The 57,671-nt window shown below is 70.3% G+C and carries 45 protein-coding genes (1 of these 45 running past the window's edge); 25 read left to right on the forward strand and 20 right to left on the reverse strand.

Translation table 11 applies throughout. The features are described from left to right. Together ACWD38_RS03425 and ACWD38_RS03430 are read left to right on the forward strand one after the other, a co-directional pair. Positions 1-4,926, forward strand: a 4,926-nt coding sequence (locus tag ACWD38_RS03425) for a type I polyketide synthase (protein WP_450123255.1), incomplete at its 5' end; no start/stop codon positions are given. A 35-nt stretch (positions 4,927-4,961) separates the two neighbouring features. Beyond that, positions 4,962-5,732 carry an arylamine N-acetyltransferase family protein gene (locus ACWD38_RS03430; RefSeq protein ID WP_450123256.1) on the forward strand — a complete coding sequence of 257 codons (771 nt, stop codon included), beginning with the start codon at positions 4,962-4,964 and terminating at the stop codon, positions 5,730-5,732. 115 nt (positions 5,733-5,847) lie between these two features. Here ACWD38_RS03430 and ACWD38_RS03435 read toward each other — a convergent pair whose 3' ends face one another. After that, the gene (locus ACWD38_RS03435; protein ID WP_450123257.1) at positions 5,848-7,155 is read right to left on the reverse strand and encodes an NAD(P)/FAD-dependent oxidoreductase; all 1,308 of its coding nucleotides are present in this window, start codon (positions 7,153-7,155) and stop codon (positions 5,848-5,850) included. Positions 7,156-7,440: 285 nt separating this feature from the next. Between ACWD38_RS03435 and ACWD38_RS03440 the strand changes: the two genes are divergently transcribed. Both ACWD38_RS03440 and ACWD38_RS03445 read left to right on the forward strand, forming a co-directional pair. Further along, entirely contained in the window at positions 7,441-8,307 is an 867-nt protein-coding gene (locus ACWD38_RS03440) for a 3-hydroxyacyl-CoA dehydrogenase family protein (protein WP_450123258.1), read from the forward strand. Then, positions 8,304-8,588, forward strand: coding sequence for an acyl carrier protein (locus ACWD38_RS03445; RefSeq protein WP_450123259.1), 285 nt, complete (start codon positions 8,304-8,306; stop codon positions 8,586-8,588). The genes ACWD38_RS03440 and ACWD38_RS03445 overlap by 4 nt, the downstream gene beginning before the upstream one ends. A 207-nt stretch (positions 8,589-8,795) precedes the next feature. Here ACWD38_RS03445 and ACWD38_RS03450 read toward each other — a convergent pair whose 3' ends face one another. The 6 genes from ACWD38_RS03450 to ACWD38_RS03475 all read right to left on the reverse strand — a co-directional run bounded on the left by ACWD38_RS03450 (position 8,796) and on the right by ACWD38_RS03475 (position 17,380). Further along, positions 8,796-9,077, reverse strand: coding sequence for a hypothetical protein (locus tag ACWD38_RS03450; RefSeq protein WP_450123260.1), 282 nt, complete (start codon positions 9,075-9,077; stop codon positions 8,796-8,798). A gap of 8 nt (positions 9,078-9,085) precedes the next feature. After that, positions 9,086-11,086: a carbamoyltransferase family protein gene (locus ACWD38_RS03455; RefSeq protein WP_450123261.1), complete on the reverse strand. Its 2,001-nt coding sequence runs from the start codon at positions 11,084-11,086 to the stop codon at positions 9,086-9,088. Between the two features lie 336 nt (positions 11,087-11,422). Beyond that, positions 11,423-14,056 (reverse strand): BTAD domain-containing putative transcriptional regulator, encoded by a 2,634-nt coding sequence (locus ACWD38_RS03460; RefSeq protein WP_450123262.1) that lies wholly within the window; start codon positions 14,054-14,056, stop codon positions 11,423-11,425. Between the two features lie 460 nt (positions 14,057-14,516). Next, complete coding sequence (locus ACWD38_RS03465; protein WP_450123263.1) at positions 14,517-15,182, reverse strand: O-methyltransferase; 666 nt, start codon at positions 15,180-15,182, stop codon at positions 14,517-14,519. Continuing rightward, complete coding sequence (locus ACWD38_RS03470) at positions 15,175-16,263, reverse strand: HAD-IIIC family phosphatase (RefSeq protein ID WP_450123264.1); 1,089 nt, start codon at positions 16,261-16,263, stop codon at positions 15,175-15,177. Before ACWD38_RS03470 ends, ACWD38_RS03465 begins: the two co-directional genes overlap by 8 nt. A gap of 13 nt (positions 16,264-16,276) precedes the next feature. Beyond that, positions 16,277-17,380: an acyl-CoA dehydrogenase family protein gene (locus tag ACWD38_RS03475; RefSeq protein WP_450123316.1), complete on the reverse strand. Its 1,104-nt coding sequence runs from the start codon at positions 17,378-17,380 to the stop codon at positions 16,277-16,279. A 234-nt stretch (positions 17,381-17,614) separates the two neighbouring features. Between ACWD38_RS03475 and ACWD38_RS03480 the strand changes: the two genes are divergently transcribed. The 4 genes from ACWD38_RS03480 to ACWD38_RS03495 all read left to right on the forward strand — a co-directional run bounded on the left by ACWD38_RS03480 (position 17,615) and on the right by ACWD38_RS03495 (position 21,243). Next, positions 17,615-19,231 (forward strand): FAD-dependent monooxygenase, encoded by a 1,617-nt coding sequence (locus tag ACWD38_RS03480; RefSeq protein ID WP_450123265.1) that lies wholly within the window; start codon positions 17,615-17,617, stop codon positions 19,229-19,231. Continuing rightward, positions 19,197-19,559 carry a YciI family protein gene (locus ACWD38_RS03485; RefSeq protein WP_450123266.1) on the forward strand — a complete coding sequence of 121 codons (363 nt, stop codon included), beginning with the start codon at positions 19,197-19,199 and terminating at the stop codon, positions 19,557-19,559. Before ACWD38_RS03480 ends, ACWD38_RS03485 begins: the two co-directional genes overlap by 35 nt. Next, the gene (locus ACWD38_RS03490) at positions 19,556-20,251 is read left to right on the forward strand and encodes a methyltransferase (protein WP_450123267.1); all 696 of its coding nucleotides are present in this window, start codon (positions 19,556-19,558) and stop codon (positions 20,249-20,251) included. Before ACWD38_RS03485 ends, ACWD38_RS03490 begins: the two co-directional genes overlap by 4 nt. Before the next feature lie 203 nt (positions 20,252-20,454). Continuing rightward, positions 20,455-21,243 (forward strand): FkbM family methyltransferase, encoded by a 789-nt coding sequence (locus tag ACWD38_RS03495; RefSeq protein ID WP_450123268.1) that lies wholly within the window; start codon positions 20,455-20,457, stop codon positions 21,241-21,243. Positions 21,244-21,413: 170 nt separating this feature from the next. Here the strand turns inward: ACWD38_RS03495 and ACWD38_RS03500 are convergent, their stop codons facing one another. Continuing rightward, positions 21,414-22,625 carry a glycosyltransferase gene (locus ACWD38_RS03500; protein ID WP_450123269.1) on the reverse strand — a complete coding sequence of 404 codons (1,212 nt, stop codon included), beginning with the start codon at positions 22,623-22,625 and terminating at the stop codon, positions 21,414-21,416. A gap of 560 nt (positions 22,626-23,185) precedes the next feature. Between ACWD38_RS03500 and ACWD38_RS03505 the strand changes: the two genes are divergently transcribed. Continuing rightward, a complete protein-coding gene (locus ACWD38_RS03505) occupies positions 23,186-24,514 on the forward strand; it encodes a cation:proton antiporter domain-containing protein (protein ID WP_450123270.1) in 1,329 nt (442 codons plus the stop codon). Between the two features lie 59 nt (positions 24,515-24,573). On the opposite strand, the gene ACWD38_RS03510 is transcribed toward ACWD38_RS03505, so the two are convergent. From ACWD38_RS03510 to paaI, 3 genes are read right to left on the reverse strand one after another with little or no spacing between them, the layout of a single operon-like run. After that, the gene (locus ACWD38_RS03510; protein ID WP_450123271.1) at positions 24,574-25,173 is read right to left on the reverse strand and encodes a TetR/AcrR family transcriptional regulator; all 600 of its coding nucleotides are present in this window, start codon (positions 25,171-25,173) and stop codon (positions 24,574-24,576) included. Then, positions 25,170-26,483: a phenylacetate--CoA ligase PaaK gene (gene paaK / locus ACWD38_RS03515; RefSeq protein ID WP_450123272.1), complete on the reverse strand. Its 1,314-nt coding sequence runs from the start codon at positions 26,481-26,483 to the stop codon at positions 25,170-25,172. The genes ACWD38_RS03510 and paaK overlap by 4 nt, the downstream gene beginning before the upstream one ends. Continuing rightward, the gene (paaI, locus tag ACWD38_RS03520; protein WP_450123317.1) at positions 26,480-26,878 is read right to left on the reverse strand and encodes a hydroxyphenylacetyl-CoA thioesterase PaaI; all 399 of its coding nucleotides are present in this window, start codon (positions 26,876-26,878) and stop codon (positions 26,480-26,482) included. The genes paaK and paaI overlap by 4 nt, the downstream gene beginning before the upstream one ends. A 179-nt stretch (positions 26,879-27,057) precedes the next feature. Between paaI and paaZ the strand changes: the two genes are divergently transcribed. From paaZ to paaE, 6 genes are all read left to right on the forward strand, one after another. Further along, on the forward strand, positions 27,058-29,103 hold the full coding sequence (gene paaZ, locus ACWD38_RS03525) for a phenylacetic acid degradation bifunctional protein PaaZ (RefSeq protein WP_450123273.1): 2,046 nt from the start codon (positions 27,058-27,060) through the stop codon (positions 29,101-29,103). Positions 29,104-29,422: 319 nt separating this feature from the next. Further along, complete coding sequence (gene paaA, locus ACWD38_RS03530; RefSeq protein WP_184479443.1) at positions 29,423-30,382, forward strand: 1,2-phenylacetyl-CoA epoxidase subunit PaaA; 960 nt, start codon at positions 29,423-29,425, stop codon at positions 30,380-30,382. Next, complete coding sequence (gene paaB / locus ACWD38_RS03535) at positions 30,379-30,678, forward strand: 1,2-phenylacetyl-CoA epoxidase subunit PaaB (protein ID WP_184479442.1); 300 nt, start codon at positions 30,379-30,381, stop codon at positions 30,676-30,678. Before paaA ends, paaB begins: the two co-directional genes overlap by 4 nt. A gap of 7 nt (positions 30,679-30,685) precedes the next feature. Then, positions 30,686-31,558, forward strand: a complete 873-nt coding sequence (paaC, locus tag ACWD38_RS03540; RefSeq protein WP_184479441.1) for a 1,2-phenylacetyl-CoA epoxidase subunit PaaC — start codon at positions 30,686-30,688, stop codon at positions 31,556-31,558. Beyond that, positions 31,558-32,064, forward strand: a complete 507-nt coding sequence (gene paaD, locus ACWD38_RS03545; RefSeq protein ID WP_450123274.1) for a 1,2-phenylacetyl-CoA epoxidase subunit PaaD — start codon at positions 31,558-31,560, stop codon at positions 32,062-32,064. The genes paaC and paaD overlap by 1 nt, the downstream gene beginning before the upstream one ends. Positions 32,065-32,078: 14 nt before the next feature. Continuing rightward, positions 32,079-33,161, forward strand: coding sequence for a 1,2-phenylacetyl-CoA epoxidase subunit PaaE (gene paaE / locus ACWD38_RS03550; protein ID WP_450123318.1), 1,083 nt, complete (start codon positions 32,079-32,081; stop codon positions 33,159-33,161). Here paaE and ACWD38_RS03555 read toward each other — a convergent pair whose 3' ends face one another. Then, entirely contained in the window at positions 33,162-33,689 is a 528-nt protein-coding gene (locus ACWD38_RS03555) for a DinB family protein (RefSeq protein WP_343071409.1), read from the reverse strand. 49 nt (positions 33,690-33,738) lie between these two features. Then, complete coding sequence (locus ACWD38_RS03560; RefSeq protein ID WP_450123275.1) at positions 33,739-34,716, reverse strand: glycosyl hydrolase; 978 nt, start codon at positions 34,714-34,716, stop codon at positions 33,739-33,741. Between the two features lie 238 nt (positions 34,717-34,954). On the opposite strand from ACWD38_RS03560, the gene ACWD38_RS03565 reads away from it, so the two are divergent. After that, a complete protein-coding gene (locus ACWD38_RS03565) occupies positions 34,955-35,485 on the forward strand; it encodes a GNAT family N-acetyltransferase (RefSeq protein WP_343071408.1) in 531 nt (176 codons plus the stop codon). Positions 35,486-35,734: 249 nt separating this feature from the next. On the opposite strand, the gene ACWD38_RS03570 is transcribed toward ACWD38_RS03565, so the two are convergent. The 3 genes from ACWD38_RS03570 to ACWD38_RS03580 all read right to left on the reverse strand — a co-directional run bounded on the left by ACWD38_RS03570 (position 35,735) and on the right by ACWD38_RS03580 (position 39,722). Then, positions 35,735-36,574, reverse strand: a complete 840-nt coding sequence (locus tag ACWD38_RS03570; RefSeq protein WP_184479438.1) for an alpha/beta fold hydrolase — start codon at positions 36,572-36,574, stop codon at positions 35,735-35,737. 280 nt (positions 36,575-36,854) lie between these two features. After that, the gene (locus tag ACWD38_RS03575; protein ID WP_450123276.1) at positions 36,855-37,907 is read right to left on the reverse strand and encodes an aldose 1-epimerase family protein; all 1,053 of its coding nucleotides are present in this window, start codon (positions 37,905-37,907) and stop codon (positions 36,855-36,857) included. A 78-nt stretch (positions 37,908-37,985) separates the two neighbouring features. Further along, the gene (locus tag ACWD38_RS03580; protein WP_184479436.1) at positions 37,986-39,722 is read right to left on the reverse strand and encodes a glycoside hydrolase family 2 protein; all 1,737 of its coding nucleotides are present in this window, start codon (positions 39,720-39,722) and stop codon (positions 37,986-37,988) included. Between the two features lie 415 nt (positions 39,723-40,137). On the opposite strand from ACWD38_RS03580, the gene ACWD38_RS03585 reads away from it, so the two are divergent. The 8 genes from ACWD38_RS03585 to ACWD38_RS03620 all read left to right on the forward strand — a co-directional run bounded on the left by ACWD38_RS03585 (position 40,138) and on the right by ACWD38_RS03620 (position 54,406). After that, a complete protein-coding gene (locus ACWD38_RS03585) occupies positions 40,138-41,862 on the forward strand; it encodes an AMP-binding protein (protein ID WP_450123277.1) in 1,725 nt (574 codons plus the stop codon). A 188-nt stretch (positions 41,863-42,050) separates the two neighbouring features. Further along, positions 42,051-42,689, forward strand: a complete 639-nt coding sequence (locus ACWD38_RS03590; RefSeq protein WP_343071407.1) for an MSMEG_1061 family FMN-dependent PPOX-type flavoprotein — start codon at positions 42,051-42,053, stop codon at positions 42,687-42,689. A gap of 1,134 nt (positions 42,690-43,823) precedes the next feature. After that, positions 43,824-45,533 carry a glycine/sarcosine N-methyltransferase gene (locus tag ACWD38_RS03595; protein WP_184479434.1) on the forward strand — a complete coding sequence of 570 codons (1,710 nt, stop codon included), beginning with the start codon at positions 43,824-43,826 and terminating at the stop codon, positions 45,531-45,533. A 133-nt stretch (positions 45,534-45,666) separates the two neighbouring features. Then, a complete protein-coding gene (metK, locus tag ACWD38_RS03600) occupies positions 45,667-46,869 on the forward strand; it encodes a methionine adenosyltransferase (RefSeq protein WP_184479433.1) in 1,203 nt (400 codons plus the stop codon). Between the two features lie 142 nt (positions 46,870-47,011). Then, complete coding sequence (locus ACWD38_RS03605; RefSeq protein ID WP_184479432.1) at positions 47,012-47,986, forward strand: PfkB family carbohydrate kinase; 975 nt, start codon at positions 47,012-47,014, stop codon at positions 47,984-47,986. A gap of 102 nt (positions 47,987-48,088) precedes the next feature. After that, on the forward strand, positions 48,089-51,682 hold the full coding sequence (metH, locus tag ACWD38_RS03610; protein WP_184479431.1) for a methionine synthase: 3,594 nt from the start codon (positions 48,089-48,091) through the stop codon (positions 51,680-51,682). 121 nt (positions 51,683-51,803) lie between these two features. After that, positions 51,804-53,264 (forward strand): adenosylhomocysteinase, encoded by a 1,461-nt coding sequence (gene ahcY, locus ACWD38_RS03615; protein WP_184479430.1) that lies wholly within the window; start codon positions 51,804-51,806, stop codon positions 53,262-53,264. Between the two features lie 248 nt (positions 53,265-53,512). After that, entirely contained in the window at positions 53,513-54,406 is an 894-nt protein-coding gene (locus ACWD38_RS03620; RefSeq protein ID WP_184479429.1) for a mycobacterial-type methylenetetrahydrofolate reductase, read from the forward strand. A 366-nt stretch (positions 54,407-54,772) separates the two neighbouring features. Here ACWD38_RS03620 and ACWD38_RS03625 read toward each other — a convergent pair whose 3' ends face one another. The 4 genes from ACWD38_RS03625 to ACWD38_RS03640 are packed head-to-tail and all read right to left on the reverse strand — an operon-like array spanning position 54,773 to position 57,280. Continuing rightward, entirely contained in the window at positions 54,773-54,973 is a 201-nt protein-coding gene (locus ACWD38_RS03625) for a hypothetical protein (protein ID WP_184481252.1), read from the reverse strand. 1 nt (position 54,974) lies between these two features. Then, a complete protein-coding gene (gene hisH, locus ACWD38_RS03630; protein WP_184481254.1) occupies positions 54,975-55,604 on the reverse strand; it encodes an imidazole glycerol phosphate synthase subunit HisH in 630 nt (209 codons plus the stop codon). Between the two features lie 9 nt (positions 55,605-55,613). Then, the gene (locus ACWD38_RS03635; RefSeq protein WP_184485600.1) at positions 55,614-56,510 is read right to left on the reverse strand and encodes a transketolase family protein; all 897 of its coding nucleotides are present in this window, start codon (positions 56,508-56,510) and stop codon (positions 55,614-55,616) included. A gap of 59 nt (positions 56,511-56,569) precedes the next feature. Continuing rightward, positions 56,570-57,280, reverse strand: coding sequence for a thiamine pyrophosphate-dependent enzyme (locus ACWD38_RS03640; protein ID WP_450123278.1), 711 nt, complete (start codon positions 57,278-57,280; stop codon positions 56,570-56,572). 264 nt (positions 57,281-57,544) lie between these two features. Between ACWD38_RS03640 and ACWD38_RS03645 the strand changes: the two genes are divergently transcribed. Further along, positions 57,545-57,671 carry the start of a CocE/NonD family hydrolase gene (locus ACWD38_RS03645; protein WP_450123279.1) on the forward strand. Its footprint extends 1,457 nt past the window's final position, so the window shows 127 of its 1,584 coding nt (coding positions 1-127); the start codon lies at positions 57,545-57,547; the stop codon falls past the right edge of the window.

The following is a 57,671-nucleotide window of genomic DNA, read 5'->3' on the forward strand; positions in this document are numbered from 1 at the left end:
CGGGAGGCGGTGGCGATGGATCCGCAGCAGCGGTTGTTGTTGGAGGTGTCGTGGGAGGTGTTCGAGCGGGCGGGTGTTGATCCGAGTTCGTTGCGCGGCAGGGACATCGGCGTGTTCGCGGGCGTGATGTACCAGGACTACCTGACGCGGGCGGGCACCGCGCCACCCGAGGTCGAGGGTTACCTGGGCACCGGGAGTTCGGGCAGCGTGGCGTCCGGTCGGGTGTCTTACACGTTGGGTTTGGAGGGTCCGGCGGTGACGGTGGATACGGCGTGTTCGTCGTCGTTGGTGGCGATTCATCTTGCTGCGCAGTCGATTCGGCAGGGCGAGTGTTCGATGGCGTTGGCCGGCGGTTCCACGGTGATGACGACGCCGGGCATGTTCATCGACTTCAGCCGCCAGCGCGGTTTGGCCGGTGATGCCCGGTGCAAGGCCTTCAGCGATGCCGCCGACGGCACCGGGTTCGGCGAGGGCGTCGGGTTGGTGTTGTTGGAGCGGCGTTCGGATGCTGAGCGTGCTGGGCATGAGGTGTTGGCGGTGTTGCGCGGGTCGGCGGTGAATCAGGATGGTGCGTCGAACGGTTTGACGGCGCCGAACGGTCCTTCGCAGCAGCGGGTGATTCGGGCGGCGTTGGAGCGGGCGGGACTGTCCGCTGTGGACGTGGACGCCGTCGAGGGGCACGGAACCGGGACGACGCTGGGTGATCCGATCGAGGCGCAGGCGTTGTTGGCGACTTACGGGCAGGGGCGCTCGGCGGATCGGCCGTTGTGGTTGGGGTCGGTGAAGTCGAACATCGGTCATACGCAGGGTGCTGCGGGTGTGGCGGGTGTGATCAAGATGGTTTTGGCGATGCGGCATGGGATTTTGCCGAAGACCCTGCACGTGGACGAGCCGTCTCGGGAGGTGGACTGGTCTTCGGGTGACGTGCGGTTGCTGACCGAGCAGCGGGCGTGGCCGGAAACGGATCATCCGCGCAGGGCGGCGGTGTCGTCGTTCGGGATCAGCGGCACCAACGCACACCTGATCCTGGAGCACGTTCCCGAAACCGCCGCCGACCGCGAACCCGCCACCTTCCCCGGCCCGGTTCCGCTGGTGCTGTCCGCGCGAGGCGCACTCGCGCTGCGGCACCAAGCGCGGCGGCTCGGTGCCAAGCTGGCCGAGGACGAACCGGACCTGGTCGACCTCGCCCACTCCCTCGCCACGGGTAGGGCCGCCCTCGAAGACCGGGCGGTCGTGCTGGCCGCTACCACGGAGGAAGCGGACGCCGCGCTGGCCGCGCTGAGCCGGGGCGAGCCCGCATCCGGACTCGTCGTGGGCCGGCGCGCCCCGGGACGCACCGCGTTCCTGTTCACCGGGCAGGGCGGCCAGCACGCCGAGATGGGGCGCGCTCTGCACTCGGCCTTCCCCGTGTTCGCCCATGCCTTCGACGCGGCCTGCGCCGAGCTGGACCGGCACCTCACCGGTCACGTCGAGCACCCGGTGCGGGAGGTGGTGTTCGCCCCGGCCGGAACGGAACGCGCGGACCGGCTGGACGAGACGGCGTACACCCAATCCGGCCTGTTCGCCCTGGAGGTCGCGCTGTTCCGGCTGCTGGAGAGCTGGGGCGTGCACCCCGACGCCGTGACCGGTCATTCGATCGGTGAGCTGAGCGCCGCGCACGTCGCGGGAGTGCTGTCGCTGCCAGACGCGGCCGAGCTGGTGGCGGCCCGCGCACGCCTGATGCAGGAGATGCCGCCCGGAGCCATGCTCGCGGTGTCCGCTGATGCGGAGCAGGTCGCCGAGCTGCTCGCCGATCAGCACCGGTTCGCCGGGATCGCCGCGGTGAACGGACCCCGGTCGGTGGTGATCTCCGGGGAGCAGCAGGCGATCGACGTGGTCGCCGAGCGCTGCGCCGCGAGCGGGCACCGGGCGCGTCGGCTGCGGGTGAACCGCGCGTTCCACTCGCCGACGACGGAATCCGTGCTGGCCGACTTCCGCGCCGTCGCGCAAGGGCTGTCCTACCGGGCGCCGTCGATCCCCTTGGTGTCGAACTTGACGGGTGCCCTCGTCGAGGACGAAGTGCGCTCGCCGGAGCACTGGGTGCGGCACGTGCGGGAGACCGTGCTGTTCGCGGACGGGGTCCGGGCGCTGCACGACCACGGCGTGCGCAACTTCGTCGAGGTCGGGCCGGGCGGCGCACTCGCCGCGATGACCTCCGAGTGCCTGGCCGATGGGTCCACTTCGGACTGCGTGGTGCCGTTGCTGCGCCGCGACCGCGCCGAAGCGGAAAGCCTGCTGGCCGCGATGGGCGAACTGCACGTCCGAGGGGTCTCGGTGACCTGGTCCGCTCTGTTCGAAGGTACCGGCGCGCGCCGGGTCGACCTGCCCACTTACGCCTTCCAACACCAGAACTACTGGCTCGAACCGGCAGCCGCGCTGGACGTCACGTCGGCGGGGCTGTGCGCGTCCGGTCATCCGCTGCTGGCGGCGATCGTCCTTCGGCCGGACTCGGCGGGATTGCTCGGCACCGCGCGGTTGCCCGCGGACCTCGACCTCGCCGGACCCGGCACGTCCGGCCGGGCCGTGCTGCCGAGCTCCGCGCTCGTGGAGCTCGCGATCCGGGCCGGTGATGAGCTGGGCTGCGGGCAGGTCAGGGAGCTGACCGAGCTCGTGCCGCTGGAATTGCCGGAACGAGGCGCGCTGGTGCTGCACGTGGAGGTGGGCGAGGCGAACGACGCGGCAGACCGCCCGATCAGCTTCCACACCCGGCCCGAAGCGCTCCCCGACGCCCAGTGGCAGTGCCATGCTCGTGGCGTGCTCGCGCCCGGCGACGGGTCGGGCGGTCGCGCTATCGACGCGTGGCCACCGGAAGGCGCCGTGGAGCTGGACCTGGCCGACGTGGCGCTGACAGGACTGCGGGCCGCGTGGGTCCGCGGCGCGGAGCGCTTCGCCGAGCTGGTGCTGCCCGACGACCAGCGCCCCGGGCCTGACGGGTTCGGCGTCCACCCCGCCCTGCTGGACGCCGCGGTGCGGCTGACCGAGGTGGACGCGGACGGCGCGGCGCGCGCACCGGTGACGTGGCGGGACGTCGCGCTGCACGCCACCGGCGCCACCGCGCTGCGCGTCCGGCTCGCACCGGAAGGGGAGACGACGGTGTCCGTGGCGTGCTCCGACGACGCCGGGAACCCGGTGGCGTCGGTGGGCGCGGTGGAATTCGCCGCCCGCGCCGAGTCATCCGGGGCGCCGGTGGACATGCTCTTCGAGACGCGGTGGACCGAGCTCTCCGCGCGCTCGGGACCGGACCTTGTGGAGATCGGTGAGGTAAGCGGCGACGCCGACGTGACCGCGTTGGAGAACTCCGGTCAACGTCCGCCCGCGGCGCTGCTGCTCGACATCGCGCCGCGGTCAGCGGAGCCCGGGGAGGCGAGGGCGCTCACCGGCCGGGTGCTGGAGGTCCTCCAGGCGTTCCTGACGTCGGCCGTACTCGAATCAGCCCGCCTGGTCGTGGTCACCCGGGGCGGGCTCGCTGATCCGGTCACCGGCGCGGTGCGCGGACTGGTCCGTTCGGCGCAGACCGAGCACCCGGGCCGGATCGTGCTGCTGGATCTGGACCCGCGGGACAGCGCGCGAACCCTGCTGCCGACGGCCCTCGCCGCCGGTGAGCCGGAGCTCTCGGTGCGCGACGGTGCGCCGACGGCACCCCGGCTCGCCCGGATTCCGCGGCCGCAACGAGGCGCACCGGACTGGAACCCCGACGGCACCGTGCTGATCACCGGCGGCACCGGGGCGCTCGGCGCGTTGCTGGCCCGCCACCTGGTGCGCGCACGCGGAGTGCGGCACCTGCTGCTGGTGAGCCGTCGCGGACCGGAGGCGGACGGTGTCCCGGAGCTGCGGGCCGAGCTGGCGGAGCTCGGCGTCGAGGTCTCCGTCGTGGCCTGCGACGCGGCCGAACGCGACGAACTGGAACGGCTGCTGGCGGCGATCCCGGCACGGCACCCGCTCACCGCGGTGGTGCACGCCGCCGGGGTGCTCGACGACGGCGTGATCTCGGGCCTGTCCCCGCGGGGCCTGGACGCGGTGTTGCGGCCGAAGGTCGACGCGGCACTGCACCTGCACGAGCTGACGCGGGACGCGGATCTCGCCGCGTTCGTGCTGTTCTCCTCCGCGGCGAGCACCGTGGGCAGCCCGGGGCAGGGAAGCTACGCCGCGGCGAACGGTTACCTGGACGGGTTGGCCGTGCTGCGGCGTGCCGAAGGCCTGCCCGCGAAGTCGCTGGCCTGGGGACCGTGGGCCGGTGGCATGGCCGAGCTCGGTGGGGCCGGTCGCGTGCGCGGTGGGATGCGGCCACTTCCGCCGGAACGGGCGCTCGCCCTGTTCGACACGGCGCTGGACGTGGACGGAGCCGTCGTGCTCCCGGCCGACGTCGACCTCTCCGACGCCCGCGACCCGGCCGGGGACGTGCCGCACCTGCTGCGCGGACTGGTGCGGCCCGGCAGGCGCGCCGCCGGCCGCTCGGCGGAGCCGGGTGAGCCCTTCGCCGCCCGGCTCGCGCAGCTGTCCGGAAGCGGCCGGGAGGAAGCGGTCCTCGACCTCGTGCTGACCACGTCCTCGGCCGTGCTGGGCCGCGACGCGAGCGATCCGCTGGCCCCGGACGACGTGTTCTGGGAGGTCGGTTTCGACTCGCTGACGGCGGTCGAGCTGCGCAACCGGCTCGCCGGGGCCAGCGGGGCGCGGTTGCACGCCGCGCTGGTCTTCGACCATCCGACCCCTGCGCTGCTGGCCGAGCACGTGGTGGCCGCGCTGCCGGTCGTGGAACCGGCGTCCCCGGAGTCCGTGCTGGTGGAGCTCGACAGGATCGCGGCGGTGATGTCCTCCACGACGCTCGACGACGCGGTCCGCGACCGCATCACCGCCCTGCTGCGCGATCTCGCCGGAGAGCCGGGGTGAGCCCCGGTCCGGGGCCGATTCGAGAGGAGGCCGCGATGTTCGACGTCGACACCTACCTGCGACGCCTGGGCACGTCCGGGCCGTTGGAGCCCACGGTGGAATCCCTGCGCGTGCTGCACAAGGCGCACTTGACCGCGATTCCCTATGACAACACCACATTTCCCGAGCACGGCGGACCGCTCCCGCGCAACCTCGCCGACGTCGGGATCGACCCGACCTTCGACAAGATCGTCGTGCGCGGGCTCGGCGGGATCTGCTTCGAGCTGAACCTGCTGCTGCAACGCCTGCTCGACGAGTCGGGGTTCGACACGATCTCGGTGTCCGCCGGGGTGCTCCAGGACGGCGGCCGGTTCAGCCCGGATCTGTCGCACCGGTTCGTGATCGTCCGGCTGGGGCAGGATCGCTGGCTGGCCGACGTCGGCTTCTCCGGACCGTCCTTCCTCGAACCGCTGCGCCTGGTGCCGGATGTGCAGGAGCAGTACGGCTGCGGCTTCCGGCTGATCGAACGCGGCGACCGCTACGTGCTCGAACGGCGCAGCCGAGGCGGCGACTGGCGACCGGTGTACCGGTTCACCCTGCGACCGCGCCGGACCGAGGACTGGGACGGTTTCACCGAGACGCTCCAGCGGTTCCTGGCGGAGTCCGCGCCCGCGGGGACGACGATGATGTGCCGCGCCACCGGCGACGGCCACCGGATGATCGTGGGCCGGCGCCACCTGGTCGTGGCGGACGGCCACGAGCGGTTGAGCGCGCTGGTCGATCCCGCCGAGTTCGACCGAGCGGTGGCCGAGATCCTCCGAGGCTGAGGACCGGCTCGTCGGCGACGGGTCGACGGCCCGCGGCCGCGCCGAACCGCTCCCCGGACACGGGACCGATGTCCGGGGAGCGGTTCAGGCGCTCGGTGGCCCGCGGCGTCGGGGGTCAGCCGCTGATGGGGGAGCGGTCCAGCTCGGGGTACACGGGGCAGCCGTACGCCCGCTCGAACGGGGCGAAGGTGTCCCAGTCGGGATTGGCGCGCAGCGCCGCGGCGATCGGGTTGTGCTCGCTCCAGAAGTCGCCGCCGAGCAGCCGGACCATGTACATCTCCAGGTCGTCCTTGCTCTTGCCGCCCGCGGCATCGGCCAGCGCGCCGAGCAGTTCGCTCTCGTAGAACGAGAAGATCAACCGGACGTAGGTGTCGTAGCCCGTTTTGAAGAAGTTGGAGTACCCGGTGAAAAGCCGGTCTTCGGCGGCGGGATCGTCCAGGGCCGCCGCGATGGTGTTCGCGGCCTCGGCGCCGGTGACCATCGCGACGAGCACACCACCGGAGAACATGGGATCTCCGAAGCAACCCGCGTCCCCCGCCATCACCCATCCCGGGCCGACGACGGTGTCGGTGTGGTAGCAGTAGTCCGTCTCGACCCGGAGCTCGGTGGACGGCCGCGTCCCGCTCAACCGCTGCACGATCCGGGGAACGCGGGAGGAGTGGTCCTCGAAGGCCCGTTCCGCGGGTTGCCTGCGGAAAACCTCGCGCGGCATGACGGTGCCGACGCTGATCGTGTCCGCCGACAGCGGGATCGCCCACACCCAGCCGTCGGCGTGGCTGCCGATCTGGATGTCGCCCGCGTAGCCGGGGTTGTGTCGTTCGTCGAGCCCGGTGTGATGCCGGTACACCGCCACCATGCGCAGCTTCTCGATCGTCTTGCGCAACCCGAACCGGTTCGCGATCCGGCCGCCGCGACCGCTGGCGTCGACGACGTACCGCGCGGTGAGCTCGTGCTCGCGGCCGTCGTGCTCGTAGCGCACCCCGGTCATCCGGTCACCGGTCAGCAGCAGCTCGGTGACCTGGGCCTGTTCGACGACCCGCACTCCGCAAGCGCGGGCTTGGTCCAGCATGACCCGGTCGAAGTGGGCGCGTTCGACCTGGAAGGTCTCGGTGTGCCGTCCCGGCCCCTGCTTGGCGAAGTCGGCGCGGAACACGCCGGAGGTGAAGAACTTCGTCCCGGTGGGGTCGATGAACTCGCCGCCGCGCTTGACGACGTAGCCCTGGGAGAGGACTTCGTCGAGCAGGCCCAGGCGGTCGAGCAGTCCGGCCATGTACGGCAGCATCGACTCCCCGATGTGGAACCTGGGGAACGCCAGCTTCTCCAGCAGCACCACCGAACGGCCGTGACGGGCGAGGGTCGCCGCGCAGACGGCGCCGGCCGGGCCGCCGCCGATCACCACGGCATCGGGCATGTCGTCGGTCATCGAGTCCTTCTTCCTTGCCGATGGCGGAAATCGGGACGGGGACGGTTCGCCCCGCGGTGGCGCGAACCCGGTTCTGCCGCCAGACGCTAGGTTCCGTCCGCTGCCGCGTACAGCACCGCGGTTCCCGCGCGGGACCACCCGCGGGTAATCGCCACCTGGTGCGCGTCGCGCGGTGCCGGAACCGCGATTGCCGCTGGGTGGCCGTCCGGTGGAGCGGCGGCGGTTGAGCGGTCGGTGGCGCCCTCCTAGCGTCGATCCGGGTAGGAGCACGGGTGGGGAGGTTCGGTGACGGGGCAGGATTTCGCTCGTGGACTGGTCGTGCTGGGGGCGGGCGTGATGGGGCTGGGAATCGCGACGCTCGCCCGCGGTCACGGGTTGGCGGTGGAACTGGTCGACGTGGACGGCGCCGCGCGGGACCGGGCCCGGGCCGCGGTGGACCGGCAGTTGCGGCTGGCTCGACTGATGGGGGTGTTGCCCCCTGATCGCGCGACGGGGGAGCTGACGGTCGGCTCGCTTCCGGCGGCGCTCGCGGACGCGCCGGCGGTCGTCGAGGCGGTCTCGGAGGAAGCCGGTCTCAAAGCCCGGGTGCTGGCCGAGGTTTCCGCGCACGTGCGGCCCGGAACCCCGTTGGTGTCCAACACCTCGTCGATCCCGATCGACGAACTGGCCGGATCGGTGGTGCGTCCGGGAGACCTCGTCGGCGTGCACTTCATGAACCCGCCCTACCTCATCGGCACGGTGGAGCTGGTCCGCGCTTCGCGGACCACAGGCACGGCGGTGGAGCGGGTCGCGGCGCTGCTGGACCTGCTGGGGCGGCGACCGGTGGTGGTGCGGGACGCGCCGGGGTTCGTGACCAGTCGAATCCTGCACCCGATGATCAACAACGCGGTGCGGGTGGTGGCGGCGGGTACTGCCGACGCCGAATCCGTCGACGCGCTGATGCAGGACTGCTTGGGGCACCGCACCGGCCCGCTGCGCACCGCCGACCTGATCGGGCTCGACAACCTCGCCGACTCGCTCCAGGTGCTGTGGGAGCGCACCGGTGACGAGGCGTGCCGGCCGTGCGAGCTGCTGCTGGCGAAGGTGCGTGCCGGGGACTTGGGGCGCAAGACCGGACGCGGATTCTACGACTACGAGGAGGGCCTCGCGTGAGCGTTCCGACTGACCGGACCACCGACGGCGAACCGGCGGACCACGTCGAGCGCGAGCTGCTCGACTTCCTCGCCGCCAAGACCCGGACGAACTGGGAACCGGACCGCGACCTGTTCGCGGCGGGCGGGTTGTCCTCGCTGTTCGTGATGGAACTGGTGGTGCACCTGGAGAAGTCCTTCAGCGTGGAGATCGTCGGCCCGGACCTGCGGTTGGACAACTTCCGCTCGGTCCGCGCGATGGCCGGGCTGGTGCGCCGCCTGCAGGTCGCGCAGCGGGACTGATCGAGTCGTCGCCGGGCCGTGTGCGTCCCACCGGCCCCCGGCCGGCGGAACGACTTCGGCCCCGTTGCACGGGACCCGCCACCGGAGACGTTGCGGTGCGCGGGTCCTCGGTGCGTTCGCAGCGGTACCGATTACGGTCCCGTGCGAAGTCCTCGCGGTACTCCGGGACTGCTCGACGTCACCGGACGACCCGGGACGACCGGCTCCTCACTCCGCTTCCTCGGCGTGGGCGATCCGGCACCGGTCCGATTCCAGCGATATGGCGGCGCGGATCGCGAGCGTCGCCGCCCTCGTCGCGTGCAGCGCCTTCCGGTACTCGTCCGCTACGAGCGCGGCCGCGTCCGGCCGCCTGGTCATCGCGTCGCAGACGGAGTCGGCCGCTTCCAGGCATGCCACGCACGCTTCGACGATCGGGTCCGTTCGTCCCAGCACCGCCGTGAGCTGCTCGGCGAGCCCGCGGATCCGGTCGCGCACTTCTTCCGGGGGCATGGGTTCCATCACGCGCGGGCCGGGACCAGGTCGATGAAGCGCTGCTGCCACAGGCCGTGCAGTTCGTCGTGCTGGTGCGGGGCGATCCCGAGCTCGGTGAGCGCGCGTGCGCCGTCCGCTCCGCGGAGCACCCGGTGCAGGTCGGCGGAGATCTCGGTGGCGGACCCGGTCGCGTGGTCCTGGTGGATGCGGTGCGCGGTGGTGGTGCCGCCGCCCGGTGCGGCCGTGGTCGTCCGGGTGAGGTGGGTCGTCGGCCGGAGCCGGACGGTGAGCCGGTCGAGGTTGGCGTGCCAGTCGGGGTGCCGCCGGACCAGGTGGTCGCCGATCACGAGGTGGTCGAGCTCGGTGGTGAGGAAGCAGGCGACAGCATCGTCCACCGTGGTCACGATGGGTTCCGCGTGGTTGTTGAACGAGGTGTTGAGCAGCACCGGCGTGCCGGTGATCTCGCCGAACTCCTCGACGAGCCGGTGGAAGCGCGGTTGGGCGACGGGGTCGGTGATCTGCACCCGGGCCGTGCCGTCGACGTGGGTGACCGCACCGAGCTGCGCCCGCCGGTCCGGCAGGACGTGCACCACGTAGGACATGAAGCCGTAGTGGGCGGTGGTGGCGGGGAGGTCGAAGTAGTCGCGGGCGGCCGCGGGAGTGACGGCGGGCGCGAACGGGCGGAAGCTCTCGCGCTTCTTGACCATCGCGTTGATGCGGGTCTGGTTCACCTTCGGCCGGGCGTCGGCGATGATGCTGCGGTTGCCGAGCGCGCGGGGGCCGAATTCGGCGGCGCCTTGGACCCAGCCGATCACCGCCGACCCGGCGAGCAATCGCGCCGTGGTCTCGACGATGTCGGCGCGGTGCTCGAATTCGATGACCGAGCCCCAATCGGCCAGGCGGCTCGCGATGTCCTCGGTGCCGCCGATCGCGGGACCGAGTCCGGCATCGCGCAGCGGGGGCAAGGAGCCGATCGCGCCGCCGCCGCGGTGCTCTACGGCGAGAGCCGCCCCGTCCGCGGCCCCGGCATCGTGCGAGGCCGGGTGCACGAACACCTCGTCGAACAGTCCCGAGCGCAGGATCGCCCCGTTGAGGGTGCAGTTGTGCGCCACTCCGCCGCCGAAGCACAGCCGCCGCGAACCGGTGGCGCGGGCCCAGTGGCCGAGCACGTGCAGGGAGATCCGCTCCAGCGCTTCTTGCGCCGCCGCCGCGATGTCCTTGTGCTCCTGGGTGAACGCTTCCCCGCGCCGCCTCGGCACCAGGCCTCGGGCGAACAGCGCCGGGCCGACGGAGTCCAGTCCGGCGTTGTCGCCGCCGATCTCGTAGTCGCCGTCGGGGCGCACCACGCAGAGCTCGTCGAACAGGTCCCGGAACCGGGCCGGGTCTCCGTACGGGGCCAGTCCCATCACCTTGTACTCGTCGCCGAACCCGTAACCCAGCAGCTGGGTGACGTTCAGGTAGAACCGGCCGAGCGATCGGGGGATCGAGTACGACCCCAGCAGCTCCAGCCGTCCGCCGTCACCCCGGTAGATCGAGCCGGAACCGGCGTCACCGGCCGCGTCGAGCACGACGACCAGCGCGTCCGCCATGCCGGACCGGGCGAAGCTGGACAGCGCGTGGGCGAGGTGGTGCGGGGCGTAGTGCAGGCCGTCGGCGGGAAGGTCCCAGCCGAGTTCGGTCTTGAGGTGCTCGGTGATGAGCTCCCGCGAATACCTGGCCGGAACGTCGCGGTGCTGCGCGTAGAGGTGGTTCAACGTGAGGTCGATGGTGTTCTCGGGGAAGTAGTAGCCCACCGCGTCGATCTCGTCCGGGGTGACGTTCGCTCGCGCCAGGCAGGCGCGGATGGCGTTGATCGGGAATTTGGTGGTCTTCTTGATGCGGTTGAGGCGTTCCTCCTCCACCGCCGCGACCAGTTCCCCGTCGCGGACCAGGCATGCCGTGGCGTCGTGGAAGAAGTACTCCTGCATGCCGGGTACCAGGTCCGAGTAGGCCCCGGAGAAGTTCCCGCTCAACCCCAACACCAGCATGTGTTCACCCAGCCGATCGTGTGGACGGTGACTGCCGTCGCCAGCGTAGGCAGAGCCGATCAGGGGAGAGGAGCGCCGGGTTTCCACTCGTCACCCACTCCGGGACACATCACCACCTGCGCCGAGGGAGGTTCTGCGGGCTGCGGGGAGCGGTGGCTCATGGAGCGGATCAGCCGCCGCAGGCCCAGTGGGATTGCTCGCTGCCGGGCCGGTTTCTCCGCCGGACACGGCGAAATCGCCGTCCTCACGGGGAAGCCGCGGTGTCGTCGGGCGGATCACTGCTCGTCGATCCGCCGCCGACACGACGCGGAGCAGCGGATCGTCGTGCGCGGGCGCCTAGGCGGAACTTCGTTCCCCCAGAACGGTTTCGCCGTGGTGGTGGGCGGCGTCGGCGTCGATCCGACCCGCCGCGCGCCGTTCCTTCTCGGTGAGCACGGCCTGCGGGACGGTGGCGTGGGCGACCGCGCGGACGAGGGAGTGCCGGAACTCGTAGGTCCGGGCTTCCGACGCGCGACCTCCGGCGCGGAGGTAACCCAGGTGCGTCAGGTGCTCCAGCGCGTCCGCGACTTCGTCGAGGGGCAGTCCACCGATCGCGTGCACTCCCGGTGCGCCGATCCCGGAGCCGAGCACGGCGGCGTCGACCAGCACTGCTTTGACCTCCGTGGGGAGGCGGTCGAAACGCGCGGTCAGGACGCGGCGAACCGCGGTGGGCACCGGGAACCCGCGGGGGTCCCGGGTGGTGCGGAGTTCGGCGATCTCGGGGAGCCGGGCCGGCTGCTCGGCCAGCGTTCGGGCGTATTCGACGACGAACAGCGGGTTGCCGCCGATGTGCGGGATCACCGACCGGGCGATTCCGGCCGTGGCCTCGTTCCCGCTGGACGACACGAACAACCGGGCCGCCTGGTCCTCGTCCAGCGGGTCCAGCGTGATCGTGCCTGCTCCTGACTTCCCGCCTCCCCAGGAGGGCCGGCGGTCGAGCAGCTCGGTGCGGGCGGTCACGACGACCAGCAGCGAGAGCCTGCCCGAGTCGGCGGTGATGTCGTCGATGAAGTCGAGCAGGAGGTTCGACGCGCGGTGGAGGTCTTCCACGATCAGAACCACCGGGCGGTCGGTGCAGATCCGCTCGAGGAATCGCCGCCACGCGCGGGTGGATTCGCGTGGTTCGCTGCTCGGACCTCCGGTGCTCAGCAGTGCGCGGAGCGCGGTCGGCGACGAATTCGGGGCGCTCCGGGAGACGCTCGGGGCGGGCTCCGCGTCGATCATCTCGGGTTCGGCGTGGGGTGCCGGATCCGAACGATCGGTGCCCGGGCGGGCCGACAACGCCTCGGCGAGCGCCGATAGTCCATCGTGGACGGATTCCGGAGAGGCCACGCAGGTGATCACCGGTACGGGCGGGCAGTGGTCGGTCGCCGCACGGTGGAATTCGTCGACCAGGCGGCTCTTGCCGACACCGGCCTCGCCGAACACCGTCACCAAGTGCGGGCGGGACCGCCGCCGCACCCGGTCGAGCGCGTCGAACAGCACGTCCACTTCGCGTTCCCGGTCGACCAGCGGCACGACCGGGCCGGGTGGCTCGTGCGTGGCCGGTGCCGCGGTGGCCAGCGAGCCGAGGATCGGGTCGTGCGGTCCGTGGTAGGTGATGGTGGGCTCGCTCGCCAGCCTGGTCTCCGAGCACACCCGCACCTGGTTCGGCGGCACCGTGGTGAGCAGGTGCAGGCACCGGTCCAGCACTCCTCCCGTCGCCACCGGAGGATGTTCGGCACCGGCCGGGTTCGGGCGGACCAGCGCCTCGCCGCTGGCCACCGCCACGGCGCTGGTCCGCTTCGCGGTGTCCGGTCCGGCGAGGCCGCGGGACCGGAGTCGTTCCCGGATCGCCAGCGCCGCCCGCACGGCGCGCACGGCGTCGTCCTCCCTGCTGTGCGCCGGGCCGAACAGCACGAGCCACTGCGGACCGATGGTGCCGCCGAGGACGCCGCCGAAGCTTTCGGCCTCTTCCCGGACGGCCGTCGCGACCCGCCGCAGGGCGTCGTCGACTTCGTCCGGCCGCGTCGCGTCGGTGCCGTGGTGGATCTTGCTCCACACGAGCAGCGCGCTGATCTGCTTGAGCTCGGCGGTCTCCTCGGTCGTCGTCGACCGGGAGCGCGCCGCCGGAACGACTTCGACGGGGGACCGCTGCGGCCGGTGAGCCCTCTCGGCGGGCACCGGCGGGTCGGGTTGCCGGTTCGGTTCGACGAACAGGTCCTGGTGCAGGATCGCCCGTTCCAGCTCCTGCAGTTCCGGCCCGGGGTCGAGCCCCAGGTCGTCGATCAGTTCGGCACGAGTCCGGCGGTACACGCCGAGCGCGTCCGCCTGCCTTCCGGACCGGTACAACGCGCGCATCAGCTGGCCGCAGAGCCGTTCGCGCAGCGGCGCCAAATCGAACCAGGTCTCCAGTTCGTGGAGGACCGCGTCGTGGCGGCCGCAGGCGAACTCGGCTTCGACGTAGTCCTCGAACGCGGCGAGGCGGGCGTTGTCGACGGCCGCGAGTTCGGACCAGTCGACGCCGGACTCGACGAGGTCGGCGAGCACCGGCCCGCGCCAGAGGTCGAGAGCCGCCCGCAGCGTGCTCGCCCCTTCTTGCCACGCTCCCGCGGTGCAGTAGGCGCGGCCGTCGTCGACCAGATCGCGGAACCGGTTGAGGTCGACCGCTTCGGCGGGTGCCTTGAGCAGGTATCCGGGAGCGTGGGTCAGCAGCACGGCGAAATCGTCGGCACGGTCGTCCGGGGTGAGGAGACCGCGCAAGGCGGACACGGCGTTCTGGATCATCTTCCGGCCCGTGTTCGGAACGTCGTTCGGCCAGAGCGCATTCAGCAGTCTGCTGGTCGCGACCACGCTGTTGGCGTGGAGCAGGAGGTAGCCGAGGGTGGCGCGCTGCTTGTTCCCGTGCACCGCCACCGGCTCGCCGTTGTCGACTACTTCGAGTGGTCCCAATAAGTGAAATCGCATGATTGACCGCGACGCCTTCGGATTCGGATTCCGGATGATTTCCGCAGCTCGGCTGCCGACTGTTCCTGGTGCGCAGGCCGGTGGTCGGGCGGAACACCTGAAGTGTGCAGTGCGGAACAGGTGAACGGATGGTCGCCCGCGGACAAATCGGGCCAAGGGTGCCGTTCGGCGATGCGGTACGGGCGGACCGTGTCGCGAGCACAATCCGATGAAAGCAATTCGGGATGAGCGGAGAACGATCGGCGAGAATGAGCTGTCGAAATAATTCTCATTGCGAGCGAATCTAGCCAGGCGCAACTGTTTCGGTCAAGAGGTCGAGTTGAGGTTCACCAGGTTGGCCGCGTGCTGAAAAATTGCCGAAATGTGGCACTGTTTCAAAGGAGTGCGAGTTTCAATTGCTCGCGCGGTGTTCCGGAAGAGCGGTCTTCGCCGCTCGCGCGACCGTTCAGAGCTTTCGCGCCAGTGTGATTCCATCGGCCATCACGAGAACGGCTCGCTCGACCCGTTCGTCGTTCGCCATCGCGGTGTTGAGCCGGCGAATCGCGGCGGTGTCGTAGTCCTGCGCCGCGAGGTCGACCACCCTGCCGAGGAAGAGCGTGTTGTCGATGATGATCAGGCCACCCGGTCGGGTCAGCGCCACGGCCTGGTCGTAGTAGTGCGGATAGCCGACCTTGTCGGCGTCGATGAACACCAGGTCGAAGCTCCCGTCGGCGGACTCCTCGGCGCGCAGTCCGGCGATGATCTCCGTCGCGGCGCCGATCCGGACGTCGATGCGCTCGGCCACTCCCGCGCGCCGCCAGTGCGGTTCCCCGATCGCGGGCCACTTCGGGAAGACGTCACACGTGATCACTCGCCCGTCCTGCGGTAGCGCCCGCGCCATGCACAGCGTGCTGTACCCGGTGAAGGTGCCGATCTCCAGCACCCGGCGCGCGCCGATCAGCGCGACGAACATCCCGAGCAGCCGCCCTTCCTCCGGCGGCACCTGCATGGCCCGCCCGCCGGGCAACCGCATCGTTTCCAGCCGGAGCTCGCGCAGGACCTCGTCCTCCGGCGATGACGCCCAACGCGCGTAATCCAGCAGTTCGGTGGTGATGCCGAGCTGCTCAGCCACGGTCGTCACCCCCCAGCGCGATCGAGGCGATCTCGATGATCGGGGAGATCGGCCCGCGGGCCGGGAGCAGGTGCAGCCGCTGCGGCCGGTCGGGCCCGGCCGGCTCCTCGCACGCGGCCGCGCAGGGGCACGGCCGGTCGGTGAACCCGGCGAAGCGGTACGCGATCTCCATCATGCGGTTGCGGCCGGTCGGCCGAAAGTCGGCGATCACGTGCACCCCGGCGCGGGCGGCCCGGTCCGCGAGCCAGGACAGCAGCGTGCTGCCCACCCCGAGCGACACCACGCGGCACGACGTCGCCAGCAACTTGAGGTGCCACACCGCGTGGTGCCGTTCGACCAGCACGATGCCGATCGCGCCGTGCGGGCCGAACCGGTCGGACAGGCCGACCGTCAGCACGTCGTGGTGCTCGTCGGCGAGCAGGTCGCGCAAGGCCGGTTCGGCGTAGTGCACGCCGGTCGCGTTCATCTGGGTCGTGCGCACGGTGAGTTCGGCGACCCTGGCCAAGTCGTCCTCGTCGGCCCGGTCGATCGTCATCTCCAGCGACAGCGAACGCAGGAAGTCCTCGTCGGGGCCGGGGAAATCTGCCCGTTCGGCATCGCGCCGGAACCCGGCCTGGTACAGCAGCCTCCGGCGGCGGGAGTCCGCGGTGTGCGTGGTCGGCCGGAACTCGGGGAGGTCCGCCAACGTCGCCACCTGCTCGGCCGGGTAGCAGCGGACGTCAGGCAGGTGGAAGGTGACCTCGGCGCGTTCCGCGGGCTGGTCGTCGATGAAAGCGATGGTGCCGTGCGCGAAGTTCAGCCGCTCGGCGATCCGCCGCACCGCACCGGATTTCGCGCCCCAGCCGATCTGCGGCAGCACGAAGAGCTCGGCGAGGTCGAGCTCTTCCAGGCGGGCGAAGGCGGGGCCGTGGTCGTTCTTGCTGGCGACGGACTGGAGGATGCCCCTGGCGTCCAGCGCGGCGATGGTCTCGCGCACCCCGGCGGCCGGCTCGACGTGGTCGCCTTCGCTCAAGGTGCCGTTCCACAGCGTGTTGTCGAGATCCCACACGAGGCATTTGACGGTGGTGGCGTTCCCGGTCATCGTCGTCCTCCGATCAGTGCCCGGCCAGCACGTGGTCGGCCAGCATGAGCTGGCACAGTTCGGTGGTCCCCTCGATGATCTCCATGAGCTTCGCGTCCCGGTACGCCCGCGCGACGGGGTGCCCGTCGCGCGCCCCCGCCGACGCGAGCAGTTGCACCGCTGCCGAGGCCCCGGCGGCCGCGTTGACCGCGCTCACCTTCTTGGCCAGCACAGTTGCCATGACCGCGTCCGGCGAGCCCTCGTCCCACCGGTCCGCGGCGTGCTCGCACATCCGGGTGGCGACCTGCTCGGCCGTCACGAGCTCCGCCAAGTGCCGCGACACGAGCTGGTGCTCGGCCAGCGGTGCGCCGAACTGGGTGCGCGAGCGGACGTGTTCGGTCGCCGCGGTGAGGCATCCGCGCAGGATGCCGACGCAGCCCCAGGCCACCGACGACCGGCCGTAGGCGAGCGCGGAGGTGACCAGCAGCGGCAGCGACAATCCCGGGCCGCCCAGCAGGTTCCCGGCGGGTACTCGAACCGAGTCGAGCTCCACCTCCGCGTGCCCGGCCGCGCGGCAGCCGAGCGGGTCCTCGATCCGCCGCACCCGCAGTCCCGGGGCGTCAGCGGGCACGACGACGGCGGCGGCGCCCTGCTGGTACCGGGCGAACACGACGATCAGATCCGCGTAGCAGGCCGCGGTCACCCAGACCTTGCGGCCGTCGAGGACCACGTCGTCGCCCGCGTCGCGAACTCGGGTCGTGATCGCGGAAAGATCGCTGCCCGCCTGCGGTTCGCTGAACGCGACGGCGGCCAGCCGGTCACCGGTGAGCAGCGGGAGGAAGCGCTGCCGCTGCTCGGCACGCCCCAGCTTGCGCACCGTCCAAGCCGCCATGCCCTGCGAAGTCATCACGCTGCGCACCGAACCGCACAGCGCACCGACGTGGGCGGTCAGCTCGCCGTTGTCCCGCCAGGACAAGCCCAGCCCGCCGTGCTCCGGGGAGACTTGCGCGCACAGCAGGCCGGCCAGCTCGCGCAGCGGTTCGCGGGGCAGCAGGCCGGTCCGGTCCCATCGCTCGGCGTGGTCCGCCACGAACTCGCTCGCGAGCGCTTTCGCGTTCGCCAGCGGGTCATCCGGCATGGTCGTCCCGCAACGCGCGTCGTGGGCCGGGCAACGTGGGCTGCTCACCAGTCATGGGGCAACGGTAGGGACGTGCTCGGCTCGACGGGCAGGTCGGACGTTCCACCGCGCGCCTACCGCCGGGCAATCGGAGCGGGTTACTCCTCGACGGACCTGGACTGGAACGAGCACGTTGAGCGCGGATCGGTGGGTTCCTACTGTCCGGTGGAGGTGCTGCCGGAGAGGGGAGATCGCGTGGTGGACGACGCCGACACGACCGAGCAACACGGCGACCCGACCGTGCTGGTCGTGGGCGCAGGCCCGACCGGGCTCGCGCTGGCCTGCGGGCTGCGTCGCAGGGGCATCTCGGTGCGGGTGGTCGACAAGGCGAACGGGCCGGTCACAACCTCGCGAGCGCTGGGAGTGCAGCCGCGGGGAGTCGAAGTGCTGATGCGGCTCGGCGCGCTGTCGGACCTGCCGGACCAGGTCCTCCCGCTGCGCGAGGTCCGCATGTACGCGGGGGGCGAGCTGACTTCGAGCATGCCGATGGACCGGATGGGTACGGCATCCGGTCGGTCCCCGCTGCTGGTGTCCCAGGTGGAGGTCGAGCGAGCGTTGCGCGAACGAGCGGCGGACCTGGGCGTGCGCCCCGAGTGGGGCTGCGAGCTGGCGGACTTCGACGCCGACGACACCGGGGTCACCGCCACCGTGCGCGACGACCGGGGCGCGCGGACCGTGCGGACCGGCTGGCTGGTCGGTGCCGACGGCGCGCACAGCGCCGTGCGCAAGCTGGCAGGCATCGGATTCCCCGGTGTCCGGGTGGCCGAGCACTTCCTCATCGCCGACGTCCGCGCCTCCTGGCCGCTCGACCGGCAGGTGATGTGCAGCTGGTCCCGTGGCGGGGACATGGTCAGCGTGTGCCCGCTGCCCGGCGCCGACCGGTGGCGGCTGATGGGCCCAGCCCCGGAGGGGACCGCCGGTGAACTCGACGACGACGGCATCCTCGCACTGGTCGAGCAGCAGCTCACCCGGTGCACACCGCATCCGCGGGAAGGCATCGACCGCGTCGACTGGTTGTCCTCGTTCCGGATCCACCGCAGGCTGGTCGACACCTACCGCCAGGGCCGGGTGCTGCTCGCAGGCGATGCGGTCGCCATCCACCACCCCTTCGGCGGGCAGGGCATGAACACCGGCCTGGGCGATGCGGAGAACCTGGCCTGGAAGCTCGCGCTGGTGGCGGAGAACCGCGCCGGGGACGCATTGCTGGACAGCTACGAGGCGGAGCGGCGTCGCGTCGTCAGCGGCGTGCTCAAGAGCACGCGATTCGCGACCTGGCTGGTCAACGGTGAGGGCCGGGTGGTCACCTTCGTGCGAGAGCGCGTGGTGATGCCCCTGATGAACACTGCACGGGTGCAGAACTTCCTGTGGCGCAACGCTTCCCAGCTCGGGGTGCACTACCGGGGCGGACCGCTCGCCGCCCGTTGGCGGGGTCGCGGCTCCGGGCCGCGGCCCGGGGAACGGGTCGCGGATGTCGTCTGCTCGCAAGAGGACGGGAGCCTGGTCCGGTTGCACGAGGCGCTCCAGGGGCGGTGGGCGTTGCTGTCCGGCCCGGGTGAGGACGCGAGCCTCGCGGTCGCGGCGGATCTGCTGGGCGACGGCGGCGTCGTGCGGTTGACCCCCCGCGAGGGCCGATTCACCGGGATCTGGCTCGTCCGCCCCGATGCGCACCTGGCCTGGCGTGGTGCGGCCGCCCCCGTCGAGATGTCCCGCTGGCTGGCCGAATCCCTCGACCGGTCCGGCCTGCGCACGTCCGCTGAGATGAAGGAGGCCGCTGACGATGCGGTACATGTTGCTCATCCACACCAGGGCTAGCCGCTGGAAGACCCTGACCCAGCAGGAGAAGGAGCGGTTCTTGGCCGAGTACGTCGCGTTCACCGAGAAGATCGTGGCCTCCGGGGAGCACTGCCACGGCGCACCGCTGGCCGACCGGACGCAGTCCCGGGCCGTGCGGGTCCGGGACGGCCGCGCCGAGATCACCGCTGGACCGCTGACGGATTCCGACGAGTACCTGGCCGGCTACCACGTGGTCGAGTGCAGCGGACCGGAGCGGGCGTTGGAGATCGCGGCGGAGATCCCGGATGCCGCGCTGAACGTGGTCGAAGTGCGGCCGATGGCCGCGATGGGCGGGTTGGAATCATGACGAGGGACTCGAGCGGACCGGATCGGGCGGCGGCCACCATCAGCGATTGCTATCCGACGGTCGACTGCGCGGGGGTGGAGGTGCGGTACGCGCAGCACCTCGACGGCGGCGGCAACGACTTCGGGCGCGCGTACGTTCCCTTCGTCGAAGCGACCTTCGGCAGGGTCGGGTCCGTCCTGGAGTGGTGCTCCGGGCCGGGGTTCATCGGCTTCTCCTTGCTCGGCAACGGGTTGTGCGATCAACTCGGCCTCACCGACGTCAACGCGGAGGCGGTGTCGGCTTGCCGGGCGACCGTGCGCGGCAACGGGTTGGACGATCGGGTCTCGCTCTTCCACGGGGACTGCCTCGACGGCATGCCCGAGGACCGGCGCTGGGATTTGATCGTCGGCAACCCGCCGCACATGGACGTCCGCACGGCACCGGCCGACGACGTCGCCGTGTTCCGGCGCTTGAAACCGGAGTTGGTCTACGCGGACCACGACTGGGAGGTTCACCGCCGGTTCTACCGCCGGGTGGGGGAGTTGCTCGCGCCCGGCGGCAGCGTCGTGCTGCAGGAGTGCTCGGCCGCGTCGTCGGCGGAGACCTTCCGCGACATGATCACCGATGGTGGGCTCGAAGTGGCCGAGGTGATCCCGTGCGATCCGCCCCACGACCTCTTCTACTTCCTGTGGGTGCGGAAACCCGCCGGCTGAGGGGTGGGGTAGCTCCAGCGGTCCTCGCCGCGGGATCGCTCTCCGACGTGTTCGGCCGGTCGACGCCCTCGCGAGGGAGCCGCTGGGAACCCTCCGGAGGTTCGGCCGCACCTGTGATCGTCGCCCAGCGGACTCGGCACCGGCAGGACGGCGATCGGACGACGGTTCCGCGAAGCGCGAAGAAGAACACGGAAGGTGGGAACATGCCGGATCGACGCGTCGGCGAGCTGGCCGATTTCCGGATCTCGGAGGACCTGGAGGTGCGGGCGTCGAAGACCGACTACCCGGCGTCCGTCTGGCAGGAGGTCATCGACAACTGGGCGTATGCGCAGGGGATCGCCGGTTTGGCCGCGGGCAGTGTGATCGTGGACGTCGGTGCCCACGTGGGACTGGCGTCGATCCACTTCGGCCGGAGCGTCCCGGACGCCCGGGTGTTCGCCTTCGAACCGGCCGCCACGTCCTACCACTGCCTCGCCGAGAACCTGGGCAGGCACGTCCCGGGCGCCGTCGCCGCGAACCTGGCCCTCGGTTCGTCGCGCGGTGAGGCCGACCTGACCTACTACGGCAACCGGTCGACGATGTCGTCGGTGCACGCCGACGACGTGGAGGACCGGCACAACGTGCGGGTCCTGTTCGAGCAGATCGACCTCTCCGAGCAGACGCGGGCCGAGTACTGGGACAAGTTCGACCGCGACGTGCGGGTGGAGCGGGTGGCGATGACCACCCTGTCCGAGGCGCTGGGCGACGCCTCGATCGACGAGATCGGTTTCCTGAAGATCGACGTCGAACGGGCGGAACTGGAGGTGCTCCACGGCATCGCCGACGAGCACTGGGCCGGCTTGCGGAGGCTGGCGATCGAAGTGCACGACCGGGACGGGCGGCTGGTGGAGATCGGTGAACTGCTGACCCGGCGCGGTTTCAACGTGCGGAGCTTCCGCGAGAAGTACTTCTCCGGCACCGACATCCACTTCGTCTACGCCGCGAAGCCGTGATCGCGAGTCCATCCCGCGGCGGGCTTACCGGCTTGCTCTGATCGAATCGTGCCGCTGGCGCGCCTACCGCCTCGTCGGTGAGAAGGTCGCCGGGCGACGCCCTTCGCCGGAGCGCGCGGTCCTCAGCGGTTTCCTCGGGGCAACGGCGAGGAAACCGCTGAGCTCCCGTGTCACACCCCCGCGCCGATCGATCCTGCGGACGCGACGATCGACTCCAGCCGGGGAACGATCTCGTCCACGCAGGGCAAGGCCAGCAGCTCGCGCTGGGCGTGCCGTACCCGAGCCGTGTACGAGGAGTCGGAGAGCACCGCCCGGCAGGCCGTCAGCAGTTCGGCGGACCGGCGGTCGGCGACGCGTTCGCCGAGCCCGAGCGATTCGACCCGGCGCGCGTTGTCGTGCTGATCGCCGAACAAGGGCATGACCACCATCGGTACGCCGGCGCGCATCGCTTCCCGGATGCCGTTGTAGCCGCCGTGGGTGACGAACAGCTGCGCGCACGGCAGCAGCAGCTGTTGCGGCGCTCGATCCACCACGTGCACGTGGTCGGCCCGTTCGACGTCGTCGACCGGCAGACCGCCGGTGGCGACGACGGCCTGGCAGTCCAATTCGGACAGTGCGCTGATCATCGCGCGGAGCGCGGGAAGGGGATCGGCGGGGCGGATCATGCCGCTCGCATCCCGGCGCTCGATCCAGCCCGCCAGCGCGAGGCCGATCGACGCGTAGACCAGTGGCACGGCGGGATCCAGGTCGCCCACCCAGGCGGGCAGCGATGCGCCCGGACGTACCGACTCCGGCTGCTGGTAGGACGTCGCGGACGGGAGCCCGTGCATGGCGAGGGAGTACCGGGCGGGTACGGAGTCGATCCGCCCGTGGCGGTAGAGGGCGAGCGGATCATCGGGTATCGGCAGTCCCAACGCTCGTCGCCGTTCGTTCAGCTCCACGGCGACGGCCGCGGGGTCCAGCACGTTCGAAGCGCCGGACGGCACCGGGACGTGCGGGGTGCCGAGGTGTTCCCCGAGCAGGCAGGCGGTGAATTCCATCCCGTCCCGCAGCAGCAGGTCCGGCGCGAATTCGGCGGCCACCGAACGCAGTCCGCGATAGGACCGCTCGATCAGGGGCGCACCTGCGAGGATCGTGATCTGCTGTTCGGGGGTGGGGTCGACCGTGTCGCCGAGCCCTTCCTCGTGCAGCAGGTTCGTCCACAACCCGCGCTGGTCCGGCAACGCCGCGGTGGCAGCGATTCCGGAGCCGGTGAACTCGTCGACCAGTCCGGGCACCGTCGCCACGAGGACGGTATGACCGGCCCGCTGGAGCGCGTCGACCAGCGGAAGCATCTCGTGCGCGTGCGAGGTCGACCCCGTCACGCTGGCAAGAACTCGCATCGTCGGTGTCCTTCCGGAACGCGGGAGCTCGGAGTTCCGCTCGCGATCGGCCGGGTCGGTCGAGCAGGTCGCGGGCAGGAGGCGATGGTCTCGTCACTCGCGTTCCCGACGACGGGTGCGCGGCCGCGGTCAGGGGTGTGCAGGGGGTCGATAGGGGGTCGGTCGTGGTCGGGTGAGGAGGACCGTGGTCGGTATGAGGGAGCGCTGAGGGGGCGTTTCAGCATGACCTTCGCAGCTGGTCGCTCAGCGGAACGCCGGCGGCTTCCTCGCTGCCCGTTGCCGGTGTGATCGCGATTTCCGAGTCGTGTCCGATACGCGGCGAAATCGCTGTTCTCGCGAGGAAACCGCGGAGAACCCGCCGGTGGTCGGCTCGCGCTGGTCGGTCACTGCTCAGCGGCTCCGTCACCGACAAGAACGGGAAAACGACCGAAAAATCGTTCTGAAAGGCCTCCTAAGATCGCAGTGCCTTCCCCGCGGCCGACGGCCGTCCGACCTCGAACGGGTCGGCCCGTACCTCGTGCTGCTCGGCGGTAGTGGACTTCCCGCGGAGAGGACTTCCGATGCCTCAAGTCGCCGCAGCGTCGGCCGATTCGACGTTGATGTTCACCATCGCGCTGGTGCTGCTGGTGAGCGCGGCGGTGGTGCTCATCTCGGGCAGGCTGGGGCAGCCGCCGGTCGTCGGGGAGATCCTCGCGGGCATCATGCTCGGACCGAGCGTGCTGGGACTGTTCCCAGGAGAACCGGATCAGCGCTTGTTCCCGCCCGAGGTCGTCTCGCAGCTGCACGCGCTGTCGCAGGTCGGGCTGGTCTTGTTCATGTTCCTCGCGGGGTGGGAGCTCAGGCCGGGCTTGTTGCGGGGCAGGCTGAGGTCCCTCGCGCTCACCGCGAGCGGATCTGTGATCGTCCCGTTCTGCCTGGGCGCGGTGCTGGCTCAGGCGCTCTACGGCGGGCACGCGGTGGTGGACGGACGTCCGGTCGATCGGCTGGCGTTCGTCCTGTACCTGGGCACCGCGCTGTCGATCACCGCGTTTCCGGTGCTGGCCCGGATGCTGGCGGAGAAGGGCCTGCAAGGGGGAAAGCTCGGCACGATGGCCCTGTCGTGCGCCGCGGTCGGTGATGTCGTCGCGTGGTGCCTGCTGGCGGTCGTGATGATCCGGGTCGAGTCGGCGGGCAACGGTCGGCTGCTGCTCATCCTCGGCGGCACCGCGGTGTTCGTCGGGTGCGGCTACTTCGTGGTGCGCCCGCTGCTGGCGGTCCTGGTCCGGCGCGGTGCGGAACCGGGCGCAGCGGTGCCGCTGTTCGTCGTGGTGAGCGCGGGAGCCCTGCTCTTCGCGTCGGCGACCTCGCTGATCGGTGTGCACGCGATCTTCGGGGCCTTCGCGTTCGGGTTGATCATGCCTGCGCCATCGAGTCGCACGCACCGGAGCGTCGCGGTCCCGTTCGGGCACATCAGTCGACTGCTGCTGCCGATCTTCTTCGTGGTCTCGGGCCTGGCGGCTGACGTGACGTCCCTCGGGGCGAGCGGCGTGCTGGTCGTCGGCGCCGTCTTCGTGCTCGCCTGCGCCGGGAAGTTCATCGGTGCGGCGGTTCCGGCCAGGATCACCGGAATGTCGTGGCGGGACAGCACCGGGTTGGGGGTGCTCATGAACACGAGGGGCCTGACCGAGCTGGTGGTCTTGCAGATCGGCAGGCAATCGGGCCTCATCGATGACGGGCTCTACACCGCGCTCGTGCTGATGGCCGTGGTGACGACGGCGATGGCCGTTCCGCTGCTCCGGCTGCTCGGTTTCGTCCGTTCCGACGCGAGCCGCCCGTTCCTCCCGGACGGCGCAACCGGGTTCGGCGCGGACGCGGAGCCGGGATCGGTTCCCGGCCGGACCGGCACCTGACGGTCGGCGCGGCCGTCCGGTCCGACGACGGCAAGCCCGCGGGAACCGGAGGGGGCCCGTCACGGGCCACCGGACGGCCGCTCCAAACCTTCGAAGGTGAGCTTGGTGACCGCGTCGGCGAGCGCGGCGGCGTCCAGACCGGGCTGCGGGCGGTACCACTCGATGATCGAGTTGATCGTTCCGAACAGCAACCGGCTGGTCAGCGCCGGGTCGAGGTCGGAGCGCAGGCTGCCGTCGCGTTCCGCCTCCGCGACCAGGGCGCCGAGGAACGCGTCGATCTCGCGACGGCGGACGAGCGCGGCGCGCTCCACCTCGCTGTTGCCGCGGACCCGCAGCAGCACCGTCACGAACGGTTGCTCCTCGACGAGCACGTGCACGCTGCGCCGCACCACGTGGCGCAACCGGTCGATCGCGGGCCCCTCGCGGGATTCCGGTTCGGCGGTCACGGCCAGCAGCGCGTCCAGCGCGCGGTCCACCGTGCGGCGCAGCAGCTCCTGCTTGCCGGAGACGTGGTGGTAGATCGCGGATTTGGTGATGCCGAGGCGCTTGGCCAGCTCCTCCATGCTGGTGCCGTCGTAGCCGCGTTCGTGGAAGACGACCGCCGCGACGCGCAGCAGCGAATCCACGTCGTGGCCGGGCCTGCCCCGTCCGCGGGTCATGCGCCGCGCTCGTCGCGCACCCGGCGCAGCTTGCCCACCGAGCGTTCGAGCGTGCCGGGGTCGACGACGGCGATCTCCGCGGTGATGCCCACCGCGTCCTTGACCGCCCTGGTCAGCGAGGCGGGTGCGGCTCGTCGCTGGTCGGCGGTCGTGTCGTCGAGCGCTTCGACGCGGATCGTCATGTGGTCCATCCGCTCGCGGCGGGACAACGTGATCTGGAAGTGCGGCGACAGCCCGTCGGCGCGCAGCACGAGTTCCTCGATCTGAGTGGGGAAGACGTTGACGCCGCGCAGGATGATCAGGTCGTCGCTGCGCCCCGTGATCCGCTCCATCCGCCGCATCGCCGGGCGCGCGGTCCCCGGCAGCAGCCGGGTCAGGTCGCGGGTGCGGTAGCGGATGATCGGCAGGGCTTCCTTCGTCAACGAGGTGAACAGCAGCTCCCCGGATTCGCCGTCGGGAAGCGGATCGCCGAGGACGGGGTCGATCACCTCGGGGTAGAAGTGGTCCTCCCAGATGTGCAGCCCGTCCTTGGTCTCGGCGAACTCGGCCGCGACGCCGGGTCCCATCACCTCGGACAGCCCGTAGATGTCGACCGCGTCGATGCCGAGCGCCTGCTCGATCTCGCGGCGCATGTCCTCGGTCCACGGCTCGGCGCCGAAGATCCCCGCGCGCAGCCCGGTGTCGCGCGGATCGATGCCCTGGCGCCGCAGTTCGTCGACGAGGGTGAGCATGTAGCTCGGCGTCACCATGATCAGGTCCGGCCGGAAGTCGCGGATCAGCTGCGCTTGGCGCGCCGTCATCCCGCCGGAGGCGGGGACCACGGTGCAGCCGAGGTGCTCCGCGCCGTAGTGCGCGCCGAGCCCGCCGGTGAACAGGCCGTACCCGTAGGAGATGTGCACCAGGTCGCCGGGGCCGCCGCCCGCGGCCCGGATGGAGCGGGCCACCACCTCCGCCCACACCTGCAGGTCGTTGCGGGTGTAGCCGACGACGGTGGGCTGCCCGGTGGTGCCGCTGGAGGCGTGGATGCGGCTGACCTGCTCGCGGGGGACGGCGAACGCGCCGAAGGGGTAGTTGGCCCGCAGGTCGTCCTTGGTGGTGGCGGGGAACTTCGCGAGGTCCGCCAGGCTCCGGCAGTCGCTCGGATGCACCCCGGCGGCGTCGAACTTGGCGCGGTAGAAGGCGACGTTGCGGTACGCGTGGTCCAGCGTCCACTGGAGGCGTTCCAGTTGCAGGGCGCGGAGTTCGTCCTCGCCGAGCCGCCCGGACTCGCCGGGAGCGGTGGTGCCCGGCGCCGTCGTCGTTCCCGTCATGGCCTCGGGTCCTTCCCGCCGTTGAGGGTTCTGCTGTGGCCGCGGAATTCGGCGATCACCGGGGCGTCCGGTGCCGCGCCGCGGCGCACGGTGATGTCGTAGATGCCGCTGCGCCCGAAGCGGGTGCGCTCGGCGGCTTCGGCGTGCAGGTCGTCGCCGGCGTGGGCGGGCGCGACGAAGGTGATCTCGGCGCTCGCCGCGACGGTCACCGGGCCGTGGCTGTTGCAGGCGCAGGCGAACGCGGTGTCGGCGAGCAGGAACACGTAGCCGCCGTGCGCGATGCCGTGGCCGTTGACCATCGCCGGGGTGACGGTCATGCGGGCGGTGGCCCGCCCGTCGGCCGCCGCGCGCAGTTCGATGCCGAGAGCGCGGGACGCGTCGTCCTCGTCGAACATCGCTCGCGCCGGTCCGGCCACGTCTTCCGCCGTGCTCAACGGCTCCACCACCTTGCGTACTGACCGAACAGTCGGTTATTAATTGCAGTGTTGGTGGCGGCGGTCACGATGTCAACCCGCCGCGATCCCGTTCCCATCCGGTCGGCGGCGCAGCCGGCCACGAGGAGGTCGGCCCGCCCATGAGCAGCGCGCCAGTGCAGGTTCTGCCCAGTTTCGTGCAAGGACGATGGCAGTCCCCGGCCGACGAGGGAGTGGTGCTGCCGGACGCGGTCACGGGGGAACCGGTCGCGCGGATCTCCTCGGCGGGCATCGACATGGGCGCCGCGCTCGACCACGGCCGCCGCGTCGGCGGAGCCGCGCTGCGGGCGCTGACCTTCCACCAGCGGGCGGCGCTGCTCAAATCGCTCGCGTCGTACCTGCGGGAGCACCGCGAGGAGCTCTACGCGCTGTCCGCGCGCACCGGTGCGACGCGCGGCGACTCGAAGTTCGACGTCGACGGCGGCATCGGGGTGCTGTTCACCTACTCCAGCAAGGGCCGCCGCGAACTGCCCGACGGCACCGCCTACCTCGACGGCGCCGTGGAGCCGCTGGGCAAGGGCGGGACGTTCGTCGCCCAGCACCTGTGCACCCCGCTGCAGGGCGTCGCGGTGCAGATCAACGCGTTCAACTTCCCCGTGTGGGGTCCGCTGGAGAAGTTCGCGCCCGCCTTCCTCGCGGGGGTGCCGAGCCTGATCAAACCGGGCAGCCGCACCGCGTACCTGACCCACCGGCTGGTCGAGCTCATCGTCGAATCCGGGCTGCTGCCGGACGGGTCCGTGCAACTGGTCTGCGGCGGCGCTGGCGACCTGCTCGACCACGTCACCGACCAGGACCTGGTGTCGTTCACCGGCTCGGCCGCCACCGCGCAGCGGCTGCGCGCGCACCCGGCGGTGGTGGCGAACTCGGTGCGGTTCAACGCCGAAGCGGACTCGCTGAACTGCTCGATCCTCGGCCCCGACGCGCGGCCGGGCACTCCCGAGTTCGACCTGTTCGTCGACCAGCTCGTCACCGAGATGACCGTGAAGGCGGGCCAGAAGTGCACCGCCATCCGCCGGGCGCTGGTGCCCGCCTCGCGCATCGACGAGGTGGCCGCGGCGGTCTCGGCGAAGCTGGCGGAGATCACCGTGGGGGCGCCTGGCGCCGAAGGCGTGCGGATGGGCGCGCTGGCGGGCCTGGACCAGCGGGAAGAAGTGCGGCGGTCGCTGAAATCGCTGCTGGAGGTCGCGCGCGTCGTGCACGGCGACCCGGACTCGGTGGAACCGGTCGGCGCCGACGCCGAACGCGGCGCGTTCCTGGCTCCGATCCTGCTGCGCTGCGACGACCCCGAACAGCCCCAGCCGCACGAAGTGGAGGCGTTCGGCCCGGTCAGCACCCTGCTGCCCTACGACGACACCGAGCACGCCGTGCACCTCGCCCGCCTCGGCAAGGGCAGCCTCGTCGGCTCGGTCGTGACCGCCGACGCCGAATTCGCCCGCGACGTGGTGCTCGGCGCCGCCTCCCGGCACGGGCGGCTGCTCGTGCTCAACCGGCACGACGCCGCCGAATCCACCGGGCACGGCTCGCCGCTGCCGCAACTGGTCCACGGCGGCCCCGGCCGCGCGGGCGGCGGCGAAGAGCTCGGCGGCATCCGCAGCGTGCTGCACCACATGCAACGCACCGCGGTGCAAGGCGACCCGCAGACCCTCACCGCCATCACCGGCCAATGGGTGCCCGGCAGCGAACGCACCCGCACCGACGAGCACCCGTTCCGCAAGCACCTGGAACAGCTGCGCCCCGGGGACGCCGTGGTGGCGGGCCCGCGCACCGTGACCGAACAGGACGTGGCGCACTTCGCCGAGTTCACCGGCGACACCTTCTACGCGCACACCGACGAGGAAGCGGCCCGCGCCAACCCGTTCTTCGGGGGCAAGGTCGCGCACGGCTACCTGGTGGTGTCGTTGGCGGCCGGGCTGTTCGTCTCGCCCGAACCGGGGCCGGTGCTGGCGAACTACGGGCTGGAGAACCTGCGGTTCCTCACGCCCACCTACCCCGGCGACGAGATCACGGTGACGCTGACGGCGAAGCAGATCACCCCGCGGCAGAACGCCGACTACGGCGAGGTCCGCTGGGACGCCGACGTCACGAACCAGGACGGAGCCTCAGTAGCCAAGTACGACGTCCTCACCTTGGTCGCCAAGCAGGTCTGACCTCGTCTCGCTCCCTGTGCGAGGTGGGTCGGGTGGCGGAACCTCAGCGGCTTCCTCGCTGCGGGATCGATTTTTCGAGTGGCTCCGCCACACGCAAAATCGCTGTCCTCGCGAGGAAGCCGCTGAGAACCCGCGGGTGGTCCGGCTGCGTGCGTGGTCACTGCTCAGCGGCTTCGCCGCTGACAAGACAAGGGCGAACGACGCGCGTCTCACGTGGATGACCTGAAGGCGGGGCGGGTGCCTTGCTTTTCGGGGGGTGGCGCGGGAAAATTTACTGACCGAATGGTCGGTTCGGAGTGGAGAGGTGGAGGTGGCGCACGTGGCGAGCAGCGCGGCGGAGGTGACGACGCCGGAGCGGGTCTTCGAGGAGACGATCGAGCGGGATCAGCGGATCGAGCCGCGGGACTGGATGCCCGAGGGCTACCGCAAGACCCTGGTGCGCCAGGTCGCCCAGCACGCCCACTCCGAGATCATCGGGATGCAGCCCGAAGGCGCCTGGATCGCGCGGGCGCCCTCGTTGCGGCGCAAGGCGATCCTGCTGGCGAAGGTGCAGGACGAGGCGGGCCACGGGCTCTACCTGTACTCGGCGGCGGAGACGCTGGGCGCCGACCGCGCCGACCTCACCGCGAAGCTGATCTCGGGGCGGCAGAAGTACTCGTCGATCTTCAACTACCCGACGCTGAACTTCGCCGACATCGGCGTCATCGGCTGGCTCGTCGACGGCGCCGCGATCTGCAACCAGGTACCGCTGTGCCGCAGCTCCTACGGGCCCTACGCGCGGGCCATGGTGCGAATCTGCAAGGAGGAGTCGTTCCACCAGCGGCAGGGCTACGAGCTGCTGCTGACGATGATGCGCGGCACCGAGGCGCAGCGGGACATGGTGCGCGACGCGGTGGACCGCTGGTGGTGGCCGTCGCTGATGATGTTCGGCCCGCCCGACGGCGACTCGCCGAACACGCGGCAGTCGATGGCCTGGAAGGTCAAGCGCCACACCAACGACGAACTGCGCCAGAAGTTCGTGGACATGACGGTGCCGCAGGCCGACGCGCTCGGCGTCTCGCTGCCCGACCCGGAATTGCGCTGGAACGCCGACCGCGGCGCGCACGACTTCGGCGAGCCGGACTGGGCGGAGCTCAAGCGCGTCATCAGCGGTGACGGCGCGTGCAACGCGGAACGCGTGGAACGCCGCAGGACCGCCCACGAACAGGGCGAATGGGTGCGGGAGGCCGCCGCGGCGCACGCCGCGAAGCGGGCCGCACGGCAGGAGGCGACGGCATGAGCGAGCAGCAGGAGCGGTCGAACTGGCCGCTGTACGAGGTCTTCGTGCGCGGCAAGCGCGGCCTCAACCACGTGCACGTCGGTTCGCTGCACGCCGCGGACGAGCAGATGGCGTTGCACAACGCCAGGAACCTCTACACCCGCCGCAACGAGGGCGTGAGCATCTGGGTGGTGCCGGCCGCCGCGATCACCGCGTCGAGCCCGGACGAGAAGGACCCGTTCTTCGCGCCCAGCGGCGACAAGGTCTACCGGCACCCCACGTTCTATGACATCCCCGACGACGTCCCGCACATGTGAGGCCGCCATGTCCTTCGACAACGCCTACGAGGCGCTCACCGAGCAGAACGACGCGCGGTGGGCGTTCGGCACCGGTTTCGACGATCCGCTGGCCGGGGTGGACACCGCACTGCCACCGGGAGTCGACGCGGCCGTGCTGTCCGGGTACTGCCTGGCGCTGGCCGACGACGCGCTGATCGCGTCGCAGCGCCTCGCCGAGTGGGTGACCCGCGCGCCGGAGCTGGAGGACGAGGTGGCGCTGGCGAACATCGCGCTCGACCTGCTCGGCCAGGCGCGGCTGCTGCTGGCGCGCGCCGGGCGCACGGGCGAGGCGGTGCGCGACGAGGACGAGCTGGCGTACTTCCGCGACGCCCACGAGTTCCGCAACGTGCGGCTGGTCGAGCAGCCGCACGGCGACTTCGCGGAGACGGTGGCGAGGCTGCTGGTCCTGTCGAGCTGGCGGCTCGCCCTGTTCACCCGGCTGACGTCGTCGGAGGACCCGGTGCTGGCCGCGATCGCGGCGAAGGGCGCCAAGGAACTCGCCTACCACCGCGACTACGCGGCGCAGTGGGTGGTGCGGCTCGGCGACGGCACCGCCGAATCGCACCGCCGGATGCGGGCCGGGTTCGACGAGGTCCGGCCCTTCTTGGCGGAACTGTTCGCGGTCGGCGACGTCGAACGCGCCGCGACCGCGCAGGGCGTCGGCGCGGATCCCGCCGCGGCGCTGGACGAGGTGACGGCCGTGCTGGAGCAGGTGTGCTCCGCGGCCACCGTGGACGCCCCGCCGATCGCACCCGCCACCGAGGTGTCCGGGCGCGTCGGCGAGCACACCGCCCACCTGGCCCCGCTGCTCGCGGAACTCCAGGGCGTCGCCCGCGCGCACCCGGAGGGGACGTGGTGATGACCGCGACCGGACTGCCCCGCGCCCGGGAGATCGCCGAGGCGGTGACCGACCCCGAGCTGCCGATGCTCACCCTCGCCGACCTGGGCGTGCTGCGCGGCGTCGAGCTCACCGGCGACGGCACCGTCGTCGTGACGCTCACCCCGACGTACTCGGGATGCCCGGCGATGGCGGAGATGCGCGCCGACGTGCACCGCGGCCTCACCGCCGGAGGGTTCGAGCGGGTGCGGGTCCGCACCGCGCTGGACCCGCCGTGGACCACCGACTGGATCAGCGCGCGCGGGCGGCGCAGGCTCGCCGAGCACGGCATCGCCCCACCGGGCACCGCACCGGCGCGCGGCGGCCCGGTGCCGCTGCGGCTGGAGCCGCCGCGGGCTCAGGTTCGCTGCCCCCGCTGCGGTTCGCCGCGCACCGAGGAGCTGTCGCGGTTCAGCGCCACCGCCTGCAAGGCGCTGCGGCGCTGCACCGACTGCGCCGAACCCTTCGAACACGTCAAGGAGATCTGAGGGTGACTTCCACGATGGACGGGCCGGTGACTTCGCGCCGCGGCACCGGTTTCCACCCGTTGCGGGTGGCCGCGGTGGACCGGCTGTGCGACGACGCCGTCGCCGTCACCTTCGACGTGCCGGACGAGCTCGCCGCCGAGTTCGCGTTCCGCCCGGGGCAGTCGCTTACGCTGCGCCGCGCCGGAACCGACGGCGAGCACCGCCGCTCCTATTCGATCTGCGCGCCGGTGGGGGAGCGCCCCCGCATCGGGGTGCGGCTGGTGCCGGACGGGCTGTTCTCCGCGTGGCTGGTGGAGGAGGTGCGCCCCGGCGACCTGATCGACGTGGCGCCGCCGTCCGGATCGTTCACCCCCGACCTGGACGCCGACGGCAGGCACGTGCTGATCGCGGCGGGTTCCGGCATCACACCGGTGCTCTCGATCGCGGCGAGCCTGCTGCGGGACAGCGGCGCGGACGTGACCTTGGTGTACGGCAACCGGCGCAGCGACACGGTGATGTTCGCCGACGAGCTCGCCGACCTCAAGGACCGCTACCCGGCCCGGCTGGACCTGGTGCACGTGCTCTCCCGCGAACCGCGCGAATCGGAGCTGCTGTCCGGTCGCCTCGACGCCGCGAAGCTGGCGGCGCTGCTGGACGCGCTGATCCCGGTGGACGAGGACGCGCACTGGTGGCTGTGCGGCCCTTACGGCATGGTCACCGCCGCGCAGGACGTGCTCACCGGGCTCGGCGTCGCCCGCGAGCAGGTGCACCAGGAGCTGTTCTACGTCGACGAGCCCCCGCCGAACCCGATCCGGCCGGAGGACGCCCCGCCCGCCGGCGCGCGCAGCGACGTGACCGTGGTGCTCGACGGACGCACCAGCACGCTGTCGCTGCCGCGCGACGTCCCGGTCCTCGACGGAGCCCAGCGGTCCCGCCCGGACCTGCCGTTCGCCTGCAAGGGCGGCGTCTGCGGCACCTGCCGCGCCCAGGTCACCTCCGGTGCGGTCGCGATGCGCCGCAACTTCGCCCTCGAACAGTCCGAAGTGGACGCGGGATTCGTGCTCACCTGCCAATCCCTGCCCGTCACCGACGAGGTCACCGTCGACTACGACACCTGATCACGGCGAGCCCGCGGCGCGCAGCATGCGCAGGTGGCCGATCTCCGCGACGTTCTTCATCAGCTCGGCGTTCACCCAGGCGACCGTGTGGGCCACGGTCATCGCCGGATCGTCCCGCCAGGGGAACGGGGCGGGGTCGTCGAGCCGCCGGTCGGTGAGCTCGTCGAGCACGACCAGCCACTCGGCGCGCAGGTCGCGCAACCAGCCGACCGCCAGGTCGCCGTCGCCGGGCCAGGTGATGTCCGCGCGGTCGCGCGGCGGCCTGCCGCGCAGGTGGTCGAGGGTCGTTCCCCACCACCAGCCGATGTGCCAGGCGACCCAGGCGATCGTCGGGACCGGAACGGGATCGGGCTCGACCTCGGCGAAATCCGGCGTCCAGCCGCCTCCGGCGTCCGGGCGCAGCGTCCAGCAGAGCTCCGCGGGCTCCCACCGGAAGTCGGCTTCCTCCAGCCGCTCCAAGTGGTACTCGAACAGCGACCAGGTCATGTCGAACTGCCAGCGCAGCAGCTCCGGGCGCGAAGTGGGCACCGCTCGACCCTGCCACGCCAGGTGACGGCGGCGGAAATCCTTTTCGACGTCAGCCGCGGCTCATCTCGTCGAGCACGAGGACCCGGTCGTCCCAATAGGTGCGCTGGAGCTCCGCCGGGTCGTGATCGTCGAGGTACTCCGCCCACAGCATGAAGTACGTCCACCCCGGCTGGGCGTCGAGCAGCTCCGGCGTCGGGGCGGTGCCGACCTCGCCGAGCGCGATCGGCCGGTCGCCCGCCACCGCGAGCATGGCCTGGTAGTCGGCGTCGGTGGGGGCGGCCTTCTCCCAGATGTCGATCGAGGCCACGTCCACCTGCTCGTCCGCGGGCAGGTACGCGCCCAGGTCGCTGATGTCGGAGTCCTTCACGTTCCAGTTCCACACGAGGCTCGTCAGGCCCTGGCCGGTCAGGTGCTCGTGGGTGATCCGGTACAGCGCGGCGCTGCCGTCGGGGCCGGGACGTCCGCCCCACCAGGACCAGCCGTCGTTGATCTCGTGCAACGGACGCCACAGGACCTGCACCCCGGCGTCCTGCAGCTGGCGCAGGTACGGCACCGCTTCGTCCAGCCGGGCCTTCCACGCCTCGTTGAGCGGGGTGCCGTCGGTGATGAGCTCCTGCCACTGCTCGTCGGAGAGCTCGGCCCGCACCCCGTCGTCCCACGTGCACGACGAACCCTGGGTCGGCGGGCACACGTGCCAGGTGAGGCTGACCAGCGCGCCGTTGTTCCACTGGTTGATCGCCTCGTCGACCAGGTTCTGCCGGTCGCGCACGTCGGCCTCGGAGAACAGCAGGTCCCCGCCCCACAGCCCCGGGTAGTCCCCGGTGATGTCGTGGACCTGCTGGGTCCAGTGCGTCGGGTTCGACAGCGGTTCCTTGTTGTGCTGCCCGCTGATGGTGTTCGTGCCGGACACCGCCCGCAGGTAGTCGAGGGTCCCCGTCGCGGCCGGGGGCGCCGCGGTCGCCGGGCCGGCGGTCGCGAGCAGCACGGCCGCGGCGGCCAGCAGCGGAACGGAACGGCGACGGCGCATCGGCCCTCCAGGGTGATCGGCATCCGCCGGGAAGTCTCGACGCGCGCTCGATCAGCGGTCAACGATCGCGGCGAAGCTGTCGCATACTCGCCGGGCACGCCCGGCTCGCCTGGGCCGTGCGGCGCAATCCGGTCGGTGCGCACCACCGGGACGCGTGGGGCGACGGGGAGGCGCACCCACCCGTCGGCGCCGGAACATCCAATCTGCCACCGGCTCCGGCGGCGGCTAACGTTTCCCCATGGTCCCGATGCCGGTCACCGAGCGAGTCGTGCTGCGGGAGTGGGGTCCCGACGACGTCGACGACGCGTTCGCCGTGTACGGCACCGCCACGGTCACCGACTGGCTGGTGCCCTCGATGCCGCGCGTCGCCGACCTCGCCGCGATGCGCCGGGTGCTGTCCCAGTGGATCGAGGAGCAGCGCGAGCTGCCGCCGCCGCTGGGCCGGTGGGCCTTCGAACACCGCGAGAGCGGCGAGGTCATCGGCGGCGCCGAACTGCGGTTGTTGCCGCCGCACCTCGTAGACGTGGAGGTCGCCTGGCACCTGCGCCCCAACTCGTGGGGCCAGGGCTACGCGAAGGAAGCGACGCGGGAACTGATCCGCTGGGCGTTCGCGCACGAAGCCGTGGAGCTGTTCGCGGTCGTCGACCCGCTCAACGACCGCGCCCACCGCACGGCGCAGCGGCTGGGCATGGAATGGGTCGGCGAGACCACCAAGTACTACGACCGCACCTTGCACGTCTACCGCATCCGCCCGGGCGACCTGGACTGACCGCTGCTCTCCGGCCGCCCGGAGCAGCGGACCGCAGGAGTTGTCCTTGGTCTGGTCTGCGTAGGGGTCGGGTGGCGGAACCACAGCGGCTTCCTCGCTGCGGGATCGATTTTTCGAGTGGCTCCGCCACACGCGAAATCGCTGTCCTCGCGAGGAAGCCGCTGAGAACCCGCGGGTGGTCTTTTTGCTTCGGTGGCCACTGCTCAGCGGCTTCGCCGCTAAAGAGGCTCAACGAGGGCTTGTTCGGGCTCAGGCGTCCTGGTGGGCGATGAGGTGTTCCAGGAGGACTCGGGTGAGGTCGTCCGCGGCCTGCTCCGGGACCCAGTGGGAGACGTCCTCGATCATCTCGAAGCGGTAGTCGGCGGTGACGTGGTCCCCGGTGGCCAGCGCGGCGGTCGAACCGAGGGCGCCGTCGTCGGTGCTCCACACGTACAGCGTCGGGACCCGGATCGGGCCGATCGCCTCGGTGAGCTTCGACGCGCGGTACCAGTTCAGCGCGGCGTCCAGCGCGCCCGGCTCGCTGAACCGCTGCACGTACTCCTCGACGTGGTGCTCGGGGATCTTGTGCTCGTACATCCGCCGCAGCCGCCGCGCCCCGTCCTCCAGCAGCAGCTTGTCGGAGCCGGACCGGCGGAACACCTGCATGTACTCGGAGCGCCGCTGCTGGTCCTCGTCCTCGCGCAGGGCGCGGGCGAACGCGTCCAGGTGCGGGACGGAGACCGCGGTGAGCGACTTGACGCGGTCCGGGTGGGCCGCGGCGACCGCCCAGGCGACGGCGGCACCCCAGTCGTGGCCGACCAGGTCGAACCGCGCCCAGCCGAGCCGGTCCGCGATCGCGAGCACGTCGGCGACCAGCTCCTCCATCCGGTAGTCGGCGACCTCGGTGGGGCGCACGCCGGGGGAGTAGCCGCGCTGATCAGGGGCGACCGCGTGGCATCCGGCGCCGCCGAGCACCGCCAACTGCTCCCGCCACTCGATGGCTGCTTGCGGGAACCCGTGCAGGAGCAGCACCGGCCGGTCGCCCTCCTCGCCCGCGCTCAACGCGTCGAAGGTGCCCGCAGGGGTGGGGATCTCGATGTAGTCAGCCACCCCCGCACCTTAACCCCCGTCGTGGAGCCTTTGATTGATCTTGGCTTGCGTAGGGGTCGGGTGGCGGAACCTCAGCGGCTTCCTCGCTGCGGGATCCATTTCTGATGTATGCCATACACGGCGAAATGGCTGTCCTCGCGAGGAAGCCGCTGAGAACCCGCCGGTGGTCGGCTTGCTCTAGCTGGTCACTGCTCAGCGGCTTCGCCGCTGACAAGAAAACGTCCAATAGCGTCGGATAGGCGAGATCGAAGACGGGATTTCAGCCCGGTTCTTGGTCTTGTCAGGCCAGGCGGTAGCCCCAGGAGCCTTCGTGGACCTCGCCGGGGCGGAGCACGATCAATCCGTCACCTGTGACGAAAGCGTTGGGGGCGCACGTCATCGGTTCCACGGTGATGCCGGAGCGGGCCGGCCGGTCCGCTTCCGGGGAGTCGTCGGTGTAGACCTGCAGGTATCCGTGGGTGCGGTCCACCCACAGCTCCACCCGGCTCCCGTCGGACCGTCCGAATCGGATGGTCGCGATGCCCTCGGCGTCGCGGGCCAGGTCGGTGAACGCGGTGTCCATCACGGTCGCGCCGATCGGCCGCGCGGCGCGGTAGTCGAACTCGCCGCCCTCCACCGGGGCGGTACCGGTGGGGATCAGCCGATCATTGGTCAGGTAGTAGGTGCTCGCCGGCAGTTCGAAGACGATGTCGTCGATGCTGCCCGTCCCGGCCGCCAGGTAGGTGTGGTTGGCGGTGGCGAACGGCGCGTCGGCCTTCCCGATGTTGCGGGCCGACAGCGTGCTGCGAATCCCGTCGTCCCCCAACGCGAACTCGATGCGGAACGCCAGCTGGAACGGGTAGCCGTAGTGCGGGTGCAGCACGTGCTCCAACACGACCCGGTCGCGCCGGTGCTCGACCGGAGTCCACTCGGTGAAGCCCATCAGCCCGTGCAGCGCCGACTCCCGCTCCGGTTCGTTGATCGGCACCTGCAACTGCTCGCCGCCGAACTCGTAGCGCCCCTGGTCGATGCGATTCGCCCACGGCAGCAGGGTTTTGCCCTGCCAGCCCTCGCCGAGCTCGTCGGCCGCGTGCGTCAGCAGCATCTCGGTGCCGTCGACCCGCCAGGACAGCAAGGTCGCCGCGACTCCGGCCACCACGGCGCTGTGGCTGCCGGAGCGCAGCTCGTATAGCCGACCGTGCAGCGAAGCACCGGCGGACTCCGCGTGCGCCCGCCGCTGCCCGGTCGCGGACATGCCGGCGGCGGTGAGCCCCGCCGTTCCCGCCGCGGCCAGTGCCGCACCACCCAGCGTTCGCCTGCTCCACTTGCGGGACGAGACGTGCTCACCGGACATCGTTGTCCTCCTCGTTGCGGGAAGTCCTGTCGGGGCGGAGGCCCCCGGCCGGTGCGCACCGGCCGGGGGCGGCTGCGATTACGGGGTGCCCGCGTCGATCACGGCCCGGTTCGCGGCGCGGACCGCGTCCAGGTCCGGTTTGAGGATCTCGCGGTCGTAGGTGAAGAAGCCGTTCACCTCGTTCTCCACGTCGGTCGTCTGCGTGTAGACCGAGGCGGAGATCCCCTTCTCGCCGATGATGCGCACCAGGTCGTCGTGCACCTCCTGGTAGCGGCGGGTCAGGTCCTCGCGGGTCTCGACGATCTCGTACGACGAGGGCTCACCGGGCCACAGGTGCCCGTCCTCGATGAGGCCCAGCCCGCCGTACTCGCCGTCCACCGAGGCGCGGTCGCCGGTGACGTCCGGGGCGCCCGGACCGACGTAGGTGTGGTCGTCGTAGATGTGCCCGGCTCCGGTGTCCGGCAACGAGTCGCAGCAGTTCACGCCGCTGGCCGGGTTGACCAACCGGGACGGGTCCTGGGCCTGGACCTGTTCGGCGACGCGAGCGGTGTCGAACTCGCCCCAGCCCTCGTTGAACGGCACCCACGTCACGATCGACGGCGAGCTGCCGAGTTGGTCGATCATCTCGGCGGTCTCCGCCTCGAAGTTCGCCTTCGCCTCGTCACCGGGCGTCTGGCCGTTGACGAGCGCGGGCACGTCCTGCCACACCAGCAGACCGAGCCGGTCCGCGTGGTGGTACCAGCGCGCCGGTTCCACCTTGATGTGCTTGCGGACCATGTTGAAGCCGAGTTCCTTGGTCTGCTCCAGGTCGAACCGCAGCGCCTCGTCGGTGGGCGCGGTGAAGATGCCGTCCGGCCAGTAGCCCTGGTCCAGCGGGCCGTGCTGGAAGAGGATCTCGCCGTTGAGCGCCAGCCGCGGCCGGCCCTGCTCGTCGTCGACGAGCCCGATGGAGCGCATCCCCGCGTAGCTGCCGACCTCGTCGACCGGCTGCCCGTTCGCGTCGAGCAGGCGCACCGCGAGGTCGTAGAGGTACGGGTCGTCCGGCGACCACAGGTGCGGGTCCGGCACGTCCAGGCGCACGTCCTCACCGGCGGGCCCGGTCGTGCGCGCGACCTCGCCGCCGCCCGGTTCGCTGAGCACGGCCTCGATCTGCCCGCCCTGGGAGGAGGCGGCGTTCACGGTGAGGCTGCCGGATCCGAGGTCCGGGGTGGAGCGCAGGTGGGTGATGTGCGCGTCCGGAACCGGTTCCATCCAGACGGTCTGCCAGATACCGGAGGCGCCGGTGTAGAAGATGCCGCCAGGCTCGTTGCGCTGCTTGCCGACCGGGTAGGGGTTCGCGTCGTTGCGGTCCTCGACCTCGACGGTCAGCTGCTGCGGGCCGCTACCGGTGAGGGCGTCGGTGACGTCCGCGCTGAACGCGGTGAACCCGCCTTCGTGGGTGGCGACCTCCTGGCCGTTGACGCTGACCACCGCCTTCTGGTCGACCGCGCCGAAGTGCAGCAGCAGCCGCTGCCCGGCCCAGTCGGCGGGCACCTCGAAGGTGCGTTCGTAGCGCAGGTGGTCGTCGTGGCGCTGGATGCCGGACAGGCCGGACTCCGGCGGGTAGGGCACCAGGATCTGCTCGGAGGTCTCCGACGGGGGAGCGTCGGCACCGGCGAAGTCCCAGAGGCCGTTGAGGTTCTGCCAGCGTTCGCGCGTGAGCTGCGGACGGGGGTATTCGGGCAACGCGTTGTCCGGTCCGACCTGGTCGGTCCACCGGGTCGCCAGCGGTGGATCCTGCGGTTCCCATGCGGACGGGGACGCCTGAGCGGGCATGCCGATCACGGTAGCGAGCGAAGTGGCGCCGATCAGAGCACCGACGCGGAATCGGAGTAGTGGGCGGCGGGTCGACGCGCGACGGTGCACGTGGCCTCCTGGTGGATTCGAATCAGCGGGACTGGGCGGGCGCCGAGCCGCTTCCAGCAGGTCAGGTCCAGCCCCAGTGCTGAAAGTCGGGAGTTCTCGGCGTCGAGCCGGGAAATCAGGACGAATGCGAAACCACAACAAGCAACAACAGTGACCACAACCACACGCGAAGTCAACGGCACCACCCGAATGCCCGCGCATCGGAGCAACGCCATGGATCTGATCGGGTGTGCCGGTTAGGTTGGTCCGGCGCATCACGTGCGGCCCGTCCCGGGCCGCCCGAAGCGATGCGAACCCCGCCGCCGGAGTCGAGGAGGACGCGGACATGGCCCAGCAAGCGGTGAGCGGCCGAGCCGCCGCAGGACCGGGTGGAGCGGAGTTCCTGGCAGCACGAGATCTGCTGCTGAACACGCGGGAGGACTACGCCACGGCCCGCGCCGAGTTCCGCTGGCCCCGCCCGGCCGAGTTCAACTGGGCGCTGGACTGGTTCGACACCATCGCCGAGCGCGACGACCGCATCGCGCTGTGGATCGTCGAAGCCGACGGCAGCGAGCAGAAGCTGGCGTTCTCGGATCTGACGCGCCGCTCGAACCAGGTCGCGAACTGGCTGCGCGGGCTCGGGGTGTCGCGCGGCGACCGGTTGATCCTGATGCTCGGCAACCAGGTGGAGCTGTGGGAGACGATCCTCGCGGCGATGAAGCTCGGTGCGGTCATCATCCCCGCGACGCCGCTGCTCGGCCCCGACGACCTCCGGGACCGGGTGGATCGCGGCGCCGCCCGCCACGTGGTGACGTCCTCGGCGCACACCGCCAAGTTCGCGGACGTGCCGGGCGGCTACACCCGGATCGCCGTGGGCGGCGCGGACGGCTGGGAGTCCTATTCGGACAGCGCGGGTGCGGCGACGGCGTTCGAGCCGGACGGCGCGACCCGGGCCGAGGACCCGCTGCTGCTGTACTTCACCTCGGGCACCACCGCGAAGCCCAAGCTGGTCGAGCACACCCACGTGTCCTATCCGATCGGGCACCTGTCCACGATGTACTGGATCGGGCTGGAACCGGGCGACGTGCACCTGAACATCTCCTCGCCGGGGTGGGCGAAGCACGCGTGGAGCAACGTGTTCGCGCCGTGGAACGCCGAGGCGACGGTGTTCCTCTACAACTACGAGCGCTTCGACGCGCTCGCGCTGCTGCGCGAGATGCAGCGCTGCGAGGTGACGAGCTTCTGCGCGCCGCCGACGGTGTGGCGGATGCTCATCCAGGCCGATCTCACCGGGCTGGCGACGCCGCCGAACAAGGTCGTGGGCGCGGGCGAACCGCTGAACCCGGAGATCGTCGAGCAGGTGCGCCGGGCGTGGGGAGTGACCATCCGGGACGGCTTCGGCCAGACCGAGACCAGCGTCCAGGTGGCGAACACCCCCGGCCAGGAGCTCAAGCCGGGTTCGATGGGCCGGGCGCTGCCCGGGTTCGAGGTCGCGCTGGTCGATCCCGCCAGCGGGCAGGAGGCCGCCGAAGGCGAGATCTGCCTGCGCGTCGACCCGCGCCCGGTCGGGCTGATGACCGGTTACGCCGACGACGCCGAGCGCAACGCCGAGGTGCTGCGCGGCGGCTACTACCACACCGGCGACGTGGGCTCGGTGGACGAGGACGGCTACATCACCTACGTCGGCCGCACCGACGACGTGTTCAAGGCCTCGGACTACCGGATATCGCCGTTCGAGCTGGAGAGCGTGCTGCTGGAGCACGAGGCGGTCGCGGAGGCCGCGGTGGTCCCCTCGCCGGACCCGATCAGGCTCGCGGTGCCGAAGGCCTACGTGGTGCTCGCGCAGGGGTGGGAACCGTCCGACGGCACGGCGCTGGCGATCCTGCGGTTCGCGCGGGAGCACTTGGCGCCGTACAAGCGGATCCGCCGCCTCGAATTCACCGACCTGCCCAAGACGATCTCCGGGAAGATCCGGCGGGTGCAGTTGCGCACTCGCGAAGTGGAGATCCACGAGGATCCTTCTCCGGCGGGGGAGTACCGGGAGGAGGACTTCCCCGAGCTCAAATCCTGACCGCGTTTCCGCGCGTTTCTCGACGTCGTTCGAACGGACCGGCCGCCCGATCTCCTCGGGCGGCCGGTCCGCTTTCGCCTCCTCCGCGGGTGCCGCCTCCGGCGAGGAGGGGAAGTCGACCACCCGATCAAGTTAGGCTAGCCTAAGCAAAACTGATCGGGTGGTTCGGAACAGGACGGTGGGGGCGCGTGCAGAACGAGACGAGTGGGATCGCCGCGGTGAGCTCGGATGCCGAGCTGCGGGAACTGGTGGCGCAACCGCATCCCGTGATCGCGGAGAAGTCGATCGACCGGGTGGACGAGCAGTCCCGCCTGTTCCTGGCGGCCTCGCCCTTCTTCCTGCTGGCGACGACGTCCTCCGACGGGTCCCTGGACGTCTCGCCCCGCGGCGACCCGGCGGGCGCCGTGCTGGTGGAGGACGAGGGCCGGACGCTCGTGTTCGCCGACCGTCCGGGCAACCGGCGGCTCGACAGCCTGCGCAACATCCTCCGGCACCCGCAGGTGGGGATGCTGTTCATGGTCCCCGGCGTCAACGACACGCTGCGGGTGAACGGCACGGCGACGATCGTGCGGGAAGCGCCGTACTTCGAACGCCTCGAGGTCGAGGGCAAGCGGCCCGACCTGGCCATCTCGGTTCGGATCGACGAGCTGTTCCTGCACTGCGCGAAGGCGTTCCTGCGGTCGTCGCTGTGGGACCCGGCGGGCTGGCCGGATCGGGAGTCGGTGCCCAGCGCCGGCCGCATCGCGAAGAGCCAAGCGGGTACGAAGGTGCCGGAGCGGGTCCTCGACGCCGCGCTGAAGCTGGACGCGCGCTGGCGCAAGTACTGAAGCGCGCTCGCCGCTCCCGGGCGAGGAGGGGGCCGCTCGGGGCGAACGGAGCGCCGCCCCTCGTCCGTCGATGAATTCGCGTCGGCCCGGCCCGCGCCGCGCGGTGGCGATGCTCACCCGGATGCGACCGCGCCCGCGCCGACGGCGTACTGGGCGGTCACCCGGGGGAGTCGGAGGTCGACCCTGGGTTCGTGCGCTGCGGTTCCTCGTGGCGCGGTGACACTTGTCTCCGCAGCGGTGATCGCCGCGGAGATCGGCGTCGCGGCGGCCGGTGGGCGACGGGTTCCGCGCCGTTCACCGGATGCGGACGAGCGCCGTCCTCCGATGAATCGCGGTTCATGAAATGGCGGAATGAATTCCAACGTTCGCGCGTTGTGCGAATGCGAGAAAAACGGTCGGGTCGATGCGGTTCGCGGCGCCCGGCGCAGGTCGGAGCGCGTGGCCGAGGAGGCGGGCCGCGGCCCGGAGCAGGCCTTCCGCGCGGTCCGGAAGGCCCGGTCGAGCCTGGTGGGGCGGCGATCCACTAAGGATCTCCCCAGTAATTTCCGCCCAAGTCTGGCGCAGCGGGGGCGGGCATCGTAACATCCTGAGCCCCCGGGTCGATGTCCCGAGCGAAAAAGGGAAATCGGTATCACCCCGCGAGCCTCCCGTGATCGGTTTTGTAGGCATTCGCGGTTGCGCTATTCAATGTTGTCATGGTAAGTGCTGCGTACGCGATCATACACACATCGTCGCTGCGGTGCACTTATGCGATCGTGACACGTCCGAAAAATGGTCGGAGAAAACGCTGGTAGCAGCGCATTTTTTCACCCAGGGTGACGATCCGGATCACGCATATATCCCATTGCTGTGATCAGTGTCACACTCTTGTACGCTTGCTTCGGCAACTCATTCGCATAGTTTGGTTACTCGACGCACGAATTCGCGTCGAACCCGGTCGGCAATGGGGCTGACTGAGTGCGAGCGCTGGTGCAGGTGCGCGGCCTGAGTTCTTCGGCCGCCCACACCGGTGCGCAGGTGTCGCCTTATTCGATTGGCGACCCCGCACGACCTACGAGTTGATCTCGGGGCGGATTCGCGCGGACCTGAGTGGTGCATGAGGCGCATGACCAACGCGAGTGGTGGGAGTGAAGTATGGCCAAGAGCGTGGACGACCTGGCGCAGCACGGCGAACGCAACGGTGTGGCCGAGGATGCGGCCGAACTGGTCGCCCGTGAGGAGCAGGTCTTCGGCGACAACCCGTTGGAAGTGCGCGAATCCGACCATTACACGCACGAGTACGTCGGTGGATTCGTCGACAAGTGGGACGATCTGATCGACTGGAAGAAGCGCTACGAGAGCGAGGGCCGGTTCTTCATCGACCAGCTCAAAGCCCGTGGTGTGGAGTCCGTCCTGGACGTGGCCACCGGCACCGGTTTCCACTCGGTGCGGCTGCTGGAAGAGGGCTTCGAGACGGTCAGCGCCGACGGCAGCCCGCAGATGCTGGCCCAGGCCTTCCGCAACGGCCTGACCTACGGCGGGCACATCCTGCGCGTCGTGCACGCCGACTGGCGCTGGCTCAACCGCGACGTGCACGGCGAGTACGACGCGATCATCTGCTTGGGCAACTCGTTCACGCACCTGTTCTCCGAGCGCGACCGGCGCAAGGCCCTGGCCGAGTTCTACGCCATGCTCAAGCACGACGGCGTTTTGATCATCGACCAGCGCAACTACGACGCGATCCTGGACGACGGATTCTCCAGCAAGCACACGTACTACTACGCTGGTGAGGACGTGTCCGCGGAGCCGGACCACGTGGACGAGGGCCTGGCCCGATTCAAGTACACCTTCCCGGACAAGAGCGAATTCTTCCTCAACATGTACCCGTTGCGGAAGAATTACGTGCGTCGCCTGCTGCGCGAGGTCGGATTCCAGCGAATCGACACCTACGGCGATTTCCAGGAAACGTACGCGGACCAGGACCCGGACTTCTACATTCACGTCGCGGAGAAGAACTACCGCACCGAGGACGAACTGTCCGACGTGTACTCGACCGCGGTTCACACCGCCCGCGACTACTACAACTCCGAAGACGCGGATAATTTCTACTACCACGTCTGGGGCGGCAACGACATTCACGTCGGCCTCTACAACACCCCGGACGAGGACATCGATGCCGCGTCGCGGCGCACCGTCGAGCGCATGGCGGCCAAGGTCGAGATCACACCGGAGACCCGGATCCTGGACATCGGTGCCGGATACGGTGGTGCGGCGCGCTACCTGGCCAAGACCTACGGCTGCAAGGTCGCCTGCCTGAACCTCAGCGAGGTCGAGAACGCCCGCAACGTCGAGTTCAACCGGGCGGCGGGCCTCGACCACCTCATCGAGGTCAAGGACGGGTCCTTCGAGGACATCCCGTTCCAGGACAACGCCTTCGACGTGGTCTGGTCGCAGGACGCCATCCTGCACAGCGGGGACCGCGAGCGGGTGCTGGAAGAGGTGACGCGCGTCCTGAGCAAGGGCGGTTCGTTCGTGTTCACCGACCCGATGGCCGCCGACAACGCCCGCAAACAGGACCTGGGTCCGATCCTGGACCGGCTGAGCCTGGACACTATGGGTTCGCCCGGCTTCTACCGGCGCGAACTGGCCCGCTTGGGCCTGCAGACGATCGACTTCGAGGACCTCAGCTCGTACCTGCCGGTGCACTACCAGCGGGTGCTCGAGGTGCTCGAAGCCCGCGAGTCCGAACTGTCCGACCGGATCAGTGAGGAATATCGCACCAAGATGAAGCGTGGCCTGCGTGCCTGGGTGGAGTCCGGTAACGGCGGAAGCCTGGCATGGGGCATCATCCACGCCCGTGCATGATCATCAGTGATGCGTACGGCTGGTCCCGCTGGGCCGGATGGCAGGGGTGCCAGTGAGTGGACACTCATGACATTACTGCTGCCCGTACGCAAGGATCGAAGTCGCCAAAGAAGCTGAGAGGTGAGGTTGAGCCGTGAGTGAGATCAACCGCAGGTTGTTCACCAGCGAGTCGGTGACCGAAGGTCACCCTGACAAGATCTGCGACGCGATCAGCGACTCCGTGCTGGACGCGATGCTCGCGCAGGACCCGCGGTCCCGCGTCGCGGTGGAGACGCTGGTGACGACCGGCCAGGTGCACGTGGCCGGTGAGGTCACCACCAGCGCCTACGTCGACATCCCGTCCATCGTGCGGGAGAAGATCCTTGAGATCGGCTACGACTCGTCGGCCAAGGGCTTCGACGGCAACTCTTGCGGCGTGAACATCGCGATCGGCGCGCAGTCCCCGGACATCGGCCAGGGCGTGGACACCGCGCACGAGAGCCGGGTCGAGGGCGTCATCGACGAGATCGCCAAGCAGGGCGCCGGCGACCAGGGCCTGATGTTCGGCTACGCCTGCAACGACACCGACGAGCTCGCGCCGCTGCCGATCACGCTCGCGCACCGGCTGTCGCGTCGCCTGACCGAGGTCCGCAAGGACGGCACGCTGCCGTACCTGCGCGCCGACGGCAAGACGCAGGTCACCATCGAGTACGCCGGTGACCAGCCGGTCCGCTTGGACACCGTCGTGCTCTCGACGCAGCACGCCGAGGAGATCGACCTCGACAAGACGCTGTCCAAGGACATCAACGAGAAGGTCATCGCCCCGGAGCTGGAGCGGGTCGGCCTGGACACCACCGACTCGCGGGTGCTGATCAACCCGACCGGTCGGTTCGTCGTCGGTGGCCCGATGGGTGACGCCGGTCTGACCGGCCGGAAGATCATCGTCGACACCTACGGCGGCATGGCCCGCCACGGTGGCGGCGCCTTCTCCGGCAAGGACCCGTCGAAGGTGGACCGCTCCGCGGCCTACGCGACCCGCTGGGTGGCGAAGAACGCGGTGGCCGCCGGACTGGCCGGCCGCATCGAGGTGCAGGTCGCCTACGCGATCGGCAAGGCCGCTCCGGTCGGGCTGTTCGTGGAGACCTTCGGCACCGAGAACGTGGACCCGGTCAAGATTCAGGCCGCGATCAACGAGGTGTTCGACCTGCGTCCCGCCGCGATCATCCGGGACCTGGACCTGCTGCGTCCGATCTACGCGCAGACCGCCGCCTACGGCCACTTCGGCCGCAGCGACGTGAACCTGCCGTGGGAGAACACCGATCGTGCCGAGGCGCTCAAGGCCGCCGCCGGCATCTGATCGAACACATGCGGACGTTCGCACCGGCTGTCGCGGGGCGTGGCACGGCCACGCCCCGCGGCCCGGTGCGGGCCAGGTATCGAGAAGTTCTTGGGGCCGGTGGCCGACGATGTCGCCGGCCGGCCGATAAGGAGTTGTTGCAGTGCGGATTGCGGTGACCGGGTCGATCGCCACCGACCACCTGATGTCCTTCCCCGGCAGGATCGCCGAGCAGCTGATCGCTGATCAGCTCGAATCGGTGTCCCTGTCCTTCCTGGTCGACGAGCTGGAGGTGCGTCGCGGCGGGGTCGCGGCCAACATCACCTTCGGGCTCGGCAAGCTCGGCGTCACCTCGCTGCTGGTCGGCGCGGTCGGGCAGGACTTCGAGGAATACCGGACGTGGCTGGAGCGTCACGGCGTGGACACCGCTTCGGTGCGCGTCTCGGAGACCAAGCACACGTCCCGGTTCCTCTGCACCACCGACCAGGACTTCAACCAGATCGCCTCGTTCTACCCGGGTGCCATGACCGAGGCCGCGGAGATCGAGCTCAAGTCGGTCGCCGACCGCGTCGGCGGGCTCGACCTCGTGGTGATCTCGGCGAACGACCCGGACGCGATGGTGAAGTACACCAAGGAATGCCGGGAGCGCGGGTACAAGTTCCTCGCCGACCCGGGCCAGCAGCTGGCCCGGATGGACGGCGAGTCGGTCCGCGAGCTGGTTCGCGGCGCGGAGTACCTGTTCACGAACGAGTACGAGCACAGCCTGCTGCTGCAGAGCACCGGCTGGACCCACGACGAGGTCCTGGCCGAGGTCGGCAGCTGGGTCACCTCGCTGGGCGCGAAGGGCCTCAAGGTCGAGTCGGCGTCGTCGCCGACCTTCGAGGTGCAGCCGCCCAAGGAGAAGCAGAAGGGCGACCCGACGGGGGTCGGCGACGCGTTGCGCGCCGGGTTCCTCTCCGGTCTGTCCGGCGGGCTGGGCGTGGAGCGGGCCTTGCAGCTCGGCTGCACGCTGGCGACCGTCTCGCTGGAGACCGACGGGCCGCAGGAGTACGACGTCGAGCGCGAGTCGTTCCTCGCGCGCATCGGTGAGGCGTACGGCGACACCGCCGCCGCCGAGATCGGTTCGAAGCTGCGCTGATGTACCGGGGGCGGCACCGGGGGCGAGAGCCCGGTGCCGCCCCCGGCGAGCACACTTGAGGTATCGGGCGTGGCGCAGGTAAGCGTGGGAAGAGGCAGCGACATGAATGGGGTCAACACGAACGGCGATACCGGCTCGGGGCGCGACCCGAGCGGGTTCCTGACCGCGCTCAACGAGCGCGTGCTCGTCGCGGACGGCGGCATGGGTACCGCGTTGCAGGCCTACGACCTGTCGTTGGACGACTTCGCGAACCTCGAAGGCTGCAACGAGATCCTCAACGAGACCCGCCCGGACGTGGTCTCCGGGGTGTACCGCGGGTTCTTGGAAGCCGGTTCGGACGCGATCGAGTCGAACACGTTCGGCACGAACCTCGCCAACCTCGGCGAGTACGGCATCCCGGAGCGCATCCGGGACCTGGCGGAGAAGGGCGCGCGGCTGGCCAGGGAGGCCGCCGACGAGTTCTCCACGAAGGACAAGCCGCGGTTCGTGCTGGGCTCGATGGGGCCGGGCACGAAGCTGCCCACGCTGGGTCACGCGCCGTACGCGGACCTGCGCGACGCCTACGTCGAGAACGTGCTGGGCATGATCGACGGCGGCATCGACGTGGTCCTGGTGGAGACCTCCCAGGACCTGCTGCAGACCAAGGCGGCGATCGTGGCCGCCAAGCGCGCGATGGAGCAGACCGGCCGCTGGCTGCCGATCATCGCGCAAGTCACCGTGGAGCAGACCGGCACGATGCTGGTCGGTTCCGAGATCGGCGCGGCGCTCACGGCGCTGGAGCCGCTGGGCATCGACCTGATCGGCATGAACTGCGCGACCGGCCCGGCCGAGATGAGCGAGCACCTGCGGGTGCTGGCGCAGCACGCGAACGTGCCGATCTCGGTGATGCCGAACGCGGGCCTGCCGGAGCTCGGGCCGAACGGCGCTGTGTACCCGCTGCAGCCGGACGAGCTGGCGCAGGCGCTGGTCGGCTTCGTCAACGACTTCGGCGCCCGGCTCGTCGGCGGCTGCTGCGGCACCACCGGTGAGCACGTGCGCGCGGTCTCCGAGGCCGTGTCCTCGCTCACCCCGCAGGCGCGCACCCCGGAGATCGTTCCGTCGGTGTCGTCGGTGTACCAGGCGGTGCCGTTCCAGCAGGACGCGAGCATCCTCAACGTCGGTGAGCGGACCAACACCAACGGCTCCAAGAAGTTCCGCGAGGCCATGCTCGACGCCCGCTGGGACGACTGCGTGGAGATCGCGAAGGCCCAGACCCGCGAGGGCGCGCACATGCTGGACCTGTGCGTGGACTACGTGGGCCGCGACGGCGCCGAGGACATGCGCGAGCTGGCCAGCCGGCTGGCCACCGCCTCCACGCTGCCGGTCATGGTCGACTCCACCGAGGCGAACGTGATCCAGGCCGGGCTGGAGCACCTCGGCGGGCGTTGCGCGGTGAACTCGGTGAACTACGAGGACGGCGACGGGCCGGACTCGCGGTTCCAGAAGGTGATGGCGATGGTGCGCGAGCACGGCGCCACCGTCGTCGCGCTGTGCATCGACGAGGAGGGCCAGGCCCGCACCGCCGAGTGGAAGCTGCGGATCGCCGAGCGCCTCATCGCCGAGATCACCGGGACCTGGGGCCTGGACGAGTCGGCGATCATCATCGACTGCCTGGTCTTCCCGATCACCACGGGTCAGGAGGAGGTGCGCCGGGACGGCATCGAGACCATCGAGGCCATCCGGGAACTCAAGCGCCGCCACCCGCGGGTGAACACCACGCTGGGCCTGTCCAACGTGTCGTTCGGCCTGAACCCGGCCGCGCGCCAGGTGCTGAACTCGGTGTTCCTCAACGAGTGCCGCGAGGCCGGGCTGGACTCGGCGATCCTGAACGCCTCCAAGATCCTGCCGATGAGCAAGATCGAGGAGGAGCAGCGGCAGGTCGCCCTCGACCTGGTCTACGACCGGCGCACCGAGGACTACGACCCGCTGCAGAAGCTGATGCAGCTGTTCGAGGGCAAGACGGCCTCCTCGACCGGTGCCTCCCGCGCGGAGGAACTGGCGAAGCTGCCGCTGTTCGAACGGCTGGAGAAGCGCATCGTCGACGGCGAGCGCAACGGCCTCGACGACGACCTCGAAGCGGCCATGCAGGAGAAGAAGCCGCTGCAGATCGTCAACGAGAACCTGCTCGCCGGTATGAAGGTCGTCGGTGACCTGTTCGGTTCCGGGCAGATGCAGCTGCCGTTCGTGCTCCAGTCCGCGGAGACGATGAAGGCCGCCGTGGCCTACCTCGAACCGCACATGGAGAAGGACGACTCCGGCGGCAAGGGCAAGCTGCTGCTGGCGACGGTCAAGGGCGATGTGCACGACATCGGCAAGAACCTCGTCGACATCATCGTGTCCAACAACGGCTACGACGTGGTCAACATCGGCATCAAGCAGCCGGTGAACGCGATCCTCGAAGCCGCGGACGAGAACAAGGTCGACGTGATCGGCATGTCGGGCCTGCTGGTGAAGTCCACCGTGATCATGAAGGACAACCTGCAGGAGATGAACACCCGCGGCATCGCCGAGAAGTACCCGGTGATGCTCGGCGGCGCCGCGCTGACCAGGTCCTTCGTGGAGAACGACCTCGACGAGGTCTACCAGGGCGATGTGCGCTACGCGAAGGACGCCTTCGAGGGCCTGAACCTGATGGACCGCCTGATGTCCATCAAGCGCGGCGACAACCCCGAGGTGAACGAGGCGGAAGAGGCCAAGAAGGCCGAGCGCAAGGAGCGCCACGAGCGTTCCAAACGCATCGCCGAGAAGCGCAAGGCCGAGCAGGGACCGCTGCCCGACCTCTACGACGACTCCATCCGCTCCGACGTGGACGCCGACGCCCCGGTGCCGACCCCGCCGTTCTGGGGTTCGAAGGTCATCAAGGGCGTGCCCGTCGCCGACTACTTGGCGCTGCTCGACGAACGCGCCACGTTCTTCGGCCAGTGGGGCCTGCGCGGTTCCAAGAAGGGCGAGGGGCCGTCGTACGAGGAGCTCGTCGAATCCGAGGGCCGGCCGCGGCTGCGCTACTGGATGGACGAGCTGGCCACCGCGGGCATCCTGCAGCACGCGGCGGTGGTGTACGGCTACTTCCCGGTCGTGACCGAGGGCAACTCGGTGATCGTCCTGGACAAGGAGGAGCCGGACGCCGCGGAACGCACCCGGTTCACGTTCCCGCGCCAGCAGCGCGACCGCAGGCTCAGCCTCGCCGACTTCTACCGGACCAGGGAGAAGGCGCTGGAGACCGGCCAGGTCGACGTGCTGCCGATGCAGCTGGTGACGATGGGCCAGCCCATCGCCGACTACGCCAACGAGCTGTTCGCGAAGAACTCCTACCGCGACTACCTCGAGATCCACGGGATGGGCGTGCAGCTCACCGAGGCGCTCGCCGAGTACTGGCACCGGCGGGTCCGGCGGGAACTGCTGTGGTCCAGCGGGCGTGCGGTGTCCGAGGAGGACCCGAACGAGGTGACCGAGTTCTTCAAGCTCGGCTACCGCGGTGCGCGCTACTCCTTCGGCTACGGCGCCTGCCCGGAGATCGAGGACCGCGCAAAGATCGTGGAGCTGCTGGAGAGCGAGCGGATCGGCGTGGAGCTCTCCGAGGAGTTCCAGCTGCACCCGGAGCAGTCCACGGACGCGATCGTCGCCCACCACCCCGAGGCGAAGTACTTCAACACATGAGGCCACGTGCGCGGGCCGTAAGGTTGATCATCAGCGGCCCGCGCACGTGCCGCGGAAACCCGAGCAGGGAAAGCGCCCTGACAGGGATGAAACCCGAGCAGGGAAATCTAGAAAGGAAATCATGAGCGCGAAGCTGCAGAAGGCCAACGGCATCGAGTTCGCCGTCGCGGACCTGAGCCTGGCCGAGTCCGGCCGGCACCAGATCCGGCTGGCCGAGCACGAGATGCCCGGTCTGATGGCGACTCGCAAGGAGTATGCGGACTCCAAGCCGCTCAAGGGCGCGCGGATCGCAGGTTCGCTGCACATGACGGTGCAGACCGCGGTGCTCATCGAGACGCTGGTCGAGCTGGGCGCCGAGGTCCGCTGGGTGTCCTGCAACATCTTCTCCACCCAGGACGAGGCCGCCGCGGCCGTCGTCGTGGGCAAGAACGGCACCGTGGACAAGCCCGCGGGCGTGCCGGTATTCGCCTGGAAGGGCGAGACGCTGGAGGACTACTGGTGGTGCACCGACCAGCTCTGGCAGTTCGACGGCGGCAAGGTCGCCAACATGATCCTCGACGACGGTGGCGACGCGACGCTGCTGGTCCACAAGGGCGTCGAGTTCGAGGCCGCCGGCGCCGTGCCGCAGCCCACGGACAACGACCCGGAGGAGTTCAAGGTCGTCCTGTCCACGCTGCGCGCCAGCCTGGACAAGGACAAGCAGCGCTTCACCAAGCTCGCCAAGGAGATCAAGGGCGTCACCGAGGAGACCACCACCGGTGTCCACAAGCTCGTCGAGCTGGTGCGCTCCGGTGAGCTGCTGTTCCCGGCGATCAACGTCAACGACTCGGTGACGAAGTCGAAGTTCGACAACAAGTACGGCTGCCGCCACTCGCTGGTCGACGGCATCAACCGCGCCACCGACACCCTCATCGGCGGCAAGGTCGCCGTCATCGCCGGCTTCGGCGACGTCGGCAAGGGCTCCGCGGAGTCGCTGCGCGGCCAGGGCGCCCGCGTGATCGTCACCGAGATCGACCCGATCTGCGCGCTGCAGGCGGCGATGGAGGGCTACGAGGTCAAGACCCTCGACGAGGTCGTCGAGATCGCCGACATCTTCATCACCACGACCGGCAACTTCGACATCATCACCGCCGACCACATGGCGAAGATGAAGCACCAGGCCATCGTGGGCAACATCGGCCACTTCGACAACGAGATCGACATGGCCGGCCTGGAGAAGACCCCGGGCATCAAGAAGGTCGAGATCAAGCCGCAGGTGCACGAGTTCACCTTCACCGACGGGCACTCCATCCTGGTGCTGTCCGAGGGCCGGCTGCTCAACCTGGGCAACGCCACCGGGCACCCGAGCTTCGTGATGTCCAACTCGTTCACCAACCAGACGCTGGCGCAGATCGAGCTGTGGACCAAGCCCGGCGAGTACGGCAAGGACGTCTACGTGCTGCCCAAGCACCTGGACGAGAAGGTGGCCCGGCTGCACCTGGACGCGCTCGGCGTCAAGCTGACCACGCTGACCAAGGCGCAGGCCGAGTACATCGGTGTCGACGTGAACGGGCCGTACAAGCCCGAGCACTACCGCTACTGATCCGCTCAGCGCCCCTCGTGGCGTGAGCGACCGGTGGTCGTACGCCACCGCCCGGGCCGGTTCGGTCCGGGCGGTGGCGGCCCCCCGGTTCTCGATCGAGAAGACCTGTCGAGGGAATCCGCGTTCGATCTCGTTTCCGCCCTCCCTCGAATTCGATTTCCGGTTGCACGGTCCCCGCCCTCACGGCTGCCCGCGGGAGCGGCCGGACTGGCACGGTGACCGGCGAGGAAGGAAGACCTGAGGCCGACATGGACACGATCGCACTCGAATTGGCACCGCCCGACCTCGACGGTGGACACGAGAGGGCCGTGGAGGAAGGCCGCAAGGTGGCCGAGAACAGCCGCGCCGCCGGGCTCGCCGACCGCATCGGTCATCTGATGATTCCCGGCATCATCGCCGAGGACGACGACCGTCCGATCGAGATGAAGCCGAAGATGGACGTCATCGACTTCTGGAACACGGTGCGCCCGGAGATCGGCGACGTGAAGGGCCTGTGCACGCAGGTCACCGCGTTCATGGACAAGCCGCAGCTCACCGACCGCATCCGGGACCTGCAGGCGGCGGGCATGGAGGGCATCGCGTTCGTCGGCGTGCCGCGCACCATGTCCGACGGCGAGGGCGGCGGCTTACCTCCCACCGACGCGCTGACCCAGTTCCAGGACGTCGTCCCGAACCGTGGCTCCATCCTCATCCCGACCCGCGAGGGCGAGCACGGCCGGTTCAACTTCAAGTGCGAGCGCGGCGCCACCTACGGCATGACGCAACTGCTGTACTCGGACGCCATCGTCGGATTCCTGAAGGAATTCGCGGACAAGACGCCGCACCGCCCGGAGATCCTGCTGTCGTTCGGTTTCGTGCCGGGCGTCGAAGGTCGCCGCAAGCTCATCGACTGGCTCATCCAGGACCCCGGCAACCCGGCGGTGGAGGCGGAGCAGAAGTTCGTCGCGGGCATCACCGACCTCACCTTCGAGGAGCGCAAGCAGAAGCTGCTCGACCTCTACAAGCGCGTCATCGATGGGGTGGTGGACCTCGGCTTCCCGCTGAGCCTGCACCTGGAAGCGCCGTACGGGTACTCGAAGCCCGCGTTCGACGTGTTCGCCTCGATGATCGACTACTGGGCGCCGAAGCCCCAGGCGGCCTGAGCCGCACCGAAACCCGGCGATCCCGGATCGCCTCGCACCGAACGGACCGCCGCCTCCCTCCCTTGGGCGGCGGTCCGTTCTCGTTGGGTTTTCGGGGTCGTTTTGCTTTGGTGGTCCGGTGGCGGAACCTCAGTCGGTCTCTCGCTGCGGGATCTTTTTCCCGAGTGGCTCCGCCACGAGGGAAAAAGCTGTCCTCGCGAGAGACCGACTGAGAACCCGCCGGTGAGGACTTTTCGACGTGGGCTATGTGCTTCGCACATACAGGCACGGCTTCGCCGCAATGCAGGCTTGCTTCGCCGCCCAAGGCACGGCTTCGCCGCAAGGCACGGCGCTCGGCTAGGCGGGCGCCGTGGTCGTTGCTGCTGGTCAGTCGCCTTTTTTGGAGGACTTGGTGGCGGCGATGATCGGGATCAGGAGGGCGAGGACTGTGAGCAGGAGGATCAGCCAGCCCGGCATTCCTGCTTGGACCAGGTAGGTGGAGCTGAAGCCCGCGATCACGCCGATCGCGAGGATCAGGGCCACTACGCGTGCTGCGCCCTTGGGGTGCATCAGGCCGTGACGGCGCATGTCAGAGGGTTCCCAACCAGTTGCGCAGGAGCTTGGCGCCGGCCTCGCCGGACTTCTCGGGGTGGAACTGGGTCGCCGAGAGCGGGCCGTTCTCCACCGCCGCGATGAACGGTTCGCCGTGCTCGGCCCAGGTCACGCGGGCCGGGGCGATCGTCTCCGACGGGGGCAGCTCCCAGCGGCGGGCGGCGAACGAGTGCACGAAGTAGAAGCGGGTGCCAGGGTCGATGCCGGCGAACAGGACCGAATCGGCGGGCGCCGAGACCTCGTTCCAGCCCATGTGCGGCAGCACGTCGGCCTGCAAGCGCTCCACGTCGCCCGGCCACTGCCCGCACCCGTCGGCCTGCACTCCGTGCTCGACGCCGCGGTCGAACAGGACCTGCATGCCCACGCAGATGCCGAGCACCGGGCGGCCACCCGCCAACCGACGGTCGATGATCTTGTCACCACCGGCGGCGAGCAGCCCCTCCATGCAGGCCGCGAACGCGCCGACGCCGGGCACGACGAGCCCGTCGGCCTCGACGGCGGCGTCCGCGTCCGAAGTCACCCGCACGTCCGCGCCCGCGTGCTCCAAGGCGCGTTCGGCGGAGCGGAGGTTGCCGGAGCCATAGTCCAGTACGACGACGCGTGCCACGCGGCCAGGCTACCGGCCGCCGATGGCGAGGAACGCCCGGATCGACCGGGCGAGCTCCGCGGGCGCCAGCCCGTGCGCCGCGTCGTGCTCGTCGGCCGTGCCGTAGGCGCGGAGTTCGGCGTCGCGAGCCACCCCCAACCCGAGCACGCGGTGCGGCAGATCGGCCAGCGCGGCGTTCGCCGACGCCGTCGAGGTGTCCCGCAGGTACGGCTCCACCAGCACCACGTCCGGAGCCGCCGCCAGCGCCGCGGACCGCAGCGCGGCGGCGTCGAACGGCCGCACCGTCGAGGCGTAGAGCACCGCCACGTCCAGCTCCGCCGTCGCCGCGAGCACCGGATCCAGCATCGGCCCCACCGCCAGCACCACGCCCGCCCGCCCCTCGCGCACCACCTGGAAACCGCGCCCGGTCGGTAGCGGACGCGCGTTGGTGCGCTCCGTCATCCGCAGGTAGACGAGGTCGTCGCCGGGCAGCGCGGCCCGCAGCAGCTCCGCGAACTCCCGCGGATGACCGGGCACGTGCACCGTCCAGTCCGGCAACGTGTCCAGCAAGGCCACATCGCCCGGCGCCATGTGGGTGCGGCCCGCCGCCGGGTAGTCGTAGGAGGCACCGGTGCTGACCAGTACCGCGCCCGCCCGCTGGTGGTTGAGGTCGAGCTTGATCTGCTCGAAGGGCCGCTCCACCAGGAACGGGGCGATCGAGTGCACCACCGGCCGCAGCCCGGTCAGCGCGAGCCCGCCCGCGACGCCGATCAGGGCCTGCTCGCGGATGCCGACGTTGAGCACCCGATCCGGGTGGCGCGCGGCGGCGCCGGTGAAGCGGTCCGCCGAGATCTCCGCGAGCACCACGGCCAGCCGCGGATCGTGGTCGAGGGCGGCGCCGACGATGTCGGTGAACTCCTCCCGCATCGGGCGCACCGCCGCGGGCTCGCGCCGGGCCTCACCGGGTTCGGTCCGGTCGATGAGGGTCATGCGAACTCCTTCGGTTCGACGCGCGCGATCACCGCGAGCGGCTGGTCCAGGCGGGTGTCGGTCAGGGCGTGGTGCAGGGCGTCGTGGTCCCGGCCGTCGACGGTGTGCGCGGCCCAGCCCTCGCGGCTGAAGCGCTCCCCGATGCCGCCGGGCCACCCGTAGGAATCCGAGGCGTTGTCGACGACGACCGTCGTGAGCGCGCCGACGCCGCGGCGGCCCGCGACGGCGATGGCCTCGTGGTTGCTGCCCTCGCCGAGTTCGGCGTCGCCGACGAGCACCACGACCCGCGACCCGGCGCGGCCCTGCGCGCGCAAGCCCAGCGCGGCGCCCAGCGCCAGCGGCAGGCCGTGGCCGAGGGAACCGCTGCCGATCTCCACCCCCGGCACCAGCACCCGGTCCGGGTGCTGGCCGAGCCGGGAGTCGAAGGCGTTCCACCCGCCGAGCTCGGCGGGGTCGAGGAACCCCTTCGCCGCGAGCACGGCGTAGTAGGCCATCGGGCCGTGCCCCTTCGACAGCAGGAAACGGTCGCGGTCGGGGTCGTCAGGACGGGCGGGGTCGACGTGGAGGATCCGGTCGTAGAGCACCCACAGCACGTCCAGCGTGGAGACGGCGGCGGGCGAGTGCTTCTCGTCGCCGGACATCCGGCTCAGCAGCGCGGGCAGATCCGAGTACCCCGACCCGGTCCGCCCGGAAGTGGAAGTCGCCATGGTGACCACCCTGAAACTTCCAGTTAGCTGGAAGTCAAGCTCGGCGGGCGATGACGCCCCGGATCGACGATTCCCCTTGGCATCAGCCGAACAACCGGGCCGCTTGTCACCGGATTGACAAAAAATCCACTTCGGACAAGGCCGAAAAGACATCCGTGGCAGCGAGATCCGAATGGAGTATTGCCCGTTGACCTACCGTCAGTAGCTTAGGGATCCCACCGGCCGCGCCACGGCCGCGTTCGCCCGGCGACGAAAGGGTTCCCCATGCTCCGCCGCACCACGCCGCTCGCCGCGCTGCTCACCGCGGCGGCCGTGCTGGCCACCACCGCGCCCGCCGCGGCGAGCCCGGGGTCCGCCGAGACCCGGCTCGTCGACATCACCGCCGCCGACG

The organism is Saccharopolyspora sp. NPDC002578 (assembly GCF_053592695.1).

Excerpts from the sequence above, each read along its gene's own strand:
- paaI (WP_450123317.1), bottom strand. The coding sequence starts at position 26,878 with ATGTTCGACGAGGACGACGCGTCCCGCGCTCTCGGCATCGAACTGCGC.
- paaD (WP_450123274.1), top strand. The coding sequence starts at position 31,558 with ATGACCGCGACCGGACTGCCCCGCGCCCGGGAGATCGCCGAGGCGGTG.
- ACWD38_RS03575 (WP_450123276.1), bottom strand. The coding sequence starts at position 37,907 with ATGTCCGGTGAGCACGTCTCGTCCCGCAAGTGGAGCAGGCGAACGCTG.
- ACWD38_RS03620 (WP_184479429.1), top strand. The coding sequence starts at position 53,513 with ATGGACACGATCGCACTCGAATTGGCACCGCCCGACCTCGACGGTGGA.
- ACWD38_RS03560 (WP_450123275.1), bottom strand. The coding sequence starts at position 34,716 with ATGCGCCGTCGCCGTTCCGTTCCGCTGCTGGCCGCCGCGGCCGTGCTG.
- ACWD38_RS03510 (WP_450123271.1), bottom strand. The coding sequence starts at position 25,173 with ATGACCCGCGGACGGGGCAGGCCCGGCCACGACGTGGATTCGCTGCTG.
- ACWD38_RS03450 (WP_450123260.1), bottom strand. The coding sequence starts at position 9,077 with ATGCCCCCGGAAGAAGTGCGCGACCGGATCCGCGGGCTCGCCGAGCAG.
- paaE (WP_450123318.1), top strand. The coding sequence starts at position 32,079 with ATGGACGGGCCGGTGACTTCGCGCCGCGGCACCGGTTTCCACCCGTTG.
- ACWD38_RS03430 (WP_450123256.1), top strand. The coding sequence starts at position 4,962 with ATGTTCGACGTCGACACCTACCTGCGACGCCTGGGCACGTCCGGGCCG.
- ACWD38_RS03580 (WP_184479436.1), bottom strand. The coding sequence starts at position 39,722 with ATGCCCGCTCAGGCGTCCCCGTCCGCATGGGAACCGCAGGATCCACCG.
- ACWD38_RS03595 (WP_184479434.1), top strand. The coding sequence starts at position 43,824 with ATGGCCAAGAGCGTGGACGACCTGGCGCAGCACGGCGAACGCAACGGT.
- ACWD38_RS03585 (WP_450123277.1), top strand. The coding sequence starts at position 40,138 with ATGGCCCAGCAAGCGGTGAGCGGCCGAGCCGCCGCAGGACCGGGTGGA.
- paaB (WP_184479442.1), top strand. The coding sequence starts at position 30,379 with ATGAGCGAGCAGCAGGAGCGGTCGAACTGGCCGCTGTACGAGGTCTTC.
- metH (WP_184479431.1), top strand. The coding sequence starts at position 48,089 with ATGAATGGGGTCAACACGAACGGCGATACCGGCTCGGGGCGCGACCCG.
- ACWD38_RS03495 (WP_450123268.1), top strand. The coding sequence starts at position 20,455 with ATGCCGGATCGACGCGTCGGCGAGCTGGCCGATTTCCGGATCTCGGAG.
- ACWD38_RS03640 (WP_450123278.1), bottom strand. The coding sequence starts at position 57,280 with ATGGCGACTTCCACTTCCGGGCGGACCGGGTCGGGGTACTCGGATCTG.
- paaK (WP_450123272.1), bottom strand. The coding sequence starts at position 26,483 with ATGACGGGAACGACGACGGCGCCGGGCACCACCGCTCCCGGCGAGTCC.
- ACWD38_RS03455 (WP_450123261.1), bottom strand. The coding sequence starts at position 11,086 with ATGCTGGTGTTGGGGTTGAGCGGGAACTTCTCCGGGGCCTACTCGGAC.
- ACWD38_RS03635 (WP_184485600.1), bottom strand. The coding sequence starts at position 56,510 with ATGCGGGAGGAGTTCACCGACATCGTCGGCGCCGCCCTCGACCACGAT.
- ACWD38_RS03475 (WP_450123316.1), bottom strand. The coding sequence starts at position 17,380 with ATGCCGGATGACCCGCTGGCGAACGCGAAAGCGCTCGCGAGCGAGTTC.
- ACWD38_RS03490 (WP_450123267.1), top strand. The coding sequence starts at position 19,556 with ATGACGAGGGACTCGAGCGGACCGGATCGGGCGGCGGCCACCATCAGC.
- paaC (WP_184479441.1), top strand. The coding sequence starts at position 30,686 with ATGTCCTTCGACAACGCCTACGAGGCGCTCACCGAGCAGAACGACGCG.
- ahcY (WP_184479430.1), top strand. The coding sequence starts at position 51,804 with ATGAGCGCGAAGCTGCAGAAGGCCAACGGCATCGAGTTCGCCGTCGCG.
- ACWD38_RS03625 (WP_184481252.1), bottom strand. The coding sequence starts at position 54,973 with ATGCGCCGTCACGGCCTGATGCACCCCAAGGGCGCAGCACGCGTAGTG.
- ACWD38_RS03435 (WP_450123257.1), bottom strand. The coding sequence starts at position 7,155 with ATGACCGACGACATGCCCGATGCCGTGGTGATCGGCGGCGGCCCGGCC.
- ACWD38_RS03565 (WP_343071408.1), top strand. The coding sequence starts at position 34,955 with ATGGTCCCGATGCCGGTCACCGAGCGAGTCGTGCTGCGGGAGTGGGGT.
- paaZ (WP_450123273.1), top strand. The coding sequence starts at position 27,058 with ATGAGCAGCGCGCCAGTGCAGGTTCTGCCCAGTTTCGTGCAAGGACGA.
- ACWD38_RS03470 (WP_450123264.1), bottom strand. The coding sequence starts at position 16,263 with ATGACCGGGAACGCCACCACCGTCAAATGCCTCGTGTGGGATCTCGAC.
- ACWD38_RS03505 (WP_450123270.1), top strand. The coding sequence starts at position 23,186 with ATGCCTCAAGTCGCCGCAGCGTCGGCCGATTCGACGTTGATGTTCACC.
- ACWD38_RS03500 (WP_450123269.1), bottom strand. The coding sequence starts at position 22,625 with ATGCGAGTTCTTGCCAGCGTGACGGGGTCGACCTCGCACGCGCACGAG.
- ACWD38_RS03485 (WP_450123266.1), top strand. The coding sequence starts at position 19,197 with ATGCGGTACATGTTGCTCATCCACACCAGGGCTAGCCGCTGGAAGACC.